This is a genomic window from Nocardioides sp. NPDC051685 (assembly GCF_044453405.1).
Classification (GTDB): Bacteria; Actinomycetota; Actinomycetes; order Propionibacteriales; family Nocardioidaceae; genus Nocardioides.
Window position 1 is genome coordinate 142231 of sequence record NZ_JBITCR010000010.1, and the last position, 53305, is coordinate 195535.

Below are 53305 nucleotides of genomic sequence, written 5' to 3' on the forward strand. Positions count from 1 at the left end.
GCCCACCAGTCGAAGCTGACCCTGATGTCGGAGTCGCTGCGTAACGACGGCCGCATCTGGGTGCCCAAGAAGGCCGAGGACTGCGCCAAGGACCCGCGTGACATCCCGGAGGAGGACCGCGACTACTTCCTGGAGCGGATCTACCCGTCCTTCGGAAACCTGGTCCCCCGCGACATCGCCTCGCGTGCCGCGAAGTACATGTGCGACGAGGGCCGCGGTGTCGGCCCGGAGGTCGACGAGACCCAGCCCGACGGCTCGGTGAAGAAGTTCCGCCGCGGCGTCTACCTCGACCTGGGTGCCGCGATCGAGCGTCTCGGCAAGGCCGCGATCGAGGAGAAGTACGACAACCTCCTCGACATGTACGAGCGGATCACGGGTGAGAATCCCTACGAGCTGCCGATGCGCATCTACCCCGCCGTGCACTACGTCATGGGCGGTCTGTGGGTCGACTACGAGCTCTCGACCAACATCGAGGGTCTCTACTGCACCGGTGAGGCCAACTTCTCCGACCACGGCGCGAACCGCCTCGGTGCCTCGGCGCTGATGCAGGGTCTGGCCGACGGCTACTTCGTGCTCCCGAACACCATCCGCGACTACCTCGCCGACGGTCCGTTCGAGGCCATCTCCGAGGACCACCCGGCGGTCGTCGAGGCGAAGCAGGCGGTCCAGGAGCGGATCGACAAGTTCATGTCCATCAACGGCACCCGCTCGGTCGAGTCGATCCACAAGGAGCTCGGCCTGATCATGTGGGAGTACTGCGGCATGGAGCGGACCGAGGAGGGCCTCAAGAAGGCCATCGGCCTGATCCGCGAGCTCAAGAAGGAGTTCTGGACCAACGTCAAGGTCCTCGGCTCGGCCGACTCCCTCAACCAGGACCTCGAGAAGGCCGGCCGTGTCGCCGACTTCATCGAGCTCGGAGAGCTCATGTGCATCGACGCGCTCAACCGGCGCGAGTCCTGCGGCGGCCACTTCCGGGCCGAGTCGCAGACCGAGGACGGCGAGGCGATGCGTCACGACGACGAGTTCGCCTACGTCGCGGCCTGGGAGTTCGGTGGCGAGGACGGCGCCCCGATCCTCCACAAGGAAGACCTGATCTACACCGCCATCGAGATGAAGCAGAGGTCGTACAAGTGAAGCTCACCCTCAAGATCTGGCGGCAGGCCAACGCGTCCGAGAAGGGTGCGCTCAAGACGTACGAGCTGGACGGCGTCTCCTCGGACATGTCGTTCCTCGAGATGCTCGACCTGCTCAACGAGCAGCTCCTGCACAACGACGAGGAGCCGGTCGCGTTCGACTCGGACTGTCGCGAGGGCATCTGCGGCATGTGTTCGCTGATGATCAACGGCGAGGCGCACGGCCCGGAGGTCACCACGACCTGCCAGCTGCACATGCGCTCGTTCAAGGACGGCGACACGATCACCATCGAGCCGTGGCGCGCCACGTCGTTCCCGATCGTCAAGGACCTGATCGTCGACCGCTCCGCGTTCGACCGGATCATCCAGAACGGCGGCTACATCTCGGCCAACACCGGCTCGGCCCCCGAGGCCAACTCGGTGCCGGCGCCGCGCGACAAGGCCATGCGGGCGTTCAACACGGCCACCTGCATCGGCTGCGGCGCCTGCGTCGCCGCCTGCCCCAACGGCTCCGCGTCGCTGTTCCTCGGCGCGAAGATCACCCACCTCGGCGAGCTGCCGCAGGGCCAGCCGGAGCGCTACTCCCGCGTGCAGTCCATGGTCGGCCAGCACGACGCCGAGGGTTTCGGTGGTTGCACCAACATCGGTGAGTGCGCCGCCGCCTGCCCCAAGGAGATCCCGCTCGACGTGATCTCCCAGCTCAACAAGGACCTGCGCAAGTCGATGATCCTCGGCTGACGTTCTCTGGATCCACCCAAGGGCCGCCTTCCCGCTGTCGGAGGGCGGCCCTTGTGCGTGAGCAGACGGGAGCGCGCGGTACGACGGGACGTTCTTGTCGGTTACTTGCGGGTAGAGCGACAGGAACGTCCCGTCGTATCCGACAGGGGCGCCTCAGGCTGCCCGGTTTCGGAGGAGGCGTTCACGTTGCGAGGCGGTCAGGGCGCGCCGCTGCTCGACCGTGACCGTGGGTGTCCACCAGTCAGGTGGATCGACCGTCCATCGGCGATCGGTCCCGGTCCGGTGCTCCAGCGCTCTGGCCCGCGCTTCCTTCGTACGTCGCAAGAACTGTGTGGGATCACGCCGGTCCACCGAGGTCATCGTGACGTACTCCAGTCCGACGCCGCGGAACAGACTCTCCCGCTGGATGTCGCTGGCCCGCCGCTCGCCCGCGAGGTGGAGACCTCCGTCGTACTCGCCGACGACGCCTGCCTCGACGTCCAGCAGGTCCGGGGTCCCGAGGTGATTTCCGACGAGGTCGAAGACCGGATGGTTGCACAGCGGGTGCGGTAGCCCGAGATCGAGCTGCCAGTGCAGACGCATCTCGGGCTCCATCGGTGACCAGCTGTTCTCGTCGGCGAGGGCGATGGCCTGCCGGAGCTGTTCGACTCCGTACCAGCCGCTGAGCGTGCCTGCATACTCGACCATCTCGGCGATGGAGACTCTGTCGGTGTGCAGCGCCATGTCGAGCGCGACCACCGCGCGTCGGAGCGTGGTCGCTCGACGCGCCTCGAAGGCCGCCGACCGCAGCGGATGGGTTCCGTTGACGCCGTCGAGGACGTACCACTGACCGAGCGGCAGACGCTCGGCCGAGAGCAGGATGCCCGGCCGCGGCCGGTAGCGATGGTTGGTGACGACGATCGGGACCGGCCTCGCATCGCCGTTCCCGTCGAAACCGTCGAACCAACGCGCTCCGGACCACGCGAAGGCAGCCCATCCGGTGACGTGACCGCCGGGGATCTCCGTGGCAGCCTCCAGCACCCGTTGCTGCGGCCGTCCGGAGTCGACAGCGGCCGGGACGTACAGACCAGGTCCTGTTCGGCGCCACGCCGAACCCCGCACCTGGCGGGGCGTCGGCCCACGCTCCCCCGTCGGATCCACGCGTACGGGAGCGACGAGCCCAGGCACCCGGTCGCCGTGAGGCGCCGGCCGAAACCGACCAGTCCGAGAAGTCATACCCGGATAGTGATCCAGACCCGCCCGAACCACACCCCCATACCGCCGCCCCTGTGGATAACTGACCCAAGACTCGAATACGACGGGACGTTCTTGTCGGTTACTCGCAGGTAGAGCGACAAAAACGTCCCGTCGTATCGGATGGGGGGTCAGGCGACGGTGAGCTTGACCTCGATGTTGCCGCGGGTGGCGTTCGAGTAGGGGCAGACCTGGTGGGCCTGCTCGGTGAGCTGCTGAGCGGTCGCGGCGTCGGCGCCGGGGATGGTCACCTCGAGCTGCACGGCGAGGCCGAAGCCGCCCTCACCGTTGTTGCCGATGCTCACGTCGGCGACGACCTCGGAGTCGGTCATGTCGACCTTGGCCTTGCCGGCGACCAGCTTGAGCGCCGAGTGGAAGCATGCGGCGTAGCCGGCGGCGAAGAGCTGCTCGGGGTTGGTGGCACCGCCCTCGCCACCCATCTCCTTGGGGACGCGGACATCGGCGTCGATGAGGCCGTCGGTGGACTGGACGTGGCCGTTGCGGGCGTCGCCGGTGCTGATTGCGGTAGCCGTGTAGAGAGGAGTCATGTGCACAACTATATTGTGCACAACTTAATAGTGCAAGGGAGTAGACTGAGAGATGTGTCCGGACGTACCTATCCGCAGCTCGCGCTCGACCTTCAGCTCTGCTTCCCGCTGTACGCAGCGACCCGAGCCGTCACGAAGCGCTATGTGACGCTGCTCAAGGGGACCGGGCTGACCTATCCGCAGTATCTGGTGATGCTGTTGCTCTGGGAGAGCGACGAGCCGCTCTCGGTGACCGCCCTCGGCCAGCGGCTACGGCTCGACTCCGGCACCCTGACGCCGCTGCTCAAGCGACTCGAGGCCGCCGGCCTGGTAAGCCGCGACCGCGACCCCGGCGACGAGCGCCGGGTGCTGGTCAGCCTGACCGATGAGGGCAGGGCCCTGGAGGAGCGGGTCTCGGGCGTGCCGCAGCAGCTCGGAGCGTCGATGGGGATCACCCGTGACGAGGCGCTCGCGCTGCGCGACCAGCTCACCGAGCTGGTCGACCACCTCGACACGGCCGAGTCCGCCTAGGGATCTATCCCCGGGTCAGCAGGCGCTGCACACCGAGCTTGATCAGCAGACCACCGAGGAGCACGTCGACGACCACGAGCACCGCGTGGGCGACGTAGTAGGGCTTGGGCCGGGTCTGCTCCGGGTCCTTGGCAGTCTTGACGAGGTTGCGGCCGAAGTTGGTCCAGATCGCGATCGTCCAGACCCCGATGACGAGGAGGAGCGCGCCGTCAGTCTTCTCGAGCTTCATGGGTATGACTCTCTCATCGAGCGTCCACACCCTCACGTTCGGCCCACCTCTCGCACAGTCCTGGGAGTTTCCGTCCGTTACTCGCCGGCAGACCGATCGGAGCTCTCCGGATCATCGGTTGTCGACTCGGCCGGGGTCGCCCGGACGTGGGCGTAGGAGGCGGCGTACAGGATCACCATCGAGGTGTAGTGGATCCAGACGACCAGGATGAGGGCGATGCCGAAGGCCTGGAAGGCGGGCTGGCCCTGGGTGGCCTTCAGCAGCAGGGCCGAGGCCTGCTTGAGGATCTCGAACCCGACCGCGCCGAGCAGCGCACCGGCCCACAGGGGCCCCTTCGGGGTGTCCTTCTGCGGAGCCAGGTGGAACATCGAGAAGAAGAGCACGGTGTTGGCCGCCAGGCCGAGCACCAGGGTGAGGAGCACGATCAGCCAGCCGAAGCCTTCGTCGAGGCCGATCCAGTCCAGGACGTTGACCGAGAAGGTGCGGATGAGGCCGGTGAACGCCACCGCCACGAGCAGGATCAGGCCGAGGCCGATCAGCGCGACCAGATCGCGGGCCTTGGCCGCGAGGAAGCCCGGCTGCTCCTCCTCGGGCACCAGGAAGACCGCCTGGAGCGCGTTGCGCAGGCCGTCGACGAAGCCGAGCCCGGCGTAGAGCAGACCGAAGGCACCGACGATTCCGACCGCACCGGCGGCGCTCTCGATGTCGGCGATCTTCAGCTGCCCGGCTCCGTCGCCGACCAGCCCGGGCAGGACCTGGTCGATCGCGTCGACGAGGTCGCTCTCGGCACCGGCGTAGACCTTGGCGATCTGGCCGACGGCGAAGAACGCGAGCGCGAGGATCGGGAAGGTCGACAGGAAGCCGAAGTAGGTGATCGCGCCGGCCTGCTGGGACGCGCCCACCTCGCCGTAGTGCTCCTGCGTGCGCACCACCCGGTCCAGTGCCGGGAAGCGAGCCCGCAGCTCGGCGATCTTCGCCTTGATCTTCTCCTTGAGCATCCCGAGGTCCCCATCCGTCGCTCGTGGGCGGACCCGAGCCCGCCTAACCGGTCAGTGCTGCTCTCAGCGCGAACTCCCGGGTCGGGCGCCAGCCATCTGTGTCGTCGTGGACATAGAGGTGGAACTCCTCGACCGACCACTCGCACTCGAAGTCGGCCAGCTCACCGAAAGCCTTGTCGAGGCTAGCGTCGGGAAGGTCGTGAGCGATCGTGACATGCGGGTGATAGGGGAATGTGAGCTTCTGGTCGAGCGGACCCTGCCGGACCGCGTTGGCCAGCTGCTCACAGCCTGAGATGCCCTGCACCACCGCCACGAACACCACCGGGGAGACCGGCCGGAAGGTGCCGGTGCCGCGCAGGTGCACGCTGAACGGAGCCACCCTCGAGGCCGCAGCCTCCAGATGGCTCTCGACGTCCGGGAGGAGGTCGTCGTGGATCTCCGTCGGGGGCACAAGAGTGATGTGCGTCGGGATCATGGTCGCCGTCGCGTCCCCGAGAGACGTCCTGTAGTCCTGAAGCTGACTTGCCCATGGCTCCGGGATAGCGATGGCAACACCGATGGTGCGCATGCGCCGAACCTTACTAGCCGACAGACGCTGCGGGGGGCACAAAGCCAACCCGCTCGTAGACGTCGGCCAGAGTCTTGCGCGCAACCACGCCCGCCTTCTCCGCGCCCTGCTGCAGGACGCCGTCGAGGTAGGCGCGATCCTCGAGGACCTCGAAGGTCCTCTCCCGGAACGGCGTCACGTAGTCGACGACGACCTCGGCGAGATCCTTCTTCAGGTCTCCGTAGCCCTTGCCGGCATATTTGCCGACCAGGGTGTCGATGTCGGAGCCTGTCAGCGCCGAGTAGATCCGCAGCAGGTTCGAGACGCCCGGCTTGGCCTCCTCGTCGAAGCGGATCTCCATCTCCGAGTCGGTGACGGCCGAGCGGATCTTCTTCGCCGAGACCTTCGGGTCGTCGAGCATGTCGATCAACCCGGTCGGCGAAGAGGCCGACTTGGACATCTTGATCGTCGGGTCCTGGAGGTCGTAGATCTTCGCGACCTCCTTGAGGATGTAGGGCTCCGGCAGCCGGAACGTCTTCTTGTAGCGGCTGTTGAACCGCTGCGCCAGGTCGCGGGTCAGCTCGAGGTGCTGGCGCTGGTCCTCGCCGACCGGGACGTACGCCGGGCGGTAGAGCAGGATGTCGGCGGCCATCAGCATCGGGTAGGAGAAGAGGCCGACGGAGGCCGCGCCCTCACCACCCTTGGCGGACTTGTCCTTGAACTGGGTCATCCGCCGGGCCTCGCCGAAGGAGGTGATGCACTGCATCACCCAGCCGAGCTGGGCGTGCTCGGGGAGGTGGGACTGGACGAAGATCGCGGACCGCTCCGGGTCGACACCCGCGGCCAGGAGCTGGGCGGCGGCCCGCCGCGTACGCTCCCGGAGCACATTCGGCTCCTGCTCGACCGTGATCGCGTGCAGGTCGGCGATGAAGAAGAACGGCTCGTACTCCTCCTGCAGGTTCACCCACTGCCGGACCGCGCCGAGGTAGTTGCCGAGGTGGTAGGAGTCCGCGGTCGGCTGGATGCCGGAGAGGACCCTTGGCCGAGTCGTGGGAGCGGTGCTGCCGGTCATGTGCGCATTCTGTCAGCCGCTCACCGAAAGGCTCGAAATGACAGCGGATCCTGCCCGCGGCACTGTTCTGCGTGCCGGCCATGGGCCTCGGCGCCCCCCGTGATCAACGTCGAGGACCATGGTCGCCCGCAGTCGTGGAGGCCGCAAGCAGGATCCGCTGTCCCATCAACGACGGATCCTTTGCCGGGTTATCGAACAGGCGCATCCAATTTCTTACGATTTTGTGGACCTCCTGAGGGGCTCTACTCGGCTCGGATTCGATGGTCCGTCAAATGCCCGTTCCCGCAGTGACATCCGGCCCTGTTAACCTGTTTGGTCGACCCGCGGATCCTCCAAGGGGTCCGCAGCCTCGGGCCAGCTGCCGAATCGGCCTCGAGGCCAGGCGACCCTCGAGGAGACTAGTGAACGACACGTCCGCCGCCAATGCACGCATGCTGCTCGCGACCGATCTGGACGGAACCTTCCTAGCCGGCGACCCGGAGGCAAAGGTCAAGCTGTACCAGACGCTGAGCCGCCGCGAGGACGTACTCCTGTCCTTCGTCACCGGTCGTGGGCTGGAGTCGGTGCTGCCGCTGCTCGCCGACCCGACCATCCCGACGCCCGACTTCATCATCTGCGACGTCGGCGCCACGATCGTGACCGGGCACGACCTGCTCGCCGTCGAACCCATCCAGCAGGAGATCGCCGCCAAGTGGCCGGGCGAGCTCACCGTGCTGGAGAGGATCGGCGACCGACCGGGACTGGTGCGGCAGAACGTGCCCCAGGACCGACGGGTCTCCTACTTCTGCGACCCCGAGGCAGTCACCGACGATCTCGCCCCGCTCGTCGCGCAGATCGGCTGCGACCTGCTCTACTCCGCCGGCCACTACCTCGACGTGCTGCCCGGCGGGATCAACAAGGGCCACACCGTCACGAAGCTCGTCGAGCACCTCGGCATCCCCAAGGACCGCGTGCTGGTCGCCGGCGACACCCTCAACGACCTGTCGATGTACGACATCGGCTTCCCGGGCGTCTGCGTCGGCGAGGCCGAGGACCTGCTGTTGGACGCGACCCGCGACAAGGACCGTACGTTCCACGCGACCGCCCCCGGCACCGGCGGGATCCTGCAGGCGATCAGGCACTTCAACCTGCTCGACGACGAGCACATCTACGACCCGGAGAACGACGCCGACGACCCTGGGAAGTCCGACCTCGTGATGGTCTATCACCGGCTCCCCTATGACGAGGTGATCGAGGAGGGCGAGGTCAAGCGCCGGCGTCCGAAGTCGCCCAACGGCATCATCCCGACGCTGCTCTCCTTCTTCACCGAGCGCACCGGGTCCTGGGTCGCCTGGTCGATCGACGATCCCAAACGCGGCAAGTTCGCCACCCACACGGTCGTCGACCCCAAGCTCTACCCCGGCCTGGTGGCCTCCCGGCTGCCACTGTCGAAGAAGGACGTCGACGTCTTCTACAAGCGCTTCTCCAAGGAGGCGTTCTGGCCGCTGCTGCACACCTTCTGGGAGCGCGCGAAGTTCAAGGAGGAGGACTGGAAGGTCTACTGCCGGGTCAACCGGGCCTTCGCCGAGCAGGCGGCGGCCGAGGCGGCGTACGGAGGCATCGTCTGGATCCACGACTACAACCTGTGGATGGTGCCGGCCTATCTGCGTGAGATCCGGCCGGACGTGAAGATCGCGTTCCTGCACCACACCCACTTCCCCGGCGCGGACGTGTTCAACGTGGTGCCGTGGCGCCGCGAGATCATCGGCTCGCTGCTGCAGTGCGACTACATCTCGTTCCACATCCCCCGCCAGGTCGAGAACTTCGTCGACGTGGCGCGTGGCGTGGCCCCCGTCGAGGTGGTCGAGACCGAGGACTCTGCTCCTCGCTTCCGCACCTACGGCTTCGCCCTCGGCCTGGACACGATGCCCTCGGTGATCGACGTCGGCGGGCGTCGGGTGCACCTGGGCGCCAACCCGGTCAGCGTCGACACCAGGCGGATCGAGGACATGCTGGCCTCGCCGGCGGTGCAGAAGTCGATCTCTCGGGTCAAGGACGAGTTCGAGGGGCAGCGGATCGCGCTGGCCGTCTCCCGGCTCGACTACACCAAGGGCGTGCTGCAGCAGCTCGAGGCCTTCGAGCGCGCGCTCCTCGAGGACCCGTCGTTGCTTGGCGAGCTGTCACTGGTGCTGGTGTGCGTGCCCGCGGCCGGCGAGATGACCGTCTACAAGACGCTCCAGAACCAGATCGAGCAGGCGGTCGGGCGGATCAACGGGCGGTTCTCCCGGATGGGCTGGATGCCGGTCCACTTCTACTTCCGACCGATCCCGTTCGAAGAGCTGCTGGCCTACTACGCTAACGCCGACGTCATGTGGATCACGCCGCTGCGCGACGGCCTCAACCTGGTCGCGAAGGAGTACGCCGCGGTCCACGGTCTCCGCGGCACCAGCGGCACGCTGGTGCTCTCCGAGTTCGCCGGAGCGGCAGCCGAGCTGCGCGGTGCGGTGCTGACCAACCCTCACGACGTCTCCGACATGGTCCGGGTCTTCCTGCAGGCCGTCGACATGGACGAGGCCGAGGCCAAGGACCGGATGCGCGGGCTGTGGGACACCATCCGCCACCACGACTCCAAGGCCTGGGCCGACGGGTTCCTGGCGGCGGTCGAGGCGGCCACGGCCACGACCCCGAGCGACGAGACGGAGTTCTAAGGCGTGCGGCGGTGGATGCTGGTGCTCCACAGGAGCACCAGCATCCCGGCCGCGGCCAGGCCGGCGCCGACCAGCGGCGCCTCGCGCACGCTCCACACGTCGAGGGCCAGGCCACCGGCGAAGGCGCCGAGAGCGTTGGCGATGTTGAGGCTCGCGTGGTTCATCGCAGCGCCGAGGGTCACCGCGTCGTCGGCGACGTCCATCAGCCGCACCTGCAGGTTGATCACGAGCACCGAGGCGATCGCAGTGGTCAGGAAGGCGACCGGCGCGAGCCACCACCCGGCCGGGGCGACCAGCCAGAAGAGGGTCAGCACCGCCACCATCCCGAGACTGCTCGCGAGCAGCGAACCCATCACCGACCAGCGCGCGAGCTCCCCCGCGACCCAGGTGCCGACGACCATCCCGGTGCCGAACGCGAAGACGAACCAGGGCACCGCGCCCTCGGCCAGCCCGGCCGTGTCGGTGACGATCGGGGCGATGTAGGAGTAGGCCGCGAACATGCCGCCGAACCCGATCGCCCCCGCCAGCATCGTCAGCCAGACCTGCTTGTTGGTGAAGAACCGGCCGGCCTCGCTACGGCCGGTCGCGTTCGGGTCGCCCGGGAAGTGGGGCACCGAGAGCTGCACCAGGATCACGGTCAGCAGGGCGAGGCCTGCCGCGGCTGCGTACGGCGCCCGCCAGCCGGCGCTCTGACCGAGCCAGGTCGCGAACGGGACACCGATCACGTTGGCGACCGAGAGCCCGAGCATGACCAGCGCGACCGCCCGGCCGCGGTGCTTCGGTGCGGCCATCGACGTCGCGACGATGGTGGCGACACCGAAGTAGGCGCCGTGCGGGAGCCCGTCCAAGAACCTCGCGACCAGCAGCATCTGGTAGTCGACCGCGGCGGCGCTGAGCAGGTTGAACAGGGCGTACGCCGCCATCAGCGACAGCAGCAGCCCCTTGCGCGGAAGATGGGCGACGAAGAACGACAGGATCGGTACGCCGACCACCACCCCGACCGCGTAGGCGCTGATCAGGTGGCCCGCCGTGGAGGTGCCGACGCCGACGCCCTCGGCGATCTCGGGCAGCACGCCCATGGTCACGAACTCGGTCGTACCGATCGCGAACCCACCCGTCGCGAGCGCGATCACTGCGATCACGAACTGGACAGGGGTGACCGGCCTGATGGCGGTCTCGGTGCGGGCTGTGTCGGTCACTACTGCCTAACCTTCGGCGATTTCAGGGCTATTCCGTGAATCGGTGTGACACGGGCCCCCTCCTCCTCCACACCGAAGTGTCAACCATGGTTGACATCCAGTCGCTGTCAACTTATATTGACACCATGACGGATGCGAAGGATCTCGCCGAGTCGGCCGCGAGCGCCGACCCGAGCACCGGGTTGCGGGCCGCGCTCGCACTGCGTCGCCTCGCCGACTCGCTCGATCGGCTGCAGGTGGCGAACGCCCGCCGACAGGGGTGGGCCTGGCAGGAGATCGCCGACGCGCTGGAGGTCAGCCGGCAGGCGGTCCACAAGAAGTACGCGAAGGAGCTGTGATGTTCGAGAGGTTCACCAAGCCGGCCCGCGATGCGGTTGCCGCCGCCCAGACGTACGCCACCGAGCTCGGCCACGAGCGCATCGGCGACGACCACCTGCTGCTGGCGATCTGCGCCGCCGAAGGCTCGTCCGCCGCCCGCGCGCTCGCCGAGGCTGGGGTCGATGCCACTGCGCTGCGAGCCGAGATCGAACGCGCCCACGGTCGGCTGGGCAACGACGACGCCGACGCGCTGTCGACCCTCGGGATCGACCTGGACGCGGTGCGTTCCAAGGTCGAGGAGGTCTTCGGCGCCGGCGCCCTGGACAACGGGAAACCACGCCGCCGCCTCGGCGGACACATCCCCTTCACCAGGGATGCGAAGAAGGTGCTCGAGCTCTCGCTGCGCGAGGCGATCCGGCTCAAGGACCGCTCGATCGGCACCGAGCACATCCTGCTCGGCATCCTCCGCGCGGAAGGGGACGGACATGCTGCCCTACGGGCCCTCGGCGTGGATGCTGCTGCGCTGCGCCGCACGCTCGAGCACGGCGAGGCCGCCTGACGCCGAGGCGTCAGACGGCCCGTCCACGCGGATGTCAGCCGGCCAGGTGGGACCAGGCCGGAGCCAGCTCGGTCCACGGACCCACGGCGGCGACCTCTCCGTCGACCATGACGACGACGCGGTCGGCCTGGGCGAGCGCGGCCCGCTTCGAGGTGGCTCCGATGACCGTCGTGTGCCGGTCGCGGAGCGCCCGCCGCAGCTCGATCTCGGTCGCGGCATCGAGCGCACTGGAGACGTCGTCGGCCAGGAGCAGCTCGGTGCCGGCGGCCAGCGCCCGCGCCAGGGCGAGGCGCTGGACCTGCCCTCCCGAGAGGCGTACGCCACGGTGACCGACGATTGCGTCCGCGCCGCCCGCCTCCTTGACGTCGAGCTCGAGCCGCGCGTCGGCGACCGGGTTGTCGAACGGTCGGTCGTGACCCAGCCGGATGTTGTCGGCGAAAGTGCCGGAGAGCACCCGCGGCACCTGGGCGACGTACGCCACCTGCCCCGGCCTCAAGAAGGCCTGCGTGTCCTCGACGAGCTCGTCGTTCCACCGGATCGTGCCGGTGTGCTCGATGAGGCCGGCCAGCGACGCCAGCAGGGACGACTTGCCGGAGCCGACCTGCCCGACGAGCAGGACCAGCTCGCCGCGCTCGATGGTGAGCGAGACGTCGGAGACACCGATCGTGCCGTCGTCGTGGACCGCTGACAGGGCCGAGAGCTCGAGGGACTCGAGCGGCACCTGCTCGACCGGTCCCGGATCCGGCGCGTCACCGGAGACCAGGTCGACGCCCGGCGGCAGGTCCATCAGGTCCCGACCACCGGCGAACCGGCTGGTCTCCTTCTGCCACGCACGCGTGCCGGGAGCCTCGGTGACGACCATGCCGGCTACCCGGCCGAACCAGTCGAAGCCCGAGACCGCGTTGGCGACCAGCAGCGCGGTGGCCAGACCCCAGCCGCCGCCGAAGTAGATCCCCCAGGCAGCCACGACGCCGCACTGGACCATGAGCGCGGGCACCCCGTCGAGGAATGCCTGCACCCGGTGTTCCTTCACCGCGGCCTCGACCCGGCCGGAGTCGACGTGCTGCAGGTGGGCGTGGACCTGCGGGGTGGCCGCGGCCAGCTTCACGGTGCGTACGGACTCCAGCGCGGAGACCACCGCGCGGCCGAACCGGGCCCGAGCGGCGGACGAGGCTGAGGCCGAGCGGCCGGCGATCGGCCGGCCGACCGCGGAGGCCAGCGCGGAGGCGATCATGACGACCAGGAGCACGGCGCCGGCGAGCGCGGTGCCGGCGAGCAGGGCGGTGATCGTCGCGATCACGAGGCCGTTGACGAAGTCGACCCAGCGGTCGGCGTAGCGGGCGTAACGGTCCGCGTCCATCGACCGCGCGACGACCTCACCCGGCGGCGTACGTGTCAGCCGGTGCTGGCGGGTCTGGCCGTAGAGCACGGCCATCCGCGCCCGGAGCATGACCTCGATCCACCAGCGCGGGTAGCGGTAGAAGGCGTCGGCGAGCATCAGCGGCGCGGCCAACAGGCTGACCACCAGCAGCACCGCCATCACCGTCGGCCTGTCGCCATCCTGCAGCGACTCGACGATCCGGCCCCACAGGAGGCCGGTGAACGCACCCTGCGCACCGGTCATCGAGGCGAACAGGAAGAGCAGCGCACCCGCGACGCCCCACTCGGGACGCAGGAACAGCACGTGCAGCATCCCGCGGGCGAGCGACGGCCCGGTGCCGACCTCGGGGACCTCGGGCGGAGCGCCCGAGCGGCGCTTGCCGCCCACGTTGCCCTCCGCGACGTGGTCGAGGGTGGAGTGGTCCACCGGCTTGGAATCCGTCGAGGGCACCTCGTGGTGATCGGTTCGGCTGGCCTCGAGCAGGTCGCGGAACGGCCCGGGCGCGGTCGCCAGCGAGGCCCGCAGGCCGTGCTGGATCACCCGGCCGTGGTCGAGCACGGCGACATGGGGCGCCCGCTCGATCGTGGAGAGCCGGTGGGCGATCAGGATGCCCGTACGCCCGGTCAGCAACCGGTCGGCGGCCGCGACGACCCGGCGCTCGGTGAGCGGATCCATCCGCGCGGTCGCCTCGTCGAGGACGACCACCCGGACGTCGCGCACCAGCAGCCGGGCAAAGGCGACCAGCTGCTCCTCCCCCGCCGACAGCGAGGTGCCGCCGGGACCGAGCAGCGTGTCGAGTCCCTCGGGAAGACCGCCGACCCACTCGGAAAGCCCGAGCCGGGCGACCGCCCGCTCGATGTCCTCACGCGGGCGCGAGTCGTCGAAGAGCGCGATGTTCTCCGCGAGCGTGCCGGCCAGGATCTCCGTACGCTGCGTCACCACGCCCACGGACGCGCGCAGCTGCTGCAGGTCGAGGTCACGCACGTCCACGCCGCCCAGGAACACCGAGCCACGCGGCGGCTCGACCGCCCGGGAGAGCAGCGAGGCGAGGGTCGACTTGCCCGATCCGGTGCGCCCGACCAGGGCGATGGTGTCGCCGGCAGGCACCGTGAGCGAGATGCCCTGGAGGGCGAAGGTGCCCTCGGCGTAGGAGAAGGTCAGGTCGCGCAGGTCGACCTCCAGCGCTCCCCCGTCGGGCACCGGCGCACCGCCCTCGGGCTCCGGCTCGGCGGCCATCATCTGGCGCAGCCGGATGACCGCGCCCAGGCCGGCCTGGATGTCGGGAAGGTGGTTGGCGAGCATCGCGATCTGACCCACGAAGGTGCTCGTGACCAGGAACAACGTCACCAGGGCGCTGATCCCGAGCCGATCCGTCGCGGCGAGCGCGACACCGGCGAGACCGATGCCGGCCAGCAGGGAGTGGAGCAGCACGCCGGCGCGGCGACCGACCTTCGCCTCGACCGTGACCACCGTGCGGAACTTCTCGTGGACCGTCGCCGAGAGCCTCGCCACGCGGGCCACCACGTGGGCCTGACCCAGGCTCGTGCGCAGGTCGTCGCGGCCCGCGATGCCCTCCTCGAGCACAGCTGCGTGGTCGGTCCAGGAAGCCTCCTCGATGACCTTGAGCTGGGAGATCTTGCCGAGCAGACCACGAATGGCGAACCAGGTCACCGCGGCGAGGAGCGGGAACAGGATCGCCGAGGGCCACCAGGTGAAGCTGGCCACGATCCACATCGGCAGCGCCGCGAAGATCGAGCGGAACAGCATCCACAGCTGCCAGCGCAGCAGGTTGCCGACCTCGTGGGAGTCGTCGTCGACCCGGTCGAGGATCTCGCCGACGGCCTGCTCGCTCAGCTCGGCGAGCGGCTGCCGCATGGCAGCCTGGAGCACGTCCTCGCGCAGCTTGCCCTCGACCCGGTCCGAGACGCCGACCCAGGCGATCTTCGCCGTCGAGTCGACCAGGGACGCACCGATCACGCACAGCGCCAGCCAGCCGACCAGGCTCGCCGTCGGGTTCTCGGCCAGCCGTCCGGCCACGACGGTGCCGATCGACTGCCCCACCATGGCGACCGCCAGCGCGATCAGCGCAGCAGCCGTCACCGGCCCCTTCAGGCGTCGCCAGTCGACCTGCCGGCTCGGGTCGGCAGGTTCGGCGGGGACTCCGAGAGCCTTGCCTGAGGTGGGCGCGGGCGGAGTCGAGAGGGTCGCAGTCATCAATAGATCACGGTAGGCGCGACCACCGACACTCACCTAAAGGTTTTCCGCCCCAACCCAACCGCAAACACTATCCTGACCTGGACTTATAGCGATCAGAAGAAAGATCTGGAGAGCAAAGTCACCTCTGCCGGGAAGGCGTCCTGGCGGATGCACGACGGCCCGGCACGGAGTCCGTGCCGGGCCGTCGTGGCATGCCTCAGAGAGAGTCGATCGCCTCGTTGAGCGTCGCGGAGGGACGCATCACGGCGGTGACCTTCTCGGCGTCGGGCAGGTAGTAGCCGCCGATGTCGGCGGGCTTGCCCTGGACCGCGAGGAGCTCCTCGACGATCTTGTCCTCGTTGGCGGCGAGGGTCTCGGCGAGGCCCTTGAACGCGGCGGCGAGCTCGGTGTCCTCGGTCTGCGCGGCGAGCTCCTGGGCCCAGTAGAGACCCAGGTAGAAGTGCGAGCCGCGGTTGTCGGTGGTGCCGAGCTTGCGACCCGGGGAGCGGTCGTTCTCGAGGAAGGTCGCGGTCGCGCGGTCGAGCGCACCCGCGAGCACCTTCGCGGCCGGGGCCGAGGCCTGCTCGGCGTACTTCTCGAACGACGGCACCAGCGCGAAGAACTCACCCAGCGAGTCCCAGCGGAGGTAGTCCTCCTCGACCAGCTGCTGGACGTGCTTCGGCGCCGAGCCGCCCGCACCGGTCTCGAACAGACCGCCGCCGGCGATCAGCGGGACGATGGAGAGCATCTTCGCCGACGTACCGACCTCGAGGATCGGGAACAGGTCGGTGTTGTAGTCACGCAGCACGTTGCCGGTCACCGAGATCGTGTCCTCGCCGTTGCGCAGACGCTCGAGGGAGTACGCCGTGGCCAGCTCGGGCGAGAGGATCTTGATCTCGAGACCCTCGGTGTCGTGCTCCGTGAGGTAGGTCGTCACCTTCTTGATCAGCGAGGCGTCGTGGGCACGGGACTCGTCGAGCCAGAAGACGGCCGGGGTCTTCGAGTCGCGGGCACGGCCGACGGCGAGCTTGACCCAGTCGCGGACCGGGATGTCCTTGGTCTGGCAGGCGCGCCAGATGTCGCCGGCCTCGACGTCGTGCTCGAGCAGCACGTCGCCGGCCTTGTTGAGGACGCGGACGGTGCCGGCGGCCTCGATCTGGAAGGTCTTGTCGTGGGAGCCGTACTCCTCGGCCTTCTGCGCCATCAGGCCGACGTTGGGCACGGTGCCGATCGTGGCCGGGTCGAGCGGGCCGTTCTTCTTCACGTCCTCGATGACCGTCTGGTAGACGCCGGCGTAGGAGGAGTCCGGGATCACCGCGAGGGTGTCGTCCTCGCCGCCGTCGACGCCCCAGAGCTTGCCGCCGTTGCGGACCAGGGCCGGGATCGAGGCGTCGATGATGACGTCGGAGGGGACGTGCAGGTTGGTGATCCCCTTGTCGGAGTTGACGTAGGACAGGCGCGGGCCGGCCTCGATCGCGGCCTTGAAGGCGGCCTCGATCTCGGCGCCCTTCTCCAGGCCGGGCAGACCCGACAGGATCGCGCCCAGACCGTCGTTGGCGGACAGACCGGCGGCCTCGAGGTCGGTGCCGTACTTCTCGAAGACGTCCTTGAAGTAGGCCTTCACGACGTGGCCGAAGATGATCGGGTCGGAGACCTTCATCATCGTCGCCTTGAGGTGCACCGAGAAGAGCACGTCCTCGGCCTTGGCCTTGGCGAGCGCGTTCTCGAGGAAGGCGTGCAGGTTGGCCACGGACATGTACGTCGCGTCGACGATCTCGCCCTCGAGCACGGGCAGCTCGGCGAGCAGCGTCACCGTCTCGCCGTCGGCCTTCTCGAGCACGATGGAGAGGGTGTCGTCGGCCGACAGGGTCACCGACTTCTCGTTGGACTTGAAGTCGTGGGCGCCCATCGTCGCGACCTCGGTCTTCGAGTCGTCGGCGAACGGCTTGTTGGTGTGCGGGTGGGCCTTGGCGTACGCCTTGACCGAGCCCGGCGCACGACGGTCGGAGTTGCCCTCACGCAGGACCGGGTTCACCGCGGAGCCCTTGACCTTGTCGTACTTCGCGCGGATCTCCTCCTCCTCAGGCGTGCTGGGCGCCTCGGGGTAGTCGGGGATCTCGTAGCCCTTCTCCTGCAGCTCCTTGATCGCGGCCTTGAGCTGCGGGATGGAGGCGGAGATGTTGGGCAGCTTGACGATGTTGGCTTCCGGCGTCTTCGCCAGGTCACCGAGCTCGCCGAGCGCGTCGTCGGCGAGGCCGAACTGCGCCAGGATGCGCGAGGCCACGGAGATGTCACGCGTCTCGATCTCGACGCCCGCCTTGGCCGCGTAGGCCGAGACGATCGGAAGGAAGGAGTACGTCGCGAGCAGCGGCGCCTCGTCGGTGTGGGTGTAGATGATTCGTGCGGCCATTGCTGTGGCTACTCCTGACGAAACGAAAGTGTCTTGACATCAAGATAACAGAGAGGGTGACACAACGCCGCCCCGCCCCACCTAAGCACCACGATGTGCCCTCACAAAAGAGTTACTGTGTGTCAACACCTCATGTTGTTCAGGTGACTGCTGATGCCTGAGTGCTTCTCGGGTGTCGATGCGTCTGACCGACGTCAACAGACATTGAAGGGTTAAGGGGACATGACCGAGGAATCACTGTCGGCGGCTGAGCCGACCTTCATCCAGAAACTCGCGGCCGAGGTGATCGGGACATTCATCCTCGTGTTCATCGGGTGCGGCTCAGTCGTCGCGATCGTCACCGGCGCCAGCCACGCCGGACAGCTGACCTGGGGGCTCGACGTCGCGGCCGTCGGCTTGGCCTTCGGTATCGCCGTCGTGATCGGTGCCTACACCTTCGGTCGCATCTCCGGCGGTCACTTCAACCCGGCGGTGACCCTGGGTGTGGCCACAGCCGGCCGGATCAGCTGGAAGGACGCGGGCGCCTACATCGGCGCTCAGTTCGTCGGTGCGACCATCGGCGCGATCGTGCTGTTCGTCATCGCGATCTCCTCGGGCTACAACTCCTGGAACGACGGCGGCCTCGGCGCCAACGGCTTCGGTGACGGAGCCGGCACCGGCATCGTCGGCGCGATCCTGGTCGAGCTGGTCCTCACCTTCATCTTCGTCTTCGTCATCCTCGGCGTCACCGACGTCCGGGCCGGCACCAACGCCGCCGTGGCCCCGCTCGCCATCGGTCTCGCACTGGCCGCGATCCACTTCGTCGGCATCCCGCTGACCGGCACCTCGGTCAACCCCGCCCGCTCCTTCGGCCCGGCCCTCTTCTCGGGCACCGACGCGCTGATCCACCTGCCGGTCTTCCTGATCGTCCCGGCCCTCGGCGGCGCGATCGCCGGTTTCGTCTACCCGCTGCTCTTCGACAAGGACGGCTCCGAGGTCGCGGGCGCCGGCCTCGCCTTCGCCGGCGACAACCTGCGCCCGGCTCCGAACGCCCACTCCTGGGGCGCCGAGGCTGCCGCACCGGCCGCTCCCGCGGCCCCGGCCACCGCGGCGCCGGCTGCTCCCGCCACTCCGGCTGCCGCACCGGCTGCTCCGGCCGCACCTGCGGCCACGCCCGAGACGAGCGACCGCACCATCGTCTCCGGTGGCGCCGGCGGCGCTCAGCAGACCTGGCAGCAGCCGACCCAGGGCGCCGAGGGCGACCTGCCGGTCTACGAGCAGGACGGCTGGCGCTGGGACTACGCCAAGCAGGAATGGGTCCCGATCGAGCAGTGACCCGCTGAACAGAACGAAGGCCGCCCCTCGGGGCGGCCTTCGTTCTATGTGTGCGTCCTATGTCCGTCCTAGTCGCCCGGAACGCTCACCGCGAGGATCCACAGCGCGCCGGCGGTCAGCGCCAGCAGCGCGACGTCGAACCAGCGGTTGCGCACCGCCAGCATCCCGGCATCCTTCGTACGCAGCACCGCCCGCCCCAGCGACGCGGCCCCCACCCCGGCGGCGAGGACGATGATCCCCACCCGCCAGTGGCCGAAGCCGACCAGACCGAGACCGACGATCGCCGCCGTCAGCACGCCGAGGTAGACGTAGCCGCCGACGGTCGAGGGGAAACTGCGTACGTGTGGGGGGTCCGTCTTGTCGTGCTCGGGAGTGACCGCCCCCGGCGCAGGAGCCTGCGGCGTGGGGGTCAGCGGCGGGTGGACGGACACGGTGTCAGAGCCTTTCGAGAGCCTTCTCGGCGCTGAGGACGATATTGGAGAGCAGCATGGCGCGTGTCATCGGACCCACCCCACCAGGGTTCGGCGACACCCAGCCAGCCACGTCCCACACGTCGTCGGCCAAGTCTCCTGCGATCTTACCGTCGACGCGGGAAACACCGACGTCCAACAGGGCCGCGCCGGGCTTGACCATGTCCTTGGTGATGATGCCGGGCACACCGGCCGCGGCCACCACGATGTCGGCGTTGCGGGTGTGCGCGGCCAGGTCGCGGGTGCCGGTGTGGCACAGCGTGACCGTGGCGTTCTCCGAGCGGCGGGTGAGCAGCAGGCCCAGCGGGCGGCCGACGGTCAGCCCGCGACCGACCACGACGACCTCGGCGCCGTTGATCTCGACCCCGTGACGACGCAGCAGCTCGATGCAGCCCACCGGGGTGCACGGCAGCGGGCCGTCCTCGCCGAGGACCAGCTTGCCGAGGTTGTAGGGGTGCAGCCCGTCGACGTCCTTGTCCGGAGCGACCCGTGAGAGCAGCGCGAACTCGTCGAGACCGGTCGGCTGCTGGATGAGGAAGCCGGTGACGGCCGGATCCGCGTTGAGCTCGTCGATGACCTTCTCGACCTCCGCCTGCGTCGCGGTGGCGGGCAGGTCGACACGGGTCGAGGCGACACCGATCTCGGCGGCGTCCTTGTGCTTGGCGTTGACGTACCAGTGCGAGCCGGGGTCGTCGCCGACCAGAACGGTGCCGATGCCCGGGGTGATGCCCTGGGCCTTCAGCTTCTCGACCCGCTCGGCGAGCTCGGCCTTGATCGCCTTCAGCGTCGCGGTGCCGTCCAGCTTCTGTGCTGTCACGATGTCAATCCTGTCACTCGGTCTTCAAAGAATTTCGTACGCTGCGCACGCATGTCGCTTCGCTGCCGTTGCTCGCTCGCTTCGCTCGCTTCGGCCTGGGTCCAGATTCTGGCTTGCGTCGGGCTTTCGCCGACGCGGCGCAAAGGTCCCTCCCCCGCTTCGTCCCTCCGGGACATTTGCGCCGAGTCGGCGCTTAGGGCACGGCGCCCACGCCTTCGGCGCGGGCTTGTGCCCTAGTGCGCGAAGTGACGCGTGCCGGTGAAGTACATCGTCACGCCGGCCGCCTCGCAGGCCTTGATGGTGAGCTCGTCGCGGATGGAGCCACCGGGCTGCACGATCGCCTTGACGCCGGCGTCGATCAGGATCTGCGGGCCGTCCTCGAAGGGGAAGAAGGCGTCGGAGGCGGCGACGGCGCCGCGGGCACGCTCGTCGCCCTCGGCCAGCGTGTTGGCCCGCTCGACCGCCAGGCGGCAGGAGTCGACGCGGTTGACCTGGCCCATGCCGATCCCCACCGCTGCGCCGTCGCGGGCGAGCAGGATCGCGTTGGACTTGGCGGAGCGTACGGCCTTCCAGGCGAACGCCAGGTCGGCCAGGGTCGCCTCGTCGGCGGCCTCGCCGGTGGCCAGGGTCCAGTTGGCCGGGTCGTCGCCCTCGGCCTGGAACGTGTCGGTGTGCTGCATCAGCAGGCCGCCGCTGATCGGCCGGGTCTCGACGCCGGAGCTCGCGAGCGGCTCGGCGACGAGGATGCGGATGTTCTTCTTGCCCTGCAGGATCTCGACGGCCCCGTCCTCGTAGCCGGGAGCGACGATCACCTCGGTGAAGACCTCGGCGACCTGCTCGGCCATCTGCTTCGAGACCGGTACGTTGGTGGCGATCACGCCGCCGAACGCGGAGACCGGGTCGCACTCGTGGGCGCGGCGGTGGGCCTCGGCGACATCCGCACCGACCGCGACACCGCACGGGTTGGCGTGCTTGATGATCGCGACCGTCGGCTGCTCACCCTGGTCGTAGGCGGCACGGCGAGCGGCGTCGGTGTCGACGTAGTTGTTGTAGGACATCTCCTTGCCGTGCAGCTGCTCGGCGGCGGCCAGCCCGCCCGGACCGTAGCCCGATCGGTAGAGCGCGGCCGGCTGGTGCGGGTTCTCGCCGTAGCGCAGCACCGCCTGGCGGTCCCAGGTCGCGCCCGCCCACGCCGGGAAACCCGACCCGTCGGAGGTGTCGGTGAGCACGTTGCCCATCCAGGAGGCGACCGCCACGTCGTACGTCGCGGTGTGCACGAACGCGGCCGCGGCGAGCGCCTTGCGCTGGTCGTAGGTGAACCCGCCGGCCACGACCGCGGCGAGGGTGTCGGCGTACTGCTCCGGGCTCGTCACGATGGCGACGGAGGGGTGGTTCTTGGCAGCGGCACGGACCATCGACGGGCCGCCGATGTCGATCTGCTCGACGACCTCGTCCGGGCCGGCGCCGGAGGCGACGGTCTGCACGAAGGGGTAGAGGTTGGAGACGACCAGGTCGAACGGCTCGACCTCGAGCTCCTTGAGCTGCTCGACGTGGGACTCGAGGCGGCGGTCGGCGAGGATGCCGGCGTGCACGCGCGGGTGCAGCGTCTTCACCCGACCATCGAGGCACTCGGGGAATCCGGTCAGGTCCTCGACCTTGGTCACGGGCAGGCCGAGCTTCTCGATCAGAGCGGCGGAGCCGCCGGTCGAGACGAGCTCGACGCCGGCCTCGTGGAGGCCCTTGACCAGGTCCTCGAGACCGGTCTTGTCGTAGACGGACACCAAGGCCCGCTTCAGTGCAATTTTTCCGGGGCGGATCTGGTCCTGCACAGCCAAACTCCTCATCGGTCGATGAATTCGATGAGGGGCACCCAGGCGGTCGATGCCGTCTCTTTACACTCCCCGGTGGTCCCCCACCTGCGCCAGTCGTGTGCTCGCCACTCTAACCGTTCAGGCGCGTCCGAACCGAACCCGCCGGCCGTCCACGGTGTAGCCCTCGCGGGCGATCCTTCCGACGGACTCGACGAGCATCGAGCGCTCCACGACCTTGATCCGCTCGTGCAGCGTCTCCTCGGTGTCGTCGTCCTCCACCGGCACCGTCACCTGGGCCATGATCATCCCGGTGTCGACCCCGGCGTCGACGATGAACAGCGTCGCCCCGGTCACCTTCACGCCGTAGTCCAGCGCGTCCCGCGCCCCGTGCATCCCCGGGAAGCTCGGCAGCAGCGCCGGGTGGGTGTTGAGCGTCTTCCCCCCGAATCGGTCGAGGAAGGCCTCCCCCACGAGCTTCATGAACCCCGCGGAGACCACGAGATCAGGCTCGTACGCCGCCACCGACTCCGCCAGCGCCGCGTCCCACTCCTCGCGCGACCCGAAGTCCTTGACCCGGTGCACGAAGGTCGGGATCCCCGCGTCGGTCGCCCGGGTCAGCCCCTGGATCCCGTCGCGGTCGGCCCCGACCGCGACGACCTCGGCCCCGAACTCCGGGGACGCGCACGCGTCCAGCAGGGCCTGGAGGTTGGTGCCCGAGCCGGACACGAGGACGACGAGACGCAGCGACATGCTGCGAACTCTAGGCGGCCGGGTCGGCCGGCAGGGAACGCCGGTGCCACCAGGTCATCGTGAGCCCGGCGAGCAGACCGGCGAGACCGAAGAAGGCGATGGCGTTGACGAGCACCTGCCCGGCGTACGGCCCGACGTCGGCCATCCGGCCGGGGCCGACGGCGCCGCCGGCGACACCGGACAACACGGCGAGGAGCAGGCCGGCGACGACACCGGCGCTGACACCGCGGAGCGCGCCTTCGGACCAGCGCAGAGCCGGGCGGACCCGCGAGACGCGGCAGACGGCCCAGAAGGCGGTGAGCGGGCCGAGCGCCATCACGGCGGCGACCCAGGCGGGCGGGGCGCCGTTGTCGGGCAGCGCGGCGAGCATCGGGAACATCGGCAGCGGGCCGAGGGTCACCGCCGTCGGGGTCACCGTGGTACCGACGCCGACCGTGAACCCCGGCCCGAGGGCGTACGCACTGGAGAAGAGGACGGCGTTGGGCAGCACCAGGACGGCGAGCAGCGAGTAGAGGATGATCCCGCCGAGGTCGAGGTGGAGCTGAGAGACGACGTTGATCGAGGTGGTGAAGTCGGCGAAGAGGGCCGCGAAGAAGACCAGCGTGCTGACCGCGAACCACCAGAGCAGGATCGACCTGACCATCACCAGTACGTCCACGGCCGCGCGCGGCAGCAGGGTGATCCACAGCGCCGCACGCCCGGAGCCGACCGCGATCGCGGGCAGGGCGACAACGACGCAGAGCCCGACCGACCACGCGAAGACGCCGGCGATGCTCGGCGCGGTCTCCGGGGTGCCGGCGATGATCGCGGTGACCAGCGCGGTGCCGGCATAGCCGAGCGTGAAGAGCCCGGCGACGACCGGGACGGTCAGGTCACGCTCGCCGTCGGCCAGGGCGTTGACGTCCGGACCGTGCAGCGAGACCGAGTCGCCGACCCGGACCGCGGCCTGCCACATCGCCCATGCCAGGACCAGGGTCAGCCCGAGCGGGACGACGGTGACCGCGACGCCCGAGACGAAGACGCCCGAGCCGTGGCCGACCAGCCATCCGAGCGCGGCGACGCGCAGGGCGTCCGACGGCTCGCCGTGGGCTCCCATGTCGCTGATGAACCAGCCGAGGATGCCGATCGCCAGGCACACGACCAGCGTGGCGGCGGCTGTGCCGATACCACCCAGCAGGGCGACCGCGACCAGCGGGCGGCGGTGGCGGAGATCATGGAGATCATCCACGGAGAGCCCGCGGTCAGGGGTGCGAGGAGGCAGCAGCGAGGACATCGCGTCTCATCCTCGCAACCCACGTCGCCTCGATCTCGGCGACGCGCCGCCGCGGCCGGTCACCGGCTTGGTCACAGCGGTTGATACCCGCCTGTGCATCTGCGGGTATTGCCGTTCATTCGACCGAATCACCTACAGTTGGCGGCTGACATGGGCATGACCACGGCAGACCACGAGACCTTCGAGGCGTTCTATCAGGACGTCCGCGGACGCCTCCTTCTCCAAACCTGGTCGCTGACCGGGGATCTGGAGGCTGCCAAGGCCGCCGTACGCGGCGCACTGGTCATCACCTGGCACCACTGGCGCAAGGTGAAGCCGATGGACGACTTCGAGCGCGAGGACTGGGTGCGCCCGATCGCCTGGTCCAAGGCGATCCGCAACCACTCGGTGCCGCTGCTCCACCGCGACCAGACGATCGCGCCGCAGGCCCGCCACACCCTCTCCGCGCTGCGCAGCCTGCCGCTCCACGACCGCAAGGTCTTCCTGCTCGGTCACCTCACCAGCGTCGACCTGGCCCAGCTGGCCCGTGAGGTCGGCACCCCGATCAGCCGCACCGAGACCGATCTGCAGGGCGCCAACGCCGCCATCTGCGACGAGCTCGGGATCGCGCCGGAGCAGCTGCAGTCCATCTTCGACCCGCTCGTCGACGTGCTCACCGAGCAGCCCTGGCCGAAGACCTCCACGATCACCACCGCCGGCGCCGTACGCCGCCGGGTGCACACCGCCATCGGCGCGGCCGCGGCCATCGCCGCCCTGGTCGGCACCGGCTTCTTCGTCACCCAGGACGCCGAGACCGAGCCGCGGCTCAACACGCTCTCGATGCAGTCGGCGGCCGAGGAGTTCGAGGTCGAGCCGAGCCAGATCCCCGGCAAGAAGCTGACCGCCAAGGACCTGATGACCGAGGAGGAGGTCGCGAAGATCTACGGCGGCTCCTGGGCCGTCGACATCTCCTCGGACAACCTCGAGGGCACCGGTCTGACCATCCCCTGCCAGGCGGACACCTCCGCCGACAAGCGGCCGGTGGCGAGCCTGGCGCGCACCTTCATCGCCAAGGCGAAGGCGACCACCGCCGGCACCACGATCGAGTCGTCGGTCGACGCGAAGGCGGCTGCTGCGGCGTACAAGAAGATGCAGGGGTGGTACGCAGCATGTGCCGAGCCCCGCTACCAGCTGATGTACACCGAGTCGGTCGACGGCATCGGCGATGAGGCCACCCTGTTCACCTACCGCGACTGGGAGAACGACCGGGCCGTCACCTACGGCGTCGCCCGCACCGGTAGGCACACCGCCGCGGTCACGGTGAAGACCGAGGGCAAGTCCAGCACGACCGCGGCCAAGACCTCGACCATGCTCGGCACCGCGGTCCACAACCTCTGCTCGATGCCCGGCGCGGGCGCGTGCGTGGAGACCAAGCGACCGCGTGCGGTCGTGGTCCCGATCGCCACGGGCAAGGCGCCCGGGCTGATCAACGAGACCGATCTGCCCCCGGTCAGCACGGTCGGTGACCCGTGGGAGGGCACCGAGGCGAAGGCCGCCAAGACCAACCCGGCCCAGACCCGCTGCGACGGCACCGAGTTCACCGCCAAGGGCATCTCCGGTGCTCAGACCCGCTCCTTCGTGATCCCCGAGACGAAGAAGAAGCTCGCCCCGATCTTCGGGCTCACCGAGACCGTCGGCACGTTCGGCTCCGCCAAAGAGGCGCAGGCGTTCAACGTCGCGATCAAGGGCCGGCTGGACAAGTGCAGCGACAAGCAGCTCGGCAGCCACGTCACCCAGGTCGCGACCGAATCCATCAAGGACGGCGCGATCACGGTGTGGTACATCCGGGTCGAGCTCGAGAACTCCTCGATCTACTACCGGATGGCCGCGATCAGGCGAGGCGCCAACGTCGCCCAGATGAGCTTCGTGCCCGACGGCAACGCCGACATCAGCAACTCCGACTTCGTCGCGCTCGCCAAGCGTGCTGCGTACCGCCTCGACTATCTCTGATCTTTCTCCCTCCGGATGCAACCGGATCCGCCGCTCAGACATCTGAACCTCTGAGGCTGGCGCAGGGCCAGATCGTGGATCGGCCAGTCCGGGGAGGCAAGCGATGGACGAGGACGAGTTCGACGCGTTCTACAACGCGTCCTACCGCCGCGTGTGCGCTCAGGTGTACGCCATGATCGGCGACTCCGACGAGGCCGCCGAATGTGTCCAGGAGGCGTTCGCCCGCGCCTGGGCGCACCGGCGCAAGATGTCCTCGGTCGACTACCCCGAGGCCTGGGTCCGCACCACCGCCTACCGCCTCGCCGTCGGCCGCTGGCGCCGCAAGAAGTACGCCGGCCGAGCCGCGGACAGAGCCGTCGGTGTCCGCATGGAGATGCCCGCCGTCGACGAGACGCATGTCGCTCTCGTCGCCGCCCTCAAGAAGCTCCCCGAAGCTCAGCGCCAAGCCATCGTCCTGCACCACATCGCCGACCTGCCGGTCCATCAGGTCGCCGCCGAGGTGGGCGTACCGACCGGAACCATCAAGGCGCGGCTCTCGCGCGGCCGGACCGCCCTGGCCGCCCTGCTCGCCGACGAAGCACCTGGCACAGCACTGGAAGGAGGCGTGCGATGAGTGACCCGATCTCCCGCCTGGACCAGTTCCGCGCCAACACCCCTGGAGCACCGATGAAGTCCGCAGCCGAGGTACGCCGACGGGGTGACCAGATCCGCCGCCGCCAGCGCACCATCGTCACCGCCGGCGCGGTGGCCCTGGCCGCGGTCGTCGCCGGACCGATCATCTTCCTCTCCGCCGGATTCGGCGAGCGTGCCACCGAGCCGGAGCCCGCCCCGGCGCCGACCCCGAGCCAGACGCCGAGCACGGTGGCCCCGAGCCCGTCCGCCTCGACGCCCGTCTCGGACCTCACCCGCGCCAACCTGCCGGCCGAGGGCGACCTGGTCACCGAGGACCCCTACCCGGCATGGACCCAGGACCAGACCTACGACGGCGAAGGCAGGAGCGACTACAACGAGTGCCTGACCTCGTTGGCCGATGCCGGGGCGCTGGCGACCTTCCGCCGCGACTTCGTCCCCGAGCCTGGGGCGGAGTACGCAGACGCGGCCGGCACGCTGACGGCGGTCGTCGCCGAGTTCGGCTCCGCGGACGAGGCCGAGAAGGTGCGCGGGAAGCTCTCCGAGGCCGCCAACTCCTGCGCTCCCGTGGACGGAGCGGACGTCGCCGGCTCGCTCCCGGTCGAAGGCGGCGTCATCTCCGATGGCGACGTCAGCGTGGTGACGTACGTGCCTGAGGACCCCAACCTGAACGCTCGTTGGGAGGTGGCGACCGCCGTCGTCAGGGTCGAGGACCGGCTTCTGCTGATGACCCGGCGGCGTGGCGTACAGGACTACGTCTCGCCGACCAGCCTGCGCGACTCCGCCGTCGCCGCCGCCTACCGGCTGGCCGGGACTTCCCCGCCGCCCGCGACAACGTCGAGCCCGGCCTCGAGCTCGGCGTCCTCGTCCGCACCCGCGCCGATCCTCAGCGACGCCGATCTCGTCGTGGCCGCGTCGCTGCCCGGACTGCCGCTGCCGGGTGAGTCGTCGGCGACGTGGCAGCAGGTCGCGACGCAGCCGACCCCGACGCTCTACTGCCAGGGCGCCTGGCTCTCCTCGCTGAAGGCCGCCGAGTCGGTCAGCCGGGAGTTCCGCCTCGAGAACCCGGCGGAGATCGGCAAGGTCAACGTGGCGGTGCTGGAGTTCGCCACGAAACCCGCTGCTGATGCGGCGTACGAGAAGGTCCACGGCTGGCTCGACACCTGCCCGGCCACGATGGCCGACGCGAAGCTCTACACGGCCGGGCCGATCGACTCCATCGAGATCGACAGCGACCCGAAGGTCGACCGGGCCGCGCAGACGCTCGCCGAGTACGCCGCCGACTGTGGCGGCGAGGGCTGTGACTCGACCTGGTACGACCACCAGACCATCGCCCAGATCGGGACCCGGCTGGTGCTGGTCACCCACGCCGAGGCCGGTGGCCCCTGCCCGCCGACCACGGCCTGCCCGCCGGAGGAGGCCGCGGACTACACCGAGTGGGACAAGCGGGTCGCGCAGACCGTCGAGGCGACCGTGGACCGGGCCGTCCGGGGTCTGTCGTGACCCCGGGGGCGAACCAGCTGCTATTGAACTTTACGCTCACGCCTGTCACCGCTGACACTGACGCTCGGGCAAGCGTCAGGCCACGCGTGCGGGAAAGCCAGCCGGGGAGGCGAACGATGGACGAGGACGAGTTCGACGCGCTGTACAACGCGTCGTACCGCCGCCTGTGTGCTCAGCTGTATGCCATGATCGGCGACTTCGACGAGGCGGCCGAGTGCGTCCAGGAGGCCTTCGCCCGCGCCTGGGCCCACCGGCGCAAGATGTCCTCGGTCGACTACCCCGAAGCCTGGGTCCGCACCACCGCCTACCGCCTCGCCGTCGGCCGCTGGCGCCGCAAGAAGTACGCCGGCCGAGCCGCCGACAGGGCCGTCGGTGCCCGCACGGAGATGCCCGCGATCGACGAGTCCCACGTGGCTCTCGTCGCCGCCCTGAGGCAGCTCCCCGAGGCTCAGCGCCAGGCCATCGTCCTGCACCACATCGCCGACCTGCCGGTCCATCAGGTGGCCGTCGAGGTCGGCGCGCCCACCGGCACCGTCAAAGCCCGCCTGGCTCGCGGACGAGCCGCCCTGGCGGAGCTCCTCGCCGAGGAAAATCCCGGCGCCGGCGCCGTCTGGAAGGAGGCCTGAGATGAGTGACCCGATCTCGCGTCTGGACCAGTTCCGCGCCGACGCTCCCGGAGCACCGATCAACTCCGCCGCCGAGGCACGACGGCGGGGTGACCAGATCCGGCGACGGACCCGCGCCGCCGTCACCGCCGGCGTGGCGGCCGTGGCCGCCGTCGTCGCCGGCCCGGTGATCTTCCTCTCCACCGGCCTCGGCGACCGGGGCATCGACCCCGCACCGGCCACGAGCGACAGCGCGGTCGCCTCCAGCCCGTCGGCCTCCGACCTCACCCGCGCCAACCTGCCGACCGAGGACGACCTCGTCGCAGACGACCCCTACCCGGCATGGACCCAGGAGCAGACCTACGACGGAGAGGGCACCAACGCCTACAACGACTGCCTGACCGAGTCGCTGGGTGACGCGGGTGCGCAGGCGACGTTCCGCCGCGACTTCGTCGCAAAACCCGGGGAGGAGATGGCTGACGCGGCAGGCACGCTGAACGCCGTCGTCGCCGAGTTCGACTCGCCCGACGAGGCCGAGAAGGTGAGCGTCGACCTCTCCGACGCCGCGATCTCGTGCCCCGGCGTGAAGGGAGCCGAGCTGGCCGGCACGCTCCCGGTCGAGGGCGGCGTCATCTCGAGCGGCAGCATCGACGTGGTGACGTACCAGCCCGACGACCCGGACATGAACGCGGTCTGGGAGACCGCGACGGCCGTCGTGGCCGCAGACGACCGGGTGCTGGTGATGACCCGCAAGCGTGGCGTGCAGGACTACGTCTCGCCCACCACCCTGCAGACCTCGGCCGTCAACGCGGCTTACCGGATGGTCGGCGCCACGCCCCCGCGCGCCCCGTCCACCGACCCGACGGCGACCGGACCCCCGACGGAGGACGTCCTCGGCGACGCCAACCTGGTCGCGGCCGACGAGCTACCGGCGCTGGACCGATTCGAGAGCGCCCTCGGCTGGAACGGCTACACCCCCACCCCGGACGTGCCCACGCTGGCCTGCCAGAAGGAGTGGCTCTCCTCGCTCGGTGCCACCGCGAAGGTGGCGACCGACTACCGCTGGGACACCGACCGCGCGATGGTCGGCCAGGTCCACGTGGCGGTGCTGGAGTTCGCCGACGAGGATGCCGCCGGTGCTGCGTACAACGAGGTCATGGAGTGGATGGAGGTCTGCCCGGCCAACAAGCTCGGGGTCGACCCGACCGTCACCTCGCTGCCGATCGACGTCAGCGACGATCTCGACGCCGGGCCGAAGCGTGCGGCACGGTCGCAGGCGACGTACCCCGGCCTGGACGGCGGGGACAGCACCTGGTTCGAGACCGAGCTGGTCGCCGAGTACGAGACGCGGCTCGTCCTGGTCGGCTACGGCGAGCTCGCCGGCCCCTGTCCTCCGAGCACCGGCGACAAGAACGACCCGTGCTACCAGCCCGACCAGCCCGACTCCTGGCCCGACCGGATCCTCGCGATCGAGAAGGCGGCGGTCACCGCCGGCATCAGCGACTTGCGCTGAGTCTTCCGGACGACCGGTCTTCCGGAAGAGTATGATGGTGGTATGAGCACTCCGAAGGTGCGTAAGACAATCACCCTCGACCCCGACCTCGTCGCTGAGTTCGAGGGCGATCCAGCCGCACTCTCCGCGACGGTGAATGCAGTGCTCCGGGCCGAGAAACAGCGACGTGAAGACCAGGCGGCGCTTGCTACGCACGTCGCCGATCTGGTGGAGGCGTATGGCGAGCCCGATCCCGAGACCCGCGCGACGGTGGCAGCGGTCTTCGACTCGGTCCGCGCCGACGGTTCCGCCGACAACAGCGGCCGGATGTCGGCGTGAGCCTGATCCTCGACTCAGAGGCGATCTCGCGGCTCGTCGCAGCGGGCGGAAGCCATGTTGGAACAAGGGAAGAGCGGTTCCAGCAACCGGGGACGGATCCCGGCAAGGTCCTGGTCGCGGCGCTTCAGGAGGCCGTTAAGCGGAAGTTGCCGGTGGCGACGACGGCGGCAGTTCTCTCCGAGCAGTACCGAACCAGCCACGCTGCAGCGGTGAACTCGTTCCTCGGCCGCAATCGGCACATCAAGGTTGTCGCCACCGACGAGAGGCTGGCCCCGATCGTTGGGCGCATCCTGTCCCGCGCACGGCGAGGATCTGCCGACCATATCGACGCAACCGTCGTCGCCACCGCTGGGTTGAGCTCGAGCGCCGGAGCGGTCATCGCCACCAGCGATCCCGATGACATCGAGCACCTCCTCGACGCCTCTGGATTCCCGAGGATCGGGGTCATCTCGCTGACCTGAGCGCCGCCCGCGGCGTCAGCCCGGGTACGACGCCGCCGCACGCGCGGTGCGCAACGCCTCGGCCCACCAAGCGAGCTGCTCGAGCATCGCCTTGGCGTAGACGGGCGAGTCCGGATCGCTGGGCCTGCCCTCCTCGTCGAGGCGCTCCCAGTAGCGGGGGAAGGCGAGGCGCGCTTGGATCGGGTGGGCGTGCAGCTCGGTGAGCACGTTCTCCAGGTGCAGGGCGGCATGACGGCCGCCACTGTCTCCGCCGTAGGAGACCAGCGCGACCGGCTTGGCCTGCCACTGGGTGAAGTGCCAGTCCAGGGCCGATTTCAACGAGGCCGGATAGCTGTGGTTGTACTCGGGCGTGACGATGACGAAGCCGTCGGCGGCCTCGAGGGCCGCGGTGAGGTCGCTCTGACCGTCGGGTCGGGGGTAGTCGGCGCCGGCGGCCTTCGGCGACTCGGCGGGCAGGGACAGCGGGATCTCGTGGTCGGCCAGGTCGATCAGCTCGACGTCGAGACCGCCGTACGCCTCGGCCTGCTCGGCCATCCACGAGCCGAAGATCGGGCCGCCGCGGCCTTCCCGGACGCTGGCGAGGATGACTGCGATACGTAGTGGTTCGTTCATGTCATCCAGACTCACGTGGATCAGCGGGCGCCGGGAGACCGAGCCGAGGCTGGCCCCGCCAGGGCCACCCTGAGCACTCTGCCGCACCGTACGCTTGAGGCCATGCCTGCCAACCCGGGAGCCCTCGGCTCGTTCATCAGAGACCGCCGGGACCAGACCACGCCGGAGAGCGTCGGTCTTCCGGTCGGCGTACGCCGCCGGGCCCCCGGGCTGCGCCGCTCCGAGCTGGCCACGCTGGCCGGGATCAGCGTCGAATACCTGGTCCGGATCGAGCAGGGCCGTGACCGCCACCCCTCGCCCCAGGTCCTGCGGGCCATCGGTGACGCGCTCCGCCTCGACGCCGCCGCCCACGAACACCTGCGCGCCCTGGCGATGGCCTCGAGCGGGCAGTGCATGGGGCCGTACTCCACCGGGCGCGACGTACGCCCCGGCGCCCGCGCCGTGGTGGAGCAGTTCGAGCCGGGGCTGGCGGTGCTCACCAACCGGCTCGGCGACCTGCTCGCCCACACCTCCGGGTTCGACGCGCTCGCCCGGCCGCTCGGCCTGCTGGACCAGGCGGAGCCCAACCTGACCAGGTACGTCTTCCTCGACCCGCGCGCCCGCGAGGCGTTCCCCGACTGGGACCGGGTGGCCGACGACAGGGTCACCAATCTCTACCGCGGACCGACCGCCGGCGCCTCACGCCGGCTCGTCGAGGCCATCTCGGAGCAAGCGGGACCGGAGTTCACCGGCCGGCTGAACCGCCACGAGCAGCCCCACGGCGGGGTGTGGCGCTGGCGGCACCCCGAGGCCGGCGAGCTCAGGTTCGAGGTCGAGGAGCTCGATCTCCCGGCCGCCGACAACCAGCAGATCCTGGTGCTGATGCCGGCCGACGACGCCACCGCCGAGTCCCTCGATGCGATGCGGCGCCGCCGCTCCGGCGCCCTGCGCGCGGTCTGACCGCGGCCCGGTCCGCCGGTCAGCTCGACGGGATGTACAGCTTGAATCCGGGCGGCAGCTTGTCGGGCAACCGGGAGCCGTTGAACATCCGCAGCTCCTCCTCGGTGATGCGGAACTTCTTGGCGACGCTCGCGTAGGTGTCGCCGGCGACGGTCGTGTAGACCGTCTCCCCGGTGCCAGGTTGAGGCTTCGGCTTGGGCTTGGGCTTGTCGGCCTTGGCCGGGATCTCGATCGTCGTGCCGGCCAGCAGCTTGGTCGGGTCCTCGTAGCCGTTGTGCGCCATCAGCTCCTCGGCGGTGACGCCGAACTTCTTGGCGATACCGACGAACGTGTCACCGGCGACGACCCGGTACTTCTTCAGCTTCGGCTTCGCCGCCGGAATCTTGATCTCGCTCCCCGCCAGCAGCTTGGTGGGATCCTCGTAGCCGTTGTGGGCCATCAGCTCGGCCACCTCGACGCCGAACTTCTTGGCGATGCCAGAGAAGGTGTCACCGGCCACCACGGTGTAGGTCTTCTCGGCCGGCTTCGCGGGCCGGCTCACCACGAGCTTGGCCCCCGCCCGGATCCTGGCGGGGTCGGCGATCTGGTTCCAGGTCGCGAGGTCATCGACCTCGACGCCGTACTTTTCGGCGATGCCGGAGAGGGTCTCCCCCGGCTGGACGGTGTGGGTCTTCCGGGCCGTCTCCGCCTGCGCCACGCTCAGACTCACGCTCGGGGTCTGCGCCGCCGCGGCTGGAGCCAAACCAGTGCCCATCGACGCGAACGAAGCCGAAGCCCCGATGACGATCGCACCCGAGATCAACCGCCTCATTCTCTTGGCCATAGCCGCACACTAATCCGTCCAGAACGTCGAGCGCGCGCATTCGGGCCAAGTCGCGCAGAGACACGACCGCCCGTTCTCGCGAGCGAGAGCAGCGGTCTCGGACGGCGTCTTGCCGACCTTGACCCCGGCGGCCGACAACCAGCAGATCCAGGTCGTGATGCCGGCCGACGAGGCCACCGCCGAGTCTCTCGACACGATGCGGCGCCGTCGCTCGGGTGCGCTGCGCGCGATCTGAAATTCCCCCTCGAGGGAGGCAACCTTCCCAGCGTCGAAGGCGTATCCCCTGCGAATGTAAAAACATCCAGGACGGGAGCGGCTATGGACGAGCAGGAGTTCGACGACTTCTACGTCGCCGGCTTCGCCCGGCTCACCGGTCAGATCTACGCGATGATCGGGGACCGGGACGAAGCCGAGGAGTGCGTCCAGGAAGCCTTCATCCGGGCCTGGGCGAACCGGCGGCACCTCGAGTTGGCCAACCATCCCGAGGCCTGGGTGCGCACCACCGCGTATCGGCTGGCGGTAAGCCGTTGGCGCCGGTTGAAGCTGGGGCGGCGACCGGCAGACAGAGCGGTTGCCCCGGCGGTCTCGGCTCCGCCACCCGACGAGAACCGGGTGGCGTTGATCAGAGCGCTCAATGAGCTGCCTGATGCCCAACGCCGCGCGCTGGTGCTGCACCACATCTGCGATCTGCCGGTGCAGCAGATAGCCGAGGAGACCGGCGTGCCCGCGGGGACCGTCAAGGCCCGGCTGTCCCGGGGACGAGTCGCCCTCGCCGCCCTGCTCGAATCTCGCGCCGACGGCATCCAGGGAGGAGCAACCCATGCGTGACCCGATCAAGGACCTGGAGTCCTACACCCCCGACGAGCCTGGCGTGCGTCCGCTGCCACCTGCCGAGGTACGCCGGCTCGGCATCCGGATGCGACGTCGTCGCCGTGCACTCCTGGCCGGCACCTCGCTAGCCGCCGTGATAGCGATCACCGTGCCGTTCGCATTCGCCGCACTGGACCGCGACTCCGCCGATCCCGTGCCGACCCGGCCGTCACCGTCAATGCCCACACCGAGCCGAGCACAGGACCCCGATGCGACCGGCGAGACCAGGTGGCGTACCGAGATCCCCGAGGACTTCGCGCTTCTCGCCGGGATCGTGAACGACCCCGAGGGATCGTCGCCGACGATCTCCAGGAGCCAGGACGGAGTCAGCGTCGAGCTGTGCGGCGAGACCCCGTGGCCGGCGCAGTCGATCGATCGCCTGGCCGGTGAGGATCCCGCGCTCGACCACCACTACCGGCGCGAGCTGCTGCTCTTCGACACCGCTGCCAAGGCCAAGCAGGCGTTGGCTCACGTGCGGAACGCGCTCGCGAGTTGCCCCAACGACGTCATCACCGACGGTCCGGTTCCGGGCGCTGAGCTCGCAACCGAGAACAAGTCCTACCCCGACGAGTCTCCTCGCGCCGATGAGACGGTCACCTGGACCAACGCCTTCACAGACGCCAGCATCGGGACCGACGTCTTCCAGTTCGTACGGGTGGGCAACGCGGTCGCCGCGACGCGTGAGAGCAGCGAGTCGAACAAGGATGGAGTCGCTCAGCAGGTCCCGATGGTGTCCGAGGCGTCGGTCCACCTGGTCGACCAGATGTGCATCTTCTCCGCCGACCCGTGCAGCTCCACCCCCGCCACGGACTCGGGCGATGGTGCCAGCGCGGGCACGTCCGACGGCCTCATCGACGAGACCAACCTGGTGACCGCGGACAAGCTGCCGCCGGTGGACAAGAATCCCTGGCAGCAGGTGGGATCACAGTCGATTCCGACGCTGACCTGTCAGGGCGGATGGCTCTCCGGCCTGGACCCGGCTGACATGGAGAGTCGGGAGTTCCGGATCCACGCGGCGTCTGCGGACGCCGACCTGGGCCGGATCAACGCCGCGGTGCTCGCCTTCGGCGACAAGCGCTCGGCCACCGTTGCGTACGACACCGCTCTGGGGTGGCTGGAGGACTGCCCGGCTACGCACGCGGAGTCCGAGGTGACGATCGAGAAGGCAGCGAAGGCCGTGACTGTGACGACGTCACCCGATGTCTCCCCGGTGGAGCGCGCCCACCAGTCACGGGTGATCTGGCAGCCTCCCGACTTCTGCCCCGAGGGCTGTGACGCTGCCCTCTTCGAGGTGGCCACCATTGCCCAAGTCGGCTCCCGCGTGGTGTTCGTCAGCCATGCCGAGCTCGCCGGACCGTGCCCGCCCTCGAGCGACTGCGACGACCCCGCCTCGGAGCGGTCTTGGCTGGACCGGGTGCGGACGACCAACGAACGCGTCGTCGGCGCGGCCGTCTGGGACCTGCACTGACGAACGAACGACGGCCCCCACCCGAACGGGTGGGGGCCGTCGTACGGCTCGGTCTCAGAGGGACTGCAGGATCTCGCGAGCGAGAGCAGCGGTCTCGGACGGCGTCTTGCCGACCTTGACCCCGGCGGCCTCGAGGGCCTCCTTCTTCGCCTGCGCGGTGCCGGCGGAGCCGGACACGATCGCACCGGCGTGACCCATGGTCTTACCCTCCGGCGCGGTGAAGCCGGCGACGTAGCCGACGACAGGCTTGGAGATGTTCTCCTTGATGTAGGCCGCTGCCCGCTCCTCGGCGTCGCCACCGATCTCACCGATCATGACGATGAGCTTGGTCTCGTCGTCCTTCTCGAACGCCTCGAGGGCGTCGATGTGGGTGGTGCCGATGATCGGGTCACCGCCGATACCGATGGCGGTGGAGAAGCCGAAGTCCTTCAGCTCGTACATCATCTGGTAGGTCAGCGTGCCCGACTTGGAGACGAGACCGACCGGGCCCTTGCCGGTGATGGTGTGCGGGGTGATGCCGGCCAGCGACTCGCCCGGCGTGATGATGCCGGGGCAGTTCGGGCCGATCATCCGGGTGGCCTTGCCCTGCAGGTAGGACCACACCTCGGCGGTGTCCTGGACCGGAACGCCCTCGGTGATGACCACGATCAGCGGCATCTCGGCGTCGATGGCCTCGATCGCGGCGGCCTTGGTGAAGGCCGGCGGCACGAAGAGCACCGACACGTTGGCGCCGGTCTCCTTCATCGCCTCCTCGACGGTGCCGAAGACCGGGAGGGTGACGTCCTTGCCCTCGTGGTCCTTGTGGGTGACCGTGGTGCCGGCCTTGCGGGCGTTGACGCCACCGACGATCTGGGCGCCCGAGTCGAGCATCAGGGCGGTGTGCTTCGCACCCATGCCGCCGGTGATGCCCTGGACGATGACCTTGCTGTCCTTGTTGAGGTAGATGCTCATGTTTCTCTCTCCTGACCTCAGGCGTTGGCCAGCTCGGCGGCCTTGTCGGCGCCGCCGTCCATGGTGTCGACGATGGTGACCAGCGGGTGGTTGGCCTCGCTGAGGATCTGGCGGCCCAGGTCCACGTTGTTGCCGTCCAGACGCACGACGAGCGGCTTGGTCGCCTCGTTGCCGAGGATGTCCAGCGCGCCGACGATGCCCTTGGCGACCTCGTCACACGCGGTGATGCCACCGAAGACGTTCACGAACACGGACTTGACCTGCTCGTCGTTCAGGATGACGTCGAGACCGTCGGCCATGACCTGCGCGTTGGCGCCGCCACCGATGTCGAGGAAGTTGGCGGGCTTCACGCCGCCGTGAGCCTCACCGGCGTAGGCGACGACGTCGAGGGTCGACATGACCAGACCCGCGCCGTTGCCGATGATGCCGACCTGGCCGTCGAGCTTGACGTAGTTGAGGCCCTTGTCCTTGGCCTTGGCCTCGAGCGGGTCCTCCTCGTCACGGATGACGAACTGCTCGTGGTCCTCGTGACGAATCTCGGAGGCGTTGTCGTCCAGCGACACCTTGCCGTCCAGGGCCTCCAGCTTGTCGCCCTCCAGGCGAGCCAGCGGGTTGACCTCGACGAGCGTCGCGTCCTCCTCGGTGAACACCGTGTAGAGGCTCTGGATCATCGACACGGCCTGCTCGAAGACGGGCTCCGGGAAGCCGCACTCGGTCGCGATCTCGCGCGCCTTGGCCTCGTCGACGCCCTTGCCGGGGTCGATACCGATCTGCTTCACGGCGTCGGGGTTGGTCTTGGCGACCTCCTCGATCTCCACACCACCCTCGACGGACGCGATGCAGAGGTACTGCCGGTTCGACCGGTCCAGCAGGAAGGAGAAGTAGTACTCCTCCACCGGCGGGGTCGCCGGGGTGATCAGCACCCGGTTGACCTTCAGCCCCTTGATCTCCATTCCGAGGATGTTCGAGGCGTGCTCGAACGCCTCATCCGCGGTCTTGGCCAGCTTCACGCCGCCGGCCTTGCCGCGGCCACCGGCCTTGACCTGCGCCTTGACGACGCAGAAGCCGATCTCCTCGGCGGCCTTCCTGGCTTCCTCAGCCGTCTCGACGACGACACCTTCGGTCACGGCGACGCCGTGCTTGGCGAAGAGCTTCTTCGCCTGGTACTCCATGAGATCCACTGATCCACCTGGTCTGTGTGTTGCGGTACGAGGCGGCGTACCGCATGGATCAGCGGTCGACGTCCTCGTCTTCAGATGTGTCCGTCCTGCACCCTAGACCCCGCTACGGCCCGGTTACGAGCCCAGGGGCCACGACGTGACGCATGCCACTTGCGGGGTGAGAGGCCGGACACACCGGACATATACCAACAGATCGGCAACCTCGGGTAACAGCGCGTGGCCCTGGGCGGCAGACCGCGTCTGACCCCGTACGACGCAGCCCATCGCCCGAGGATCGCCTCGTTTCGATACCGCATCGGGGCGCAAATACACCGAAGACACGCGTTTCGAGTGACACGAAGACTCCGCAATCGAGTTCCGAATCTGGCGAAAATGCGCAGATCAGCCACTGATTCGGCTATCGGCGAAGGTGAAATCAGCGAAACGGGCGTGCCACATTTCTTGACCGTGCCCTCCGGTCCGTTACAGTCATGGCTCGCCGTCTGAACCCCGAGCAGCGGAGATATGAACTGATGGGCAACCACCGAGCCGACGTCACCAGTGACAGTCCGCGTTCGGTCACCCCTTCCCCCGGAGCAACCACGAGCAGCAGCTACGTCGGGAAGCGGCGCGCAGCGCCGGCGACCGACAGCCCTGCCTCCAGGCCTGCCCCGCGAGCGACCGGATCGACCTCCTACGTCGGGAAGCGGCGCGCCGCGCCGTCCCCCGCCGTCGGGACCGCGACACCGTCCCCCGCCCCTGAAGCTTCTGAAGAGCCGGTCGCCAAGGCCCGGCCCAACCGGGTGGTCCTCGAGCAGACCGGCAAGATGCCGGTCGTCGGGTCCCCCCGCAACGACGAGGCCCTCGACGGCCGCATCTCGACAGGTGAGCTGCGCGCTCTCGTCGAGGGCGACGGCGGCCCCGCATTCCCGGCCTCGTTCCCGACGACGACTCCGGCCCGGCCGATCGTGCCGGTCCAGCGCCGGGCGACCCAGATCGACCCGGTCCTGGCCGACCTGCTCTCCTCGATGGGCATCGACCCGGACAAGGTGACCCCCGAGGTGCTAGAGGACCTCGGTGTCGGAGGCATGACGACCTCCGAGCTCACGATGTTCCTCACCCAGCCGACCAAGCCCGCGCCGACGAAGTCCACGTCGCACAAGGCGGTCTCGACCAAGACCCCGCCGCGCGGTGTTCCGGCCGCCCCGGTCGTTCCGCCTGCTCCCGCGCCGGTGCTTCCCGAGCCCGTGGCCCCGGCTGCGCCGGTTGCGCCCGAGCCGAGCTTCCAGGCACCCGAGCCGACGCACACCCCGAAGCCGCTGCGGATGGCCAACACGTTCGCGCCGCTGACCGGCAAGGTCCGCGCCGTGCGCCAGGCCCGCCAGATCCCCGCTCCCCCCATGGCCCCGCCGGCTCCGGCCTATGAGCCGGAGGTCAAGGAGCCCCGCGGGTTCCAGGAGGCGTTCGACGCGCCGCCGACGTCGTTCAAGATCGACACCACCTCGTTCCCGGCCCCGCCGGTCTCCCTGCCGCGGCAGATCGACTTCGACTCGATGGCGATCGACCTCCCGGCCGAGCCCTACGCCGTCGACGCTCCCTACTACGCGGAGCCGCAGGCTGACGAGGCGTACTACCAGGACGACTACTCCGAGTCCTACTTCCGCGCCGAGACCGGCAGCATCGACCTGCCGAGCATCAGCGAGATCGCGACCTACCGGCCCGAGCTGCACGAGCTCCCGGCGGTCGAGACCACCGGCACGATGGTCGGCATCGGCGGCCCCACCCGGCCGCGCACCCGCCGTGCCGCGGCCGCGGCCGCAGGTGGCCGTCCCACGGTCCCGCTGACCGCCGGCGCCGCCGCTCTCGCCGCCGCCATCGGTGGCATCGCGCTGACCGGCGGTCCGACGATGGTCGCCGCCGACGACGTACGCCTCGTCGGAGCCACCGCGCTCGGTGGCGACAGCGACATGGTGGTCGTCGGTGACCGCTCCGCGACCGTCACCCGCAACGACGAGCGCTCCGAGGCCGACACCGCGGCGAGCACCCGCGAGAAGGCGCTCCAGGGCGTCGACGTCCAGGCCGACAAGCAGGACAAGTTCCTCAAGTCCAACATGTGGGAGCTGCCGATCCCGGCGGGCGTCTACCGCATCACCGGCACCTTCGGCTCCTCGGGCTCCAACTGGTCCAGCACCCACACGGGTCTTGACTTCGCGGCCCCTTACGGCACCCCGATCCACGCGATCGCCCGCGGCACGGTCACCGAGACCGCCTGGGGCGGGGCGTACGGAAACCGGACGATCATCACCCTCGAGGACGGCACCGAGATCTGGTACTGCCACCAGAGCGACTACGGCGTCTCCGTCGGCCAGACGGTCTCCCCCGGTGAGGTCATCGGCTACGTCGGCTCGACCGGCAACTCCACCGGCAACCACCTCCACGTCGAGGTCCGCCCCGGTGGTGGTGACGCCGTCGACCCCGACGCCGCCCTCAACGAACACGGCGTAGACCCGACCTGACGCGCACAGCGCGTCAGGTCGGCACGGAGCTGAGTCGGCGCAACTGCACGCCTTGGAGCGAAGCGAAGCAAGCGAGGCGTGCGGTTGCGCCGACTCGGCGTACCCCGTGGAGCAGCCGCCGTGGCGACAGCGTCGGCCGTGAGCCTTCAGCCGCCCCGAGTCACAGCTTCTCGACCGGCGCGTAACGCAGCAACAGCCGCTTGACCCCGGTGTCGCCGAAGTCGATGCTCGCGACCTGCTTGTCGCCCGAGCCCTCGATGGTGACGACGGTGCCGAGGCCGAAGGAGTCGTGGGTGACCCGGTCACCCGGATCGAGCGAGGGGACCTCGCGGGCGGGCTTCGACTTGGCAGCGGCGTCGGCGCGCAGGGCGGCCGAGGAGAAGTTGCGGCGACCGGCGGCCGTGGGCTGGCCGAGTCGCTGGCCACCACCCCAGCTGTCGTTGGCGAAGTTGGGGCGGCCCCACGAGGACATCTCCTTCTCCGTACGCCGCCAGTCGACCAGGTCGACCGGGAGCTCGTCGAGGAAACGGCTGCCGGGGTTGTGCGAGGGCGCGCCCCACGCGGACCGGACGACGGCTCGCGAGATGAAGAGCTTCTTCTCGGCGCGGGTGATGCCGACGTAGGCCAGTCGACGCTCCTCCTCGAGCTCGGCGCCGTCGCCGAGGGCGCGGGAGTGCGGGAAGACGCCGTCCTCCATGCCGGTGAGGAAGACCGCGGGGAACTCCAGGCCCTTGGCGGTGTGGAGCGTCATCAGGGTGACCACGCCGTCCTCGTCGTCGGGGATCTGGTCGGTGTCGGCGACCAGGGCGACCCGCTCCAGGAAGTCGGCCAGTCCGGGCTCGACCGTGCCCGCGTCGACGTCGGCCGGGTCGGCGCTCGGGGCCGCGACGGGGTCGTCGGAGAACTCTCGGGCGACGGCGACGAGCTCGGCGAGGTTCTCCACGCGAGTCTCGTCCTGCGGGTCGTCGGACTCCTCCAGCGAGGCGAGGTAGCCCGACCGGTCGAGCACGGTCTCCAGAATGACGTCGGCCCGTTCGCCGGCGTCGACCATCTGCAGCAGCTCCTCGACCATCGCGACGAAGGCCTTGATGTTGGTCAGGCTGCGGGTGGCCATGCCGGGGGCGTCCTCGGCCTTCTGCAGCGCCTCCCAGAAGGTCAGGCCGTCGCGCTCGGCCAGCGCGTTGACGCAGGCCACGGCACGGTCGCCAATGCCTCGCTTGGGGGTGTTGAGGATCCGTCGGAGCGAGACCTGGTCGTCGGGGTTGGCCAGGGTGCGCAGGTAGGCCAACGCGTCGCGCACCTCCTTGCGCTCGTAGAAGCGCACCCCGCCGACGACCTTGTAGGGCTGGCCGGTGCGGATGAACACCTCCTCGAAGACACGCGACTGGGCGTTGGTGCGGTAGAAGACGGCGACGTCGGCCGCCTTGAGCCCACCGTCGACGAGCTTGTCGATCTCGTCGGAGACGAAGCGGGCCTCGTCACGCTCGTCGTCGGCGACGTAGCCGACGATGCGGTCGCCGTTGCCGGCGTCGCTCCACAGGGCCTTCTCCTTGCGGCCCTTGTTGTGCTTGATGACCGCGTTGGCGGCGGTGAGGATCGTCTGCGTGGAGCGGTAGTTCTGCTCCAGCAGGATCGTGGTCGCGTTGGGGAAGTCCTGCTCGAAGTCGAGGATGTTGCGGATGTTGGCGCCGCGGAAGGCGTAGATCGACTGGTCGGCGTCACCGACCACCATCAGCTCGGCCGGCTGTGCCCGATTTGCGCCCTCCGGGCGCGCGGCCCCCGGGGCGTCCTCGCCGTAGGAGTCGGTCAGCGCGGTGTCGTCCATCCGGTCGGCACAGAGCTCGTGGACCAGGGCGTACTGGGCGTGGTTGGTGTCCTGGTATTCGTCGACCAGCACGTGGCGGAACCGGCGCCGGTAGACCTCGCGCACCTCGGGGTAGGCCCTGAAGAGCTCGACGGTCGACATGATCAGGTCGTCGAAGTCGAGGGCGTTCGCCTGCCGCAGGCGCTTCTGATACTCCTTGTAGGCCGCGACGTAGGTCTGCTCGAGGTGGTTGCGGGCGTCCTTCTCGGCGGCCTCGACGTCGCGCAGCTCGTTCTTCTGGTCGCTGACCCAGTTGAGCACCTGGCCGGGCTGGTAGTGGCGCGGGTCCAGGTCGAGGTCGCTGAGCACCAGCTGCATCAGCCGCTTCTGGTCCTGGGCGTCGTAGATCGAGAAGTTGGACTTCAGCCCCACCTTGTCGATCTCCTTGCGGAGGATCCGCACGCAGGCGCTGTGGAACGTGGAGACCCACATGATCCGGGCGCGCTTGCCGACCAGGGCCTCGACGCGCTCCTTCATCTCGGCCGCGGCCTTGTTGGTGAAGGTGATCGCCAGGATGCTGCCCGGGTGGGCGCCGCGCTGGGAGATCAGCCACGCGATCCGCCGGGTCAGCACCCGGGTCTTGCCCGATCCCGCGCCCGCGACGACCAGGAGGGGCGCCCCCTGGTGCTGGACGGCCGCCTTCTGGGGCTCGTTGAGCCCGTCGAGGAGCTCCTCGGCGCTCGGGCCACGCCGTTTCGTGCGCGGCTCGTCGGCCGGTTGCGCCGAGGCGAAGGCCTCGAGGCCCGGGATGGTGGCAACAGGGGTCTGATCAGGCGTACTCATGCTGGCTCCAGCCTAGGGGCTGGCACCGACAAGTCGCGGGTCGGCGGGCCCGTGAGGGCGTCAGGAAGCGACGTGCGCGGAGGACCAGAAGACCGCGACGCAGACGTTGATGATCGTCAGGCCGAAGATCGTCCAGTAGAGGCCGTCGGAGATCTTGGGCTTGCGCAGCTGCGACATCACCAGGCCGAGGATGACCAGGCCGATCACGAGCTTCACACCGACCTTGGCGTGGTTGACCGGATCGTCGCCCATCTCGAGGACGCCGACGAGCAGCAGACCCGCGAGGAACGCGGTGCCGGAGCCGTCGCGCATGAGGCCGTTGGACACCTTGTCAGGCGCCTTGATCTGCACCAGCAGACCGCCGAAGAGCGCGGCGAAGCCGAGCAGGTGAATGACGAGCAGGATGTGCCGCACGATCTCCATGGGCAAAGACTAGAGCCCCCGCCTCGGCGCCCACCAAGCGGTATCGCTTCGACACGTTTTCGAACGATCACACGATTTTGATCACATTCGCCTTGGGGAATTCCGATGCGTCTGCCTACTCTCACCGTGACCGCCACCATCGCTCTCGGCTCCGCAAGGAGGATTCTGACGTGTCATCACCCAATCCGACCCTGCCTGCAGGCAGATCCCGACCGCTCGACCAGGTTCGCCAGTCCATCCGCTTCGACGTACCTGCCTCGCTGGTCGTCTTCCTCGTCGCCGTGCCGCTCTCGCTCGGCATCGCCGTCGCCTCCGGTGCGCCTGTCGCCGCAGGCCTGATCGCCGCTGCCGCAGGCGGCATCGTCGCCGGCCTCTTCGGCGGCTCCCCACTGCAGGTCAGCGGCCCGGCCGCCGGCCTCACCGTCGTCGTCGCCGAGACGGTGGCCGAGTTCGGGTGGGAGGCGACCTGTGCGATCACGGTGATGGCCGGGCTCCTCCAGGTCGTGCTCGGCGCCACCCGGCTCGGGCGCTACGCGCTGGCGATCTCCCCGACCGTCGTCAGCGCGATGCTCGCCGCGATCGGGATCTCGATCGTCCTCGGCCAGCTCAACGTCGCCCTCGGCGGCCGCTCCCAGCCCAGCGCATTCGAGAATCTCAAGCACATCGTCTCCAACGCGCAGGGGCCCAACATCCACGCCGTCCTGGCCGGGCTCGGGGTGATCGGCATCCTGCTCGCCTGGCCGCGGCTCCCGCAGCGGATCCGCGCGGTGCCCGGCCAGCTCGTGGCCATCGTCGCGCTCACCCTGCTCGCCGCGGCGTGGCTGCCCGGCGCCGAGCGCGTCCATCTCGGTGGTGACCTGCTCGACGAGATCGGCTCGGTCGCGCTGCCGGAGGGCACCCCGCTCGCGGTGGCCGGCGCGGTGCTCACCGTCGCCCTGATCGCGAGCGTCGAGAGCCTGCTCTCGGCGGTCGCCGTGGACAAGCTGCACGGCGGACAGCGCAGCAACCTCAACCGCGAGCTCATCGGTCAGGGGCTGGCCAACACCGCCTCCGGTGCGCTCGGCGGCCTCCCCGTCACCGGTGTCATCGTGCGCAGCTCGACCAACGTCGCCGCCGGCGCCCGCACCCGGGTCTCCGCGATCCTGCACGGCGTCTGGGTGCTCGTCTTCTCCCTCGTCCTCGTCGGGCTGGTGGAGCAGATCCCCCTCGCCGCCCTGGCCGGGCTGCTGATCATGATGGGCACCGGCCTGGTCCGGCCCGCCGACATCTCCCAGGCGCACGCCCGCGGCGAGCTCTGGATCTACGCCCTCACCATCGCGGGCGTGCTCGCGCTCAACCTGATCGAGGGTGTCCTGATCGGCCTGGTCGCGGCTCTGGTCCTGGTGCTGTGGCGCCTCGTCCGCGTGCGGATCGACGTACACCAGGCAGGCCAGGCCGCCGACGGCCGCGAGAAGTGGCTGGTCGAGGTGCACGGCAGTCTGTCGTTCCTGGCGACGCCGACCCTGGTCAGCCGGCTGGACGCGATCCCGGAGGGTCAGCTCGTCGAGCTCGACCTCCTCGTCGACTACCTCGACCCGGCCGGGCGCGACCAGCTCGACCACTGGCGTGCTCGCTACGAAGCCGGCGGCGGGACGGTGCTCGTGGAGCACTCCGGTCCGCACGGCGTCGAGGCGCCCCGCCAGGAGCGTGCGCTGAAGGCACCTCCGATCAGCCCGCGGGGACTGCTGCCGTGGGGCGCCTGGCAGGAAGTACGCGCCGACCGCAGCGACCAGCACCACCCGCTGGCCCTGGGGGTCCGGGAGTACCACCGCCGGCACGCCGCCCCGCTGCGGCCGGTCTACGAAGGGCTCGCCGATGGCCAGGAGCCGCACGCGGTCTTCCTGACCTGCGTCGACTCCCGCGTCGTGCCCAATCTGATCACGTCCAGCGGCCCGGGCGACCTGCTCACGGTCCGCACCATGGGCAACCTCGTGCCCGAGCCGGGCAGCACGGACAGCTCGGTCGCCGCACCGATGCTGTTCGGCGTGGACGATCTCGGCATCAACACCGTCGTCGTCTGCGGCCACTCGCGCTGCGGGGCGATCACGTCGGCGCTGGAGACCACCCGCGCCGGTACGGTCGCCGCGGGGCCGGTCGGTGACTGGCTGCGCCACGCAGCCCCGGCGATCCATGAGTGGCAGGCCGGGCATCCGGTCGGCCTCGCCGCTGCCGCCGCCGGCCGGAGCGAGGTCGACCAGGTCTCCCAGGTCAACGTCGCGGTGATGATCGACCGGCTCGGGGAGATCCTGGCAGGCCGCGACGTACGTCTCGTGGGCCTGTTCCTGGACATCTCCGACGGCACGATGCAGATCCTGCGTGCCGACGGGTTCACGACCCTGACCGACGCGGAGACCGACGAGCTCGCCCACCTGATGGAGGCCAGGCCGCCGGAGCCTGCGTGAGCTAGAGCAGGCGGCGGTCGTTGGCCCAGCGAGTGAGCTCGTGACGGCTCGACAGCTGCAGCTTGCGCAGCACGTTGGACATGTGGGTCTCGACCGTCTTGATCGAGATGAACAGCTCGCCGGCGACCTCCTTGTAGGAGTAGCCACGGGCGATGAGGCGCATCACCTCGCGCTCTCGTTCGGTCAGTCGGTCGAGATCCTCGTCGATGTCGGCGATGGCGATGGTGCCGGCGAAGGCGTCGAGCACGAAGCCGGCCAGGCGCGGCGAGAAGACCGCGTCTCCTCCGGAGACCCGCTGGATCGCGGCGACCAGCTCGGCGCCGGTGATGGTCTTGGTGACGTAGCCCCGGGCACCGCCGCGGATGGTGCCGATCACGTCCTCGGCCGCGTCGGAGACCGACAGCGCCAGGTAGCGCGGCGAGCCGTCGACGGCCGGTGCCTTGCGCATCACCTCGACACCGCCGCCACCGGGCAGGTGTACGTCGAGCAGCACCACGTCGGGCTTGCCCTCGGCGATCGCCTTGACCGCGGTGTCGACGTCCTCGGCCTCCCCGACGATCCGGATCACCGGCGACCGGCTCAGCTCGGCACGTACGCCGGTGCGGAACATCGCGTGGTCGTCGACGATGACGACCTTGACCTCACTCATGGTTGCTCTCCATCCGCGGCTGCTTCAGCCGCACCTCGGTGCCCTCTCCCGGAGACGATCTCACCACAGCGCTGCCGCCGTGGCGTGACATCCGGTCGATGATGCTGTCGCGTACGCCGTGTCGGTCCGCGGAGACCTCGTCCACGACGAAGCCTGCACCACGGTCGCGGACGAAGACCTCGAAGGCCTCGTCGGTCGCCTCCGCGTAGACGTCGACCCGTCCGGTGCCGGCGTGCTTGGCGGCGTTGGTGACGGCCTCGCGGGTGGCGGCGACGATGGGGCGTACGGTCTCGTCGAAGGGGCCGTCGCCGACGACCACTACGTCGACGGTCACGCCGTGGGCGTCCTCGACCTCGGCGGAGGCGGCCTTCAGCGCGGCCGCGAAGGTCTCGTCGGCCTGCGCCGGGGTCGAGAAGAGCCACTCCCGCAGGTCGCGCTCCTGGGCGCGGGCGAGCTTCTGCACCATCGCCGGATCGCCGGAGTTGCGCTGGATCAGGGCGAGGGTCTGGAGGACGGAGTCGTGCAGGTGCGCGGCCATGTCGGCACGCTCCTGGGTGCGGATCCGCTCCTCGCGCTCGCTGCCCAGGTCGCTGGCGAGCTGGCGCATCCACGGACCGGCGACGAGGAAACCAGCGGCGAGCACGATCAGGCCGGCGATGATCAGTCCGGTGGCGTTGCCGAGGTCGAGCTGGCCGCCCGCGAGGATCACCGCGAAGAGCATCAGCCCGACGCCGACCCCGACCCGGAGATAGGCCCGCCAGCCACCCTTGCCGAAGACCATCTGGACCAGGTCGAGGCGGCTGGTGCCGTCGATCCAGCGCTCGCGCTGGGCGGCGTCGGCCTGGCGCCACAGCAGAGCGACGCCGGCGACGCCGAGCATCGCCGGCCAGATCAGCGCACCGGCACCGAGCACCGTGTCGAAGAGCACGACCGCGCCGAACCCGAGCGCGAGCAGCGCGATCGCCGGGCCTTTGTCGACGCCTCCGGGACGGGAGGAGGGCCGGCGGCCGCCGCGGGTCGCGCTCTCGCCGCCCGGGGTGGACTGCTCCAGGTGAGGAGCGGCCGGAATGAAGATCCACAGCGCGGCGTAGAGCAGCACGCCGAAGCCGCTGAACACCGCGGTGACGACGAAGAACGCACGCACGGCCAGCACCGGCAGGCCGAGGTGCTCGGCCAGGCCGGCCGCCACGCCGCCGATCACCGAGGCGTCGGTGTCGCGGTAGGCGCGGCGTACCGCCGGGGGCGGTGCCGGCAGCTCCGTCGTCGCATGGGTTGTCGTCATGATGACAACCATCGTCACACCAACCGTGGGCGCGTGCCATGAGGATTCACCCTGATCCTGGCGCGTCGAGAACTCAGGGCCGTCCCTGATGGTCTGCGGGGTGCGGAGGAGACAGAGTAGGGGTTGTGACGATCCCGCCCGAGGCGCCGCTGCCGCCCACCCCGGAGCCGCCACCGCCTGCCTCCGAGGCGCGCACCCGCCCCAGCGGCGAGCAGCTGCGCAACCTCAGTGGCCTGCGGCGTACGACCCATGCCTCCCCGGAGGGGCGGCACATCGCCGGCGTCGCGGGTGGGATCGCACGCCACTTCGACGTCGACCCGCTGCTGGTGCGGGTGATCCTGGTGGTGGCGGTGTTCTTCGGCGGCTCCGGCGGAATCGTGTACGTCGCCGCCTGGCTGCTGGTGCCCGAGGAGGGCGCCGAGGACGGGATGATCCCGGTCGGGCCGCCCGCCCGCAACCTGCTGCTCTGGATCGCCGGCGGCATCGCGGCGATCTCCCTGCTCGGCGACGCGTTCGGCGACACCAGCGTTCCCTGGTTCTGGCTCGCCGTGCTCGCGGTCGTCGCGCTCTGGTACGCCAACCGCGGCAAGTGGAGCCGCAAGCGCGGGGGACCTCCCCCGCCCCCGGCGGCATCGCCGAGCACGTCTCCCGCAACCGCTCGGATGGACGTTTCCGCAGCTCAGACGCGTCTTCTACCCGCGCCCTGGCCGCCCGGTTCCTACGATCCCAACGCGCCCCTGACCCGGACCGGCCGCCGGCGACCGCCGCTGCTGTTCGGCCGGGCCATCGCGGTCGCCGCTCTGGTCGTGGGTGTCCTCGGGCTCGTCGACGTCGCCGACTGGATGCCGGTCCCGACCAGTGCCTACCCGGCGGCGCTGCTGGCCGTCTTCGGTGGCTTCCTGGTGCTCGGCGCCTTCTGGGGCCGGGCCGGCGGGCTGATCTTCCTCGGGCTGCTGGCCCTGGCCGCGCTGCCGCTGACGATGATCGACCTGTCGAACATCGAGACCGGCAGCAGCGTCGAGATCCACCCGCGAAGCGTCGCTGCCCTGGAGACCTCCTACGTGGTCGACGCGGGTGCGATCGTCGTGGACCTGAGCGCCATCGACCCGAAGACGCTCGACGGCCGCGACCTCGAGATCACCAGCTCGTTCGGCGAGATCACCGTGATCGTCCCCGACGACGCCACCGTCTCGGTCGAGGCCACGATGGGCGCCCTGGGCGAGGCGCAGATCTTCGACGAGACCCGCAGCGACATCGGCGGGTTCGCCCTGACCCGGAGCCATGTCGCCGGGGAGGAAGGCAGCGAGCCCGGCCTCGCCGACGATGCCGACCTCCACCTCACCACCACGGCGGACCTCGGCGCGATCAACGTCTACGAGGAGAGCGACCCGAGAGCCGTACGCTTCATCGAGACGCCGGAGCGGAGGACCCCATGACCCACGACTACGCCTCGCCGCCCCGCTTCGAGGACCAGGCTCAGCCGCCCCGGCGCACCGGTCGTCATCCGGTCAACATCGGCCACCTGGTCATGGGCCTGGTCTTCCTCGTCTTCGTCGTCGTCTGGGCGCTGATCGTGACCGGCACGGTGCACATCGACACCGTCGAGGACCTCCGCTGGCTCCTTCCGCTCCCCTGGATCGTCGGCGGCTCCATCGGCCTGCTCGCCGCGCTCCTCCGGAAGAGCTGACCTCATGGCGCCGCGATGTCGATCGACTTCTCCCTGAACTTGACGGCGATCCTCGACCGGAAGGCGCTCTTGGTGACCTTGTGCGACGTGATCAGCGACATCGCGTTGCGCATCATCAGGTCCCGGCGGGTCTGAGGCACGAACATCGCCAACCCGTCCGTACGCCCCGAGCGCTGTTGCACCTCGATGAAGGGGCGCAGGCGCTGCTCCCACTCCCGCAGCGCCCGGGCAGTGTTGCCGGGGTTGCGGGCGAGCGTCGTGCCGAGCAGGTCCGCTCCGGAGATGGCGGTCGAGGCGCCCATCCCGGAGTAGAGCGTCAGGCACCAGGCCGCGTCGCCGACCAGGACCACGCGGTCGGTGTGCCAGGACGGCATCACCACCTGGTGGACCGAGTCGAACAGGCTGTCCTCGGCTGCCTCGAACTGGCTGAAGAGGTGCTCCAGGATCGGGCCGGGATCCTCCCCGAAGGCGGCGCGGATCCTGTCGACGGGCTTGCCGTGGAACTCGGCGTCTTCGTCGTCGGTCCGGTAGGAGAACATCACGGTCGGGGTGTGGTCGGCGAAGCCGAACACCCACACCGAACGGCCCTCCTCGGCGAGGATGAGACCGTCGGACGGGTTGAAGCCCGGCACCTGCTCCTTGAGGAGAGCGACGCCGATGATGTGGTTCAGGGGCCGCATCATCTCCTCGTCCGGACCGAAGACGAGGCGGCGTACGGTCGAGCGGAGCCCGTCGGTCCCCACGACCAGATCGAAGCGCTCGGTGCTCTCCCCGGCCTCGGAGTGCAGCGTCACGTGGACTCCGTCGGCGTGCTCGTCGATGGTGACGGGGCTGGTGCCGTAGCGGATCTCGGTCGTCTCCACGACCTGGTCGTAGAGAGCGGCTTCGATGTCGCCGCGCAGGATGAGGCGTGGCTCGCCGGGCAGGTCGCCATAGCCCATCCCCGGGCGACGCCTCGTCCCTGACCGGTCGATGTTGTAGGTCATCCCGTCCTGGTCCGTACGGTTCCCGATCGCGTCGAGCACGCCCATCCGCTGCGCGGTCGCGCGCCCGGTCTCGAACAGCCCGACGAAGTAGCCCGCGGCTCTACGGTCCGGGGCACGCTCCACGATCACCGGCTCCCAGCCGATCTCGCGCATACGCATTGCCGTGGCCAGTCCGGCGATGCCCATCCCGACGATCAGGACGCGTGGTGTGGTCATGTCATCCATCTCCTCTTTAAACGGAGGTTGTTTCTCCGGTTAGTTCGATCGTAGCATTAACCGGAGATCTGTCCTCCGTTTTGTTACGATGCCGGCATGAGTACGCCACCGCCCCAAGCCACGCGGCCACTGCGCGCCGACGCCGAGCGCAACCGCCAGCGGCTCATCGCCGCCGCCCAGGAGCTCTTCGCGACCCGGGGCATCGACGTCACCCTCGACGACGTCGCCCGCCATGCCGGCGTCGGCGTCGGCACCGTCTACCGCCGCTTCGCCAACCGCGACGAGCTCATCGAGGCTGTGCTCACGGGAGCCGTACGCCGCCTCGCGGACCATGCCGAGAAGGCACTGACCAACCCCGACCCCTGGGGCGGTTTCGAGGAGTTCTTCCTCGCCGCGACCCGGGACTTCGCCGAGAACCGCGGGCTCCGCGAGCTGGTCCTCGAGCGCCACCGCGGCACCGCGGACGCCTTCGTGGATGTACGGAACGGATTCAAGCCCGCCACGACCGCGCTCATCAGCCGTGCCCAGCAGGCCGGCGAGCTCCGGGACGATCTCGAGTCCGTCGACTTCCCGCTCATCCAGCTCATGCTCGGCGCGATCACCCACCACACCAGGGACGTCGCTCCTGAGCTGTGGCAGCGCTACGTCACGCTCATGCTCGACGGGCTGCGTACTCGGCGGGACGCACCTACGCCCTTCGCGGCTCCGGCGATCACCGACGAGCAGTTCGATCGGGCGCTCACGTAGGGGGTTCCGGCGCTGTCCTTCCCCGCTGGGTGTTTCTTCTTGGTTGGCGTGGGCTGGTGGTCGAGCTTGTGGAGACCACCCTCTTTACGGGGCTGTTGCTTCGCGGTTGGTGTGGGCCGCCGACCCGTTCTCGAGGGTCTCTCGATCTGGACCGGCGTCAAGGACGGCCTTCGGCCGCCGGCTTCGCAGGCCGCTTCGCGGTCCTGGACTCCGGACCAGATCGAGAAAAACTTGGCTGGCTATCGGGGCGGCGGCCCGGGTCTGGCCGCGGGAAAGTCTTGCCTGAGACAGGTGGTGTTCGTGGGGTGGAAGAGGTGGCCCTTCGGGCCACTTACCATCCACAAGGACGAGGCCGTTCGCTGACCGCGAAAAAGGCACTTGACTAGGGAAAATAGATAGTCAGAGAGGTGGTTGGCGCGTAGAATCAGGGCCATCACAGCACACCTCTGAAGGGGAGGATGGCGATGAGTCTCGGGCGCGACATCGACCACTGGGGCACCAACCCCGGCGATGCGATCGACGCCGCCCTGGTCGCCATCGAGTCCGCCCTCCACGACCTCCTCGCCACCGACCCGTCTTATTGGCGCATCGGGCAGAAGAAGGACCTGCTCGAACGGTTGGAGAAGCTCCAAGCCCAACAGACCGCGTTGAAGCTGCGGGTGCTCGCTGCTGCTGGTGATATCGCCGAAGAGACCGGGGCCAAGGACGCCTCCGGGTGGCTGCGGACCGAGCTGCTGGTCGACAAGGCGGTCGCCCGGTCCCAGATCAAGCTCGCCGCCGGGGTCGCGAAGTACGACCTGATCGCCGCCGGTCTGGCGGAGGGGGTGGTGTCGCAGGACAAGGCCCGGGTGATCACCCAGGCCCTCGACGCGATCGAGGCCGACCCCGCCACCAGCGGCGAAGACCTGGTCCTGGCCGAGAAACTGCTGGCCGAGAAGCTGCTGGTCGAGTACGCGACCCGGTTGACCGCGAACGAGATCAAGATCATCGGCAAACGGATCCTGGCCGAGATCGACCCCGAACGATTCGAGCAGGCTGAGGCCAAGGCGCTCCAGCGTGAGGAAGAACGGGCGCAGCGGAGCACCTTCTTCTCCTCCCGCGACAACGGCGACGGCACCATCGACATCCACGCCCGGGTCTCCCGCGCGGTCGGGGTCCGGTTGCGGACGCTCTTGGACTCCCTGGCCCAACCCAGGAAATGGTCGGCCGAGGACAAGGGCGTCAAAGCACCCTATGACCGGCTGCTGGGCCAGGCGTTCGCCCGGGTGATCGAGACCTACGACGTCGACCAGTTGCCCCGGCATGGTGGTCACGGGACCACGGTGTTCATCACCATGAGTGTGGAGGACCTCCGCAAGGACCTCGGCACCGCAGCCCTGGGTTTCGACGGAGAGAAGATCACCGCCGCCGAGGCCCGCCGGGTGGCCTGCAACGCCGACCTGATCCCCGTCGTGCTCGGCACCGATTCCGAGATCCTCGACCTCGGCCGCACCGCCCGGCTGGCGCATCCGATCCAACACCGAGCACTCCGGCTGAGAGACAAGTGTTGTCAGGCCGAAGACTGCGACGCCCCAGCAGCGTGGTGGCTGTCGCGATTTGAGTTGTCCCTGTCGGTGCCGGCCGGGCGAAGCCCGGCCCGGCTCAGCCGGTGGCCAGGCCGGTCTGGTGGAGTCGTC

47 protein-coding genes and 1 riboswitch (1 of these 48 cut by a window edge) are annotated in these 53305 nt (G+C 69.4%); of the genes, 24 read left to right on the forward strand and 23 right to left on the reverse strand.

Annotation, left to right across the window (positions count from 1 at the left end; genetic code table 11):
• A protein-coding gene (locus ACIA03_RS24185) for a fumarate reductase/succinate dehydrogenase flavoprotein subunit (RefSeq protein WP_396987282.1) crosses the window boundary here: on the forward strand, positions 1–1134 show its 3' portion. 921 nt of this gene lie to the left of the window's left edge; the window shows 1134 of its 2055 coding nt (coding positions 922–2055); its start codon lies beyond the left edge, outside the window; the stop codon is at positions 1132–1134.
• On the forward strand, positions 1131–1871 hold the full coding sequence (locus ACIA03_RS24190; protein ID WP_045549993.1) for a succinate dehydrogenase/fumarate reductase iron-sulfur subunit: 741 nt from the start codon (positions 1131–1133) through the stop codon (positions 1869–1871). Before ACIA03_RS24185 ends, ACIA03_RS24190 begins: the two co-directional genes overlap by 4 nt.
• Positions 1872–2024: 153 nt before the next feature.
• Here ACIA03_RS24190 and ACIA03_RS24195 read toward each other — a convergent pair whose 3' ends face one another.
• Both ACIA03_RS24195 and ACIA03_RS24200 read right to left on the reverse strand, forming a co-directional pair.
• The gene (locus ACIA03_RS24195) at positions 2025–3086 is read right to left on the reverse strand and encodes a hypothetical protein (RefSeq protein ID WP_396987284.1); all 1062 of its coding nucleotides are present in this window, start codon (positions 3084–3086) and stop codon (positions 2025–2027) included.
• A gap of 149 nt (positions 3087–3235) precedes the next feature.
• The gene (locus ACIA03_RS24200) at positions 3236–3652 is read right to left on the reverse strand and encodes an organic hydroperoxide resistance protein (protein WP_396987286.1); all 417 of its coding nucleotides are present in this window, start codon (positions 3650–3652) and stop codon (positions 3236–3238) included.
• Between the two features lie 54 nt (positions 3653–3706).
• On the opposite strand from ACIA03_RS24200, the gene ACIA03_RS24205 reads away from it, so the two are divergent.
• The gene (locus ACIA03_RS24205) at positions 3707–4162 is read left to right on the forward strand and encodes a MarR family winged helix-turn-helix transcriptional regulator (RefSeq protein WP_396987289.1); all 456 of its coding nucleotides are present in this window, start codon (positions 3707–3709) and stop codon (positions 4160–4162) included.
• Between the two features lie 4 nt (positions 4163–4166).
• Here ACIA03_RS24205 and ACIA03_RS24210 read toward each other — a convergent pair whose 3' ends face one another.
• From ACIA03_RS24210 to trpS, 4 genes are all read right to left on the reverse strand, one after another.
• Positions 4167–4391 (reverse strand): SCO4848 family membrane protein, encoded by a 225-nt coding sequence (locus tag ACIA03_RS24210; RefSeq protein WP_396987291.1) that lies wholly within the window; start codon positions 4389–4391, stop codon positions 4167–4169.
• A 77-nt stretch (positions 4392–4468) separates the two neighbouring features.
• Positions 4469–5389, reverse strand: coding sequence for a YihY/virulence factor BrkB family protein (locus ACIA03_RS24215; RefSeq protein WP_396987293.1), 921 nt, complete (start codon positions 5387–5389; stop codon positions 4469–4471).
• A 43-nt stretch (positions 5390–5432) separates the two neighbouring features.
• A complete protein-coding gene (locus tag ACIA03_RS24220) occupies positions 5433–5957 on the reverse strand; it encodes a 2'-5' RNA ligase family protein (RefSeq protein WP_141791897.1) in 525 nt (174 codons plus the stop codon).
• A gap of 13 nt (positions 5958–5970) precedes the next feature.
• The gene (gene trpS, locus ACIA03_RS24225) at positions 5971–7008 is read right to left on the reverse strand and encodes a tryptophan--tRNA ligase (RefSeq protein ID WP_396987295.1); all 1038 of its coding nucleotides are present in this window, start codon (positions 7006–7008) and stop codon (positions 5971–5973) included.
• Between the two features lie 401 nt (positions 7009–7409).
• On the opposite strand from trpS, the gene ggpS reads away from it, so the two are divergent.
• A complete protein-coding gene (gene ggpS, locus ACIA03_RS24230; protein WP_396987297.1) occupies positions 7410–9695 on the forward strand; it encodes a glucosylglycerol-phosphate synthase in 2286 nt (761 codons plus the stop codon).
• Here the strand turns inward: ggpS and ACIA03_RS24235 are convergent.
• On the reverse strand, positions 9692–10894 hold the full coding sequence (locus ACIA03_RS24235; protein ID WP_396987299.1) for an MFS transporter: 1203 nt from the start codon (positions 10892–10894) through the stop codon (positions 9692–9694). The genes ggpS and ACIA03_RS24235 overlap by 4 nt on opposite strands.
• A 125-nt stretch (positions 10895–11019) precedes the next feature.
• Between ACIA03_RS24235 and ACIA03_RS24240 the strand changes: the two genes are divergently transcribed.
• Both ACIA03_RS24240 and ACIA03_RS24245 read left to right on the forward strand, forming a co-directional pair.
• Positions 11020–11232 (forward strand): helix-turn-helix domain-containing protein, encoded by a 213-nt coding sequence (locus ACIA03_RS24240; protein ID WP_396987301.1) that lies wholly within the window; start codon positions 11020–11022, stop codon positions 11230–11232.
• On the forward strand, positions 11232–11771 hold the full coding sequence (locus ACIA03_RS24245) for a Clp protease N-terminal domain-containing protein (RefSeq protein ID WP_396987303.1): 540 nt from the start codon (positions 11232–11234) through the stop codon (positions 11769–11771). The genes ACIA03_RS24240 and ACIA03_RS24245 overlap by 1 nt, the downstream gene beginning before the upstream one ends.
• Before the next feature lie 34 nt (positions 11772–11805).
• Here ACIA03_RS24245 and ACIA03_RS24250 read toward each other — a convergent pair whose 3' ends face one another.
• The gene (locus ACIA03_RS24250; protein WP_396987305.1) at positions 11806–15366 is read right to left on the reverse strand and encodes an ATP-binding cassette domain-containing protein; all 3561 of its coding nucleotides are present in this window, start codon (positions 15364–15366) and stop codon (positions 11806–11808) included.
• Between the two features lie 199 nt (positions 15367–15565).
• On the reverse strand, positions 15566–17758 hold the full coding sequence (locus ACIA03_RS24255) for an NADP-dependent isocitrate dehydrogenase (protein WP_396987307.1): 2193 nt from the start codon (positions 17756–17758) through the stop codon (positions 15566–15568).
• 222 nt (positions 17759–17980) lie between these two features.
• Between ACIA03_RS24255 and ACIA03_RS24260 the strand changes: the two genes are divergently transcribed.
• Positions 17981–19072: an MIP/aquaporin family protein gene (locus ACIA03_RS24260; protein ID WP_396987309.1), complete on the forward strand. Its 1092-nt coding sequence runs from the start codon at positions 17981–17983 to the stop codon at positions 19070–19072.
• 68 nt (positions 19073–19140) lie between these two features.
• Here ACIA03_RS24260 and ACIA03_RS24265 read toward each other — a convergent pair whose 3' ends face one another.
• From ACIA03_RS24265 to ACIA03_RS24285, 5 genes are all read right to left on the reverse strand, one after another.
• Positions 19141–19503: a DUF3017 domain-containing protein gene (locus ACIA03_RS24265; protein WP_396987311.1), complete on the reverse strand. Its 363-nt coding sequence runs from the start codon at positions 19501–19503 to the stop codon at positions 19141–19143.
• Positions 19504–19507: 4 nt separating this feature from the next.
• On the reverse strand, positions 19508–20359 hold the full coding sequence (locus ACIA03_RS24270) for a bifunctional methylenetetrahydrofolate dehydrogenase/methenyltetrahydrofolate cyclohydrolase (protein WP_396987313.1): 852 nt from the start codon (positions 20357–20359) through the stop codon (positions 19508–19510).
• 233 nt (positions 20360–20592) lie between these two features.
• Positions 20593–22188: a bifunctional phosphoribosylaminoimidazolecarboxamide formyltransferase/IMP cyclohydrolase gene (purH, locus tag ACIA03_RS24275; RefSeq protein WP_396987315.1), complete on the reverse strand. Its 1596-nt coding sequence runs from the start codon at positions 22186–22188 to the stop codon at positions 20593–20595.
• Between the two features lie 32 nt (positions 22189–22220).
• Positions 22221–22293, reverse strand: a riboswitch (ZMP/ZTP riboswitch).
• Positions 22294–22308: 15 nt separating this feature from the next.
• Complete coding sequence (purN, locus tag ACIA03_RS24280) at positions 22309–22920, reverse strand: phosphoribosylglycinamide formyltransferase (RefSeq protein WP_396987316.1); 612 nt, start codon at positions 22918–22920, stop codon at positions 22309–22311.
• Between the two features lie 10 nt (positions 22921–22930).
• Entirely contained in the window at positions 22931–24193 is a 1263-nt protein-coding gene (locus ACIA03_RS24285; RefSeq protein ID WP_396987318.1) for a DUF6350 family protein, read from the reverse strand.
• 156 nt (positions 24194–24349) lie between these two features.
• On the opposite strand from ACIA03_RS24285, the gene ACIA03_RS24290 reads away from it, so the two are divergent.
• The 7 genes from ACIA03_RS24290 to ACIA03_RS24320 all read left to right on the forward strand — a co-directional run bounded on the left by ACIA03_RS24290 (position 24350) and on the right by ACIA03_RS24320 (position 31212).
• Positions 24350–26182, forward strand: a complete 1833-nt coding sequence (locus ACIA03_RS24290; RefSeq protein WP_396987320.1) for a hypothetical protein — start codon at positions 24350–24352, stop codon at positions 26180–26182.
• A 103-nt stretch (positions 26183–26285) separates the two neighbouring features.
• Positions 26286–26795, forward strand: a complete 510-nt coding sequence (locus tag ACIA03_RS24295) for an RNA polymerase sigma factor (protein ID WP_045549325.1) — start codon at positions 26286–26288, stop codon at positions 26793–26795.
• The gene (locus ACIA03_RS24300) at positions 26792–28315 is read left to right on the forward strand and encodes a hypothetical protein (protein ID WP_396987323.1); all 1524 of its coding nucleotides are present in this window, start codon (positions 26792–26794) and stop codon (positions 28313–28315) included. The genes ACIA03_RS24295 and ACIA03_RS24300 overlap by 4 nt, the downstream gene beginning before the upstream one ends.
• A 116-nt stretch (positions 28316–28431) precedes the next feature.
• Positions 28432–28941, forward strand: a complete 510-nt coding sequence (locus ACIA03_RS24305) for a SigE family RNA polymerase sigma factor (protein ID WP_396987325.1) — start codon at positions 28432–28434, stop codon at positions 28939–28941.
• A 1-nt stretch (position 28942) separates the two neighbouring features.
• The gene (locus ACIA03_RS24310) at positions 28943–30433 is read left to right on the forward strand and encodes a hypothetical protein (RefSeq protein ID WP_396987327.1); all 1491 of its coding nucleotides are present in this window, start codon (positions 28943–28945) and stop codon (positions 30431–30433) included.
• A gap of 42 nt (positions 30434–30475) precedes the next feature.
• On the forward strand, positions 30476–30751 hold the full coding sequence (locus tag ACIA03_RS24315) for a hypothetical protein (RefSeq protein ID WP_396987329.1): 276 nt from the start codon (positions 30476–30478) through the stop codon (positions 30749–30751).
• Complete coding sequence (locus ACIA03_RS24320) at positions 30748–31212, forward strand: hypothetical protein (protein WP_396987331.1); 465 nt, start codon at positions 30748–30750, stop codon at positions 31210–31212. Before ACIA03_RS24315 ends, ACIA03_RS24320 begins: the two co-directional genes overlap by 4 nt.
• A gap of 15 nt (positions 31213–31227) precedes the next feature.
• On the opposite strand, the gene ACIA03_RS24325 is transcribed toward ACIA03_RS24320, so the two are convergent.
• Entirely contained in the window at positions 31228–31824 is a 597-nt protein-coding gene (locus ACIA03_RS24325; RefSeq protein ID WP_396987333.1) for an NADPH-dependent FMN reductase, read from the reverse strand.
• A gap of 102 nt (positions 31825–31926) precedes the next feature.
• Between ACIA03_RS24325 and ACIA03_RS24330 the strand changes: the two genes are divergently transcribed.
• Positions 31927–32763 carry a helix-turn-helix domain-containing protein gene (locus ACIA03_RS24330; RefSeq protein WP_396987335.1) on the forward strand — a complete coding sequence of 279 codons (837 nt, stop codon included), beginning with the start codon at positions 31927–31929 and terminating at the stop codon, positions 32761–32763.
• A gap of 19 nt (positions 32764–32782) precedes the next feature.
• Here the strand turns inward: ACIA03_RS24330 and ACIA03_RS24335 are convergent, their stop codons facing one another.
• Positions 32783–33472: a LysM peptidoglycan-binding domain-containing protein gene (locus ACIA03_RS24335; protein ID WP_396987337.1), complete on the reverse strand. Its 690-nt coding sequence runs from the start codon at positions 33470–33472 to the stop codon at positions 32783–32785.
• A 223-nt stretch (positions 33473–33695) separates the two neighbouring features.
• On the opposite strand from ACIA03_RS24335, the gene ACIA03_RS24340 reads away from it, so the two are divergent.
• From ACIA03_RS24340 to ACIA03_RS24350, 3 genes are all read left to right on the forward strand, one after another.
• Positions 33696–33821, forward strand: coding sequence for a hypothetical protein (locus ACIA03_RS24340; protein ID WP_396987339.1), 126 nt, complete (start codon positions 33696–33698; stop codon positions 33819–33821).
• 83 nt (positions 33822–33904) lie between these two features.
• Positions 33905–34414 (forward strand): SigE family RNA polymerase sigma factor, encoded by a 510-nt coding sequence (locus ACIA03_RS24345; protein ID WP_396987341.1) that lies wholly within the window; start codon positions 33905–33907, stop codon positions 34412–34414.
• A complete protein-coding gene (locus ACIA03_RS24350; RefSeq protein WP_396987343.1) occupies positions 34407–35924 on the forward strand; it encodes a hypothetical protein in 1518 nt (505 codons plus the stop codon). The genes ACIA03_RS24345 and ACIA03_RS24350 overlap by 8 nt, the downstream gene beginning before the upstream one ends.
• 54 nt (positions 35925–35978) lie before the next feature.
• On the opposite strand, the gene sucD is transcribed toward ACIA03_RS24350, so the two are convergent.
• Together sucD and sucC are read right to left on the reverse strand one after the other, a co-directional pair.
• Positions 35979–36875, reverse strand: coding sequence for a succinate--CoA ligase subunit alpha (gene sucD, locus ACIA03_RS24355; RefSeq protein ID WP_396987345.1), 897 nt, complete (start codon positions 36873–36875; stop codon positions 35979–35981).
• A gap of 17 nt (positions 36876–36892) precedes the next feature.
• Positions 36893–38056, reverse strand: coding sequence for an ADP-forming succinate--CoA ligase subunit beta (gene sucC, locus ACIA03_RS24360; protein WP_396987347.1), 1164 nt, complete (start codon positions 38054–38056; stop codon positions 36893–36895).
• 470 nt (positions 38057–38526) lie between these two features.
• Between sucC and ACIA03_RS24365 the strand changes: the two genes are divergently transcribed.
• The gene (locus tag ACIA03_RS24365; protein WP_396987349.1) at positions 38527–40551 is read left to right on the forward strand and encodes a peptidoglycan DD-metalloendopeptidase family protein; all 2025 of its coding nucleotides are present in this window, start codon (positions 38527–38529) and stop codon (positions 40549–40551) included.
• Between the two features lie 160 nt (positions 40552–40711).
• Here the strand turns inward: ACIA03_RS24365 and pcrA are convergent, their stop codons facing one another.
• Both pcrA and ACIA03_RS24375 read right to left on the reverse strand, forming a co-directional pair.
• A complete protein-coding gene (gene pcrA / locus ACIA03_RS24370; RefSeq protein ID WP_396987351.1) occupies positions 40712–43198 on the reverse strand; it encodes a DNA helicase PcrA in 2487 nt (828 codons plus the stop codon).
• 60 nt (positions 43199–43258) lie between these two features.
• Positions 43259–43621, reverse strand: coding sequence for a hypothetical protein (locus ACIA03_RS24375; protein ID WP_141791876.1), 363 nt, complete (start codon positions 43619–43621; stop codon positions 43259–43261).
• A gap of 170 nt (positions 43622–43791) precedes the next feature.
• Here ACIA03_RS24375 and ACIA03_RS24380 point away from each other — a divergent pair, with 170 nt between their 5' ends.
• Positions 43792–46062, forward strand: a complete 2271-nt coding sequence (locus ACIA03_RS24380) for a SulP family inorganic anion transporter (protein ID WP_396987354.1) — start codon at positions 43792–43794, stop codon at positions 46060–46062.
• A 1-nt stretch (position 46063) separates the two neighbouring features.
• On the opposite strand, the gene ACIA03_RS24385 is transcribed toward ACIA03_RS24380, so the two are convergent.
• On the reverse strand, positions 46064–46711 hold the full coding sequence (locus ACIA03_RS24385) for a response regulator transcription factor (protein ID WP_091052906.1): 648 nt from the start codon (positions 46709–46711) through the stop codon (positions 46064–46066).
• Positions 46704–47993: a PspC domain-containing protein gene (locus ACIA03_RS24390; RefSeq protein WP_396987356.1), complete on the reverse strand. Its 1290-nt coding sequence runs from the start codon at positions 47991–47993 to the stop codon at positions 46704–46706. Before ACIA03_RS24390 ends, ACIA03_RS24385 begins: the two co-directional genes overlap by 8 nt.
• Before the next feature lie 125 nt (positions 47994–48118).
• Here ACIA03_RS24390 and ACIA03_RS24395 point away from each other — a divergent pair, with 125 nt between their 5' ends.
• A complete protein-coding gene (locus tag ACIA03_RS24395) occupies positions 48119–49429 on the forward strand; it encodes a PspC domain-containing protein (RefSeq protein ID WP_396987358.1) in 1311 nt (436 codons plus the stop codon).
• Positions 49426–49680, forward strand: a complete 255-nt coding sequence (locus ACIA03_RS24400) for a hypothetical protein (protein WP_396987359.1) — start codon at positions 49426–49428, stop codon at positions 49678–49680. Before ACIA03_RS24395 ends, ACIA03_RS24400 begins: the two co-directional genes overlap by 4 nt.
• Positions 49681–49682: 2 nt before the next feature.
• Here the strand turns inward: ACIA03_RS24400 and ACIA03_RS24405 are convergent, their stop codons facing one another.
• Positions 49683–50882, reverse strand: coding sequence for an FAD-dependent monooxygenase (locus tag ACIA03_RS24405; RefSeq protein ID WP_396987361.1), 1200 nt, complete (start codon positions 50880–50882; stop codon positions 49683–49685).
• A 96-nt stretch (positions 50883–50978) separates the two neighbouring features.
• Here ACIA03_RS24405 and ACIA03_RS24410 point away from each other — a divergent pair, with 96 nt between their 5' ends.
• On the forward strand, positions 50979–51629 hold the full coding sequence (locus ACIA03_RS24410; RefSeq protein ID WP_396987363.1) for a TetR/AcrR family transcriptional regulator: 651 nt from the start codon (positions 50979–50981) through the stop codon (positions 51627–51629).
• 464 nt (positions 51630–52093) lie between these two features.
• Positions 52094–53305: DUF222 domain-containing protein (locus ACIA03_RS24415; protein ID WP_396987365.1), on the forward strand; the 1212-nt coding region annotated here is incomplete at its 3' end.

Excerpts from the sequence above, each read along its gene's own strand:
- ACIA03_RS24195 (WP_396987284.1), bottom strand. The coding sequence starts at position 3,086 with ATGACTTCTCGGACTGGTCGGTTTCGGCCGGCGCCTCACGGCGACCGG.
- ACIA03_RS24200 (WP_396987286.1), bottom strand. The coding sequence starts at position 3,652 with ATGACTCCTCTCTACACGGCTACCGCAATCAGCACCGGCGACGCCCGC.
- ACIA03_RS24210 (WP_396987291.1), bottom strand. The coding sequence starts at position 4,391 with ATGAAGCTCGAGAAGACTGACGGCGCGCTCCTCCTCGTCATCGGGGTC.
- ACIA03_RS24215 (WP_396987293.1), bottom strand. The coding sequence starts at position 5,389 with ATGCTCAAGGAGAAGATCAAGGCGAAGATCGCCGAGCTGCGGGCTCGC.
- ACIA03_RS24220 (WP_141791897.1), bottom strand. The coding sequence starts at position 5,957 with ATGCGCACCATCGGTGTTGCCATCGCTATCCCGGAGCCATGGGCAAGT.
- trpS (WP_396987295.1), bottom strand. The coding sequence starts at position 7,008 with ATGACCGGCAGCACCGCTCCCACGACTCGGCCAAGGGTCCTCTCCGGC.
- ACIA03_RS24240 (WP_396987301.1), top strand. The coding sequence starts at position 11,020 with ATGACGGATGCGAAGGATCTCGCCGAGTCGGCCGCGAGCGCCGACCCG.
- ACIA03_RS24245 (WP_396987303.1), top strand. The coding sequence starts at position 11,232 with ATGTTCGAGAGGTTCACCAAGCCGGCCCGCGATGCGGTTGCCGCCGCC.
- ACIA03_RS24250 (WP_396987305.1), bottom strand. The coding sequence starts at position 15,366 with ATGACTGCGACCCTCTCGACTCCGCCCGCGCCCACCTCAGGCAAGGCT.
- ACIA03_RS24255 (WP_396987307.1), bottom strand. The coding sequence starts at position 17,758 with ATGGCCGCACGAATCATCTACACCCACACCGACGAGGCGCCGCTGCTC.
- ACIA03_RS24260 (WP_396987309.1), top strand. The coding sequence starts at position 17,981 with ATGACCGAGGAATCACTGTCGGCGGCTGAGCCGACCTTCATCCAGAAA.
- purN (WP_396987316.1), bottom strand. The coding sequence starts at position 22,920 with ATGTCGCTGCGTCTCGTCGTCCTCGTGTCCGGCTCGGGCACCAACCTC.
- ACIA03_RS24285 (WP_396987318.1), bottom strand. The coding sequence starts at position 24,193 with ATGTCCTCGCTGCTGCCTCCTCGCACCCCTGACCGCGGGCTCTCCGTG.
- ACIA03_RS24290 (WP_396987320.1), top strand. The coding sequence starts at position 24,350 with ATGACCACGGCAGACCACGAGACCTTCGAGGCGTTCTATCAGGACGTC.
- ACIA03_RS24295 (WP_045549325.1), top strand. The coding sequence starts at position 26,286 with ATGGACGAGGACGAGTTCGACGCGTTCTACAACGCGTCCTACCGCCGC.
- ACIA03_RS24300 (WP_396987323.1), top strand. The coding sequence starts at position 26,792 with ATGAGTGACCCGATCTCCCGCCTGGACCAGTTCCGCGCCAACACCCCT.
- ACIA03_RS24305 (WP_396987325.1), top strand. The coding sequence starts at position 28,432 with ATGGACGAGGACGAGTTCGACGCGCTGTACAACGCGTCGTACCGCCGC.
- ACIA03_RS24310 (WP_396987327.1), top strand. The coding sequence starts at position 28,943 with ATGAGTGACCCGATCTCGCGTCTGGACCAGTTCCGCGCCGACGCTCCC.
- ACIA03_RS24315 (WP_396987329.1), top strand. The coding sequence starts at position 30,476 with ATGAGCACTCCGAAGGTGCGTAAGACAATCACCCTCGACCCCGACCTC.
- ACIA03_RS24325 (WP_396987333.1), bottom strand. The coding sequence starts at position 31,824 with ATGAACGAACCACTACGTATCGCAGTCATCCTCGCCAGCGTCCGGGAA.
- ACIA03_RS24330 (WP_396987335.1), top strand. The coding sequence starts at position 31,927 with ATGCCTGCCAACCCGGGAGCCCTCGGCTCGTTCATCAGAGACCGCCGG.
- ACIA03_RS24345 (WP_396987341.1), top strand. The coding sequence starts at position 33,905 with ATGGACGAGCAGGAGTTCGACGACTTCTACGTCGCCGGCTTCGCCCGG.
- ACIA03_RS24350 (WP_396987343.1), top strand. The coding sequence starts at position 34,407 with ATGCGTGACCCGATCAAGGACCTGGAGTCCTACACCCCCGACGAGCCT.
- sucD (WP_396987345.1), bottom strand. The coding sequence starts at position 36,875 with ATGAGCATCTACCTCAACAAGGACAGCAAGGTCATCGTCCAGGGCATC.
- ACIA03_RS24365 (WP_396987349.1), top strand. The coding sequence starts at position 38,527 with ATGGCTCGCCGTCTGAACCCCGAGCAGCGGAGATATGAACTGATGGGC.
- pcrA (WP_396987351.1), bottom strand. The coding sequence starts at position 43,198 with ATGAGTACGCCTGATCAGACCCCTGTTGCCACCATCCCGGGCCTCGAG.
- ACIA03_RS24375 (WP_141791876.1), bottom strand. The coding sequence starts at position 43,621 with ATGGAGATCGTGCGGCACATCCTGCTCGTCATTCACCTGCTCGGCTTC.
- ACIA03_RS24385 (WP_091052906.1), bottom strand. The coding sequence starts at position 46,711 with ATGAGTGAGGTCAAGGTCGTCATCGTCGACGACCACGCGATGTTCCGC.
- ACIA03_RS24390 (WP_396987356.1), bottom strand. The coding sequence starts at position 47,993 with ATGACGACAACCCATGCGACGACGGAGCTGCCGGCACCGCCCCCGGCG.
- ACIA03_RS24400 (WP_396987359.1), top strand. The coding sequence starts at position 49,426 with ATGACCCACGACTACGCCTCGCCGCCCCGCTTCGAGGACCAGGCTCAG.
- ACIA03_RS24405 (WP_396987361.1), bottom strand. The coding sequence starts at position 50,882 with ATGACCACACCACGCGTCCTGATCGTCGGGATGGGCATCGCCGGACTG.
- ACIA03_RS24410 (WP_396987363.1), top strand. The coding sequence starts at position 50,979 with ATGAGTACGCCACCGCCCCAAGCCACGCGGCCACTGCGCGCCGACGCC.